61 protein-coding genes (2 of these 61 running past the window's edge) are annotated in these 57,671 nt (G+C 34.7%); 25 read left to right on the forward strand and 36 right to left on the reverse strand.

Translation table 11 applies throughout. The annotated features are described in order from the left end of the window. The 3 genes in view from ACM39_RS02285 to ACM39_RS02295 are tightly spaced (at most 6 nt apart) and all read right to left on the reverse strand, a layout consistent with a single transcriptional unit that may run on beyond the window. Window positions 1–772: the start of a transglycosylase domain-containing protein gene (locus ACM39_RS02285; RefSeq protein WP_048509379.1), read on the reverse strand. Its footprint begins 1,604 nt before the window's first position; only the first 772 of its 2,376 coding nucleotides appear in the window; its start codon is at window positions 770–772; the stop codon falls past the left edge of the window. Window positions 773–778: 6 nt separating this feature from the next. Beyond that, window positions 779–1,243 (reverse strand): gliding motility lipoprotein GldH, encoded by a 465-nt coding sequence (locus tag ACM39_RS02290; protein WP_048509380.1) that lies wholly within the window; start codon window positions 1,241–1,243, stop codon window positions 779–781. Then, a complete protein-coding gene (locus ACM39_RS02295) occupies window positions 1,236–2,669 on the reverse strand; it encodes a stage 0 sporulation family protein (RefSeq protein WP_048509381.1) in 1,434 nt (477 codons plus the stop codon). Before ACM39_RS02295 ends, ACM39_RS02290 begins: the two co-directional genes overlap by 8 nt. A 275-nt stretch (window positions 2,670–2,944) precedes the next feature. Here ACM39_RS02295 and ACM39_RS02300 point away from each other — a divergent pair, with 275 nt between their 5' ends. The 5 genes from ACM39_RS02300 (at window position 2,945) to ACM39_RS02320 (ending at window position 8,838) form a co-directional block, all read left to right on the forward strand. Further along, window positions 2,945–4,180 carry an OmpP1/FadL family transporter gene (locus ACM39_RS02300; protein WP_048509382.1) on the forward strand — a complete coding sequence of 412 codons (1,236 nt, stop codon included), beginning with the start codon at window positions 2,945–2,947 and terminating at the stop codon, window positions 4,178–4,180. 11 nt (window positions 4,181–4,191) lie between these two features. Then, complete coding sequence (locus ACM39_RS02305; protein ID WP_048509383.1) at window positions 4,192–5,742, forward strand: G-D-S-L family lipolytic protein; 1,551 nt, start codon at window positions 4,192–4,194, stop codon at window positions 5,740–5,742. Window positions 5,743–5,827: 85 nt separating this feature from the next. Beyond that, window positions 5,828–6,766, forward strand: a complete 939-nt coding sequence (locus tag ACM39_RS02310) for a ribose-phosphate pyrophosphokinase (RefSeq protein ID WP_048509384.1) — start codon at window positions 5,828–5,830, stop codon at window positions 6,764–6,766. Between the two features lie 55 nt (window positions 6,767–6,821). Then, window positions 6,822–7,460 carry a 50S ribosomal protein L25/general stress protein Ctc gene (locus ACM39_RS02315; protein ID WP_048509385.1) on the forward strand — a complete coding sequence of 213 codons (639 nt, stop codon included), beginning with the start codon at window positions 6,822–6,824 and terminating at the stop codon, window positions 7,458–7,460. 157 nt (window positions 7,461–7,617) lie between these two features. Beyond that, a complete protein-coding gene (locus ACM39_RS02320) occupies window positions 7,618–8,838 on the forward strand; it encodes an aminotransferase class V-fold PLP-dependent enzyme (RefSeq protein ID WP_048509386.1) in 1,221 nt (406 codons plus the stop codon). A gap of 39 nt (window positions 8,839–8,877) precedes the next feature. On the opposite strand, the gene ACM39_RS02325 is transcribed toward ACM39_RS02320, so the two are convergent. From ACM39_RS02325 to hemA, 5 genes are all read right to left on the reverse strand, one after another. Beyond that, window positions 8,878–9,534: a hypothetical protein gene (locus tag ACM39_RS02325; RefSeq protein WP_048509387.1), complete on the reverse strand. Its 657-nt coding sequence runs from the start codon at window positions 9,532–9,534 to the stop codon at window positions 8,878–8,880. A gap of 208 nt (window positions 9,535–9,742) precedes the next feature. Continuing rightward, a complete protein-coding gene (hemE, locus tag ACM39_RS02330) occupies window positions 9,743–10,774 on the reverse strand; it encodes a uroporphyrinogen decarboxylase (RefSeq protein WP_048509388.1) in 1,032 nt (343 codons plus the stop codon). A gap of 43 nt (window positions 10,775–10,817) precedes the next feature. Next, window positions 10,818–11,501 carry a uroporphyrinogen-III synthase gene (locus ACM39_RS02335; RefSeq protein WP_053073287.1) on the reverse strand — a complete coding sequence of 228 codons (684 nt, stop codon included), beginning with the start codon at window positions 11,499–11,501 and terminating at the stop codon, window positions 10,818–10,820. Between the two features lie 36 nt (window positions 11,502–11,537). After that, entirely contained in the window at window positions 11,538–12,446 is a 909-nt protein-coding gene (gene hemC / locus ACM39_RS02340; protein ID WP_048509389.1) for a hydroxymethylbilane synthase, read from the reverse strand. After that, a complete protein-coding gene (hemA, locus tag ACM39_RS02345) occupies window positions 12,433–13,707 on the reverse strand; it encodes a glutamyl-tRNA reductase (RefSeq protein WP_048509390.1) in 1,275 nt (424 codons plus the stop codon). Before hemA ends, hemC begins: the two co-directional genes overlap by 14 nt. Window positions 13,708–14,079: 372 nt before the next feature. On the opposite strand from hemA, the gene ACM39_RS02350 reads away from it, so the two are divergent. The 6 genes from ACM39_RS02350 (at window position 14,080) to ACM39_RS02375 (ending at window position 20,426) form a co-directional block, all read left to right on the forward strand. Then, a complete protein-coding gene (locus ACM39_RS02350; RefSeq protein ID WP_034700899.1) occupies window positions 14,080–15,105 on the forward strand; it encodes a rod shape-determining protein in 1,026 nt (341 codons plus the stop codon). Between the two features lie 26 nt (window positions 15,106–15,131). Then, the gene (gene mreC / locus ACM39_RS02355) at window positions 15,132–15,986 is read left to right on the forward strand and encodes a rod shape-determining protein MreC (protein WP_048509391.1); all 855 of its coding nucleotides are present in this window, start codon (window positions 15,132–15,134) and stop codon (window positions 15,984–15,986) included. Next, on the forward strand, window positions 15,979–16,485 hold the full coding sequence (locus ACM39_RS02360; protein WP_048509392.1) for a hypothetical protein: 507 nt from the start codon (window positions 15,979–15,981) through the stop codon (window positions 16,483–16,485). Before mreC ends, ACM39_RS02360 begins: the two co-directional genes overlap by 8 nt. 7 nt (window positions 16,486–16,492) lie before the next feature. Continuing rightward, window positions 16,493–18,538 carry a peptidoglycan D,D-transpeptidase FtsI family protein gene (locus ACM39_RS02365; protein ID WP_048509393.1) on the forward strand — a complete coding sequence of 682 codons (2,046 nt, stop codon included), beginning with the start codon at window positions 16,493–16,495 and terminating at the stop codon, window positions 18,536–18,538. Next, window positions 18,535–19,764, forward strand: a complete 1,230-nt coding sequence (gene rodA, locus ACM39_RS02370; protein WP_048509394.1) for a rod shape-determining protein RodA — start codon at window positions 18,535–18,537, stop codon at window positions 19,762–19,764. The genes ACM39_RS02365 and rodA overlap by 4 nt, the downstream gene beginning before the upstream one ends. 86 nt (window positions 19,765–19,850) lie before the next feature. Next, complete coding sequence (locus tag ACM39_RS02375) at window positions 19,851–20,426, forward strand: pentapeptide repeat-containing protein (protein ID WP_048509395.1); 576 nt, start codon at window positions 19,851–19,853, stop codon at window positions 20,424–20,426. A gap of 91 nt (window positions 20,427–20,517) precedes the next feature. Here the strand turns inward: ACM39_RS02375 and ACM39_RS02380 are convergent, their stop codons facing one another. Both ACM39_RS02380 and ACM39_RS02385 read right to left on the reverse strand, forming a co-directional pair. Further along, the gene (locus ACM39_RS02380) at window positions 20,518–21,231 is read right to left on the reverse strand and encodes a C40 family peptidase (RefSeq protein WP_048509396.1); all 714 of its coding nucleotides are present in this window, start codon (window positions 21,229–21,231) and stop codon (window positions 20,518–20,520) included. Between the two features lie 339 nt (window positions 21,232–21,570). Continuing rightward, window positions 21,571–23,766, reverse strand: coding sequence for a glutamine synthetase III (locus ACM39_RS02385; RefSeq protein ID WP_048509397.1), 2,196 nt, complete (start codon window positions 23,764–23,766; stop codon window positions 21,571–21,573). A gap of 581 nt (window positions 23,767–24,347) precedes the next feature. On the opposite strand from ACM39_RS02385, the gene ACM39_RS02390 reads away from it, so the two are divergent. The 5 genes from ACM39_RS02390 (at window position 24,348) to ACM39_RS02410 (ending at window position 30,109) form a co-directional block, all read left to right on the forward strand. Further along, window positions 24,348–26,039 (forward strand): DUF6909 family protein, encoded by a 1,692-nt coding sequence (locus ACM39_RS02390; protein WP_048509398.1) that lies wholly within the window; start codon window positions 24,348–24,350, stop codon window positions 26,037–26,039. Between the two features lie 144 nt (window positions 26,040–26,183). Beyond that, window positions 26,184–26,651 (forward strand): hypothetical protein, encoded by a 468-nt coding sequence (locus ACM39_RS02395; RefSeq protein ID WP_048509399.1) that lies wholly within the window; start codon window positions 26,184–26,186, stop codon window positions 26,649–26,651. Window positions 26,652–26,804: 153 nt separating this feature from the next. Then, complete coding sequence (locus ACM39_RS02400) at window positions 26,805–28,643, forward strand: M1 family metallopeptidase (RefSeq protein WP_048509400.1); 1,839 nt, start codon at window positions 26,805–26,807, stop codon at window positions 28,641–28,643. A gap of 174 nt (window positions 28,644–28,817) precedes the next feature. After that, entirely contained in the window at window positions 28,818–29,576 is a 759-nt protein-coding gene (locus ACM39_RS02405; RefSeq protein WP_048509401.1) for a type III pantothenate kinase, read from the forward strand. Next, window positions 29,576–30,109 (forward strand): GNAT family N-acetyltransferase, encoded by a 534-nt coding sequence (locus ACM39_RS02410; protein ID WP_048509402.1) that lies wholly within the window; start codon window positions 29,576–29,578, stop codon window positions 30,107–30,109. Before ACM39_RS02405 ends, ACM39_RS02410 begins: the two co-directional genes overlap by 1 nt. Here ACM39_RS02410 and ACM39_RS02415 read toward each other — a convergent pair. The 25 genes from ACM39_RS02415 to ACM39_RS02540 form a co-directional block, all read right to left on the reverse strand. Then, window positions 30,106–30,537 (reverse strand): nucleoside deaminase, encoded by a 432-nt coding sequence (locus tag ACM39_RS02415; protein WP_048509403.1) that lies wholly within the window; start codon window positions 30,535–30,537, stop codon window positions 30,106–30,108. The genes ACM39_RS02410 and ACM39_RS02415 overlap by 4 nt on opposite strands. Window positions 30,538–30,542: 5 nt before the next feature. Further along, window positions 30,543–31,166 (reverse strand): energy transducer TonB, encoded by a 624-nt coding sequence (locus ACM39_RS02420; protein WP_228377038.1) that lies wholly within the window; start codon window positions 31,164–31,166, stop codon window positions 30,543–30,545. Between the two features lie 45 nt (window positions 31,167–31,211). Beyond that, complete coding sequence (locus ACM39_RS02425) at window positions 31,212–32,132, reverse strand: helix-turn-helix transcriptional regulator (protein ID WP_048509405.1); 921 nt, start codon at window positions 32,130–32,132, stop codon at window positions 31,212–31,214. Between the two features lie 309 nt (window positions 32,133–32,441). Then, entirely contained in the window at window positions 32,442–32,750 is a 309-nt protein-coding gene (locus ACM39_RS02430; RefSeq protein ID WP_048509406.1) for a hypothetical protein, read from the reverse strand. A 2-nt stretch (window positions 32,751–32,752) separates the two neighbouring features. Next, window positions 32,753–33,064, reverse strand: a complete 312-nt coding sequence (locus ACM39_RS02435; RefSeq protein WP_048509407.1) for a hypothetical protein — start codon at window positions 33,062–33,064, stop codon at window positions 32,753–32,755. 6 nt (window positions 33,065–33,070) lie between these two features. Continuing rightward, complete coding sequence (locus ACM39_RS02440) at window positions 33,071–33,445, reverse strand: zincin-like metallopeptidase toxin domain-containing protein (RefSeq protein ID WP_131701393.1); 375 nt, start codon at window positions 33,443–33,445, stop codon at window positions 33,071–33,073. Between the two features lie 282 nt (window positions 33,446–33,727). Then, window positions 33,728–33,964 carry a hypothetical protein gene (locus tag ACM39_RS02445; protein ID WP_048509409.1) on the reverse strand — a complete coding sequence of 79 codons (237 nt, stop codon included), beginning with the start codon at window positions 33,962–33,964 and terminating at the stop codon, window positions 33,728–33,730. Between the two features lie 8 nt (window positions 33,965–33,972). Beyond that, entirely contained in the window at window positions 33,973–34,410 is a 438-nt protein-coding gene (locus ACM39_RS02450) for an ADP-ribosyltransferase (protein WP_053073288.1), read from the reverse strand. Window positions 34,411–34,428: 18 nt separating this feature from the next. Continuing rightward, window positions 34,429–34,683 (reverse strand): hypothetical protein, encoded by a 255-nt coding sequence (locus tag ACM39_RS02455; RefSeq protein ID WP_048509410.1) that lies wholly within the window; start codon window positions 34,681–34,683, stop codon window positions 34,429–34,431. Window positions 34,684–34,689: 6 nt separating this feature from the next. Next, entirely contained in the window at window positions 34,690–35,442 is a 753-nt protein-coding gene (locus ACM39_RS02460) for an ADP-ribosyltransferase domain-containing protein (protein ID WP_228377039.1), read from the reverse strand. 73 nt (window positions 35,443–35,515) lie between these two features. After that, window positions 35,516–35,803 carry a PepSY domain-containing protein gene (locus ACM39_RS02465; protein ID WP_048509411.1) on the reverse strand — a complete coding sequence of 96 codons (288 nt, stop codon included), beginning with the start codon at window positions 35,801–35,803 and terminating at the stop codon, window positions 35,516–35,518. A gap of 5 nt (window positions 35,804–35,808) precedes the next feature. Further along, complete coding sequence (locus tag ACM39_RS02470; RefSeq protein WP_048509412.1) at window positions 35,809–36,144, reverse strand: zincin-like metallopeptidase toxin domain-containing protein; 336 nt, start codon at window positions 36,142–36,144, stop codon at window positions 35,809–35,811. A gap of 61 nt (window positions 36,145–36,205) precedes the next feature. Continuing rightward, window positions 36,206–36,493 (reverse strand): hypothetical protein, encoded by a 288-nt coding sequence (locus tag ACM39_RS02475; RefSeq protein WP_048509413.1) that lies wholly within the window; start codon window positions 36,491–36,493, stop codon window positions 36,206–36,208. After that, window positions 36,493–37,032: a zincin-like metallopeptidase toxin domain-containing protein gene (locus ACM39_RS02480; RefSeq protein ID WP_048509414.1), complete on the reverse strand. Its 540-nt coding sequence runs from the start codon at window positions 37,030–37,032 to the stop codon at window positions 36,493–36,495. The genes ACM39_RS02475 and ACM39_RS02480 overlap by 1 nt, the downstream gene beginning before the upstream one ends. A gap of 248 nt (window positions 37,033–37,280) precedes the next feature. Further along, window positions 37,281–37,670, reverse strand: a complete 390-nt coding sequence (locus ACM39_RS02485; protein WP_048509415.1) for a hypothetical protein — start codon at window positions 37,668–37,670, stop codon at window positions 37,281–37,283. 11 nt (window positions 37,671–37,681) lie between these two features. Beyond that, window positions 37,682–38,338 (reverse strand): hypothetical protein, encoded by a 657-nt coding sequence (locus ACM39_RS02490; protein ID WP_048509416.1) that lies wholly within the window; start codon window positions 38,336–38,338, stop codon window positions 37,682–37,684. Window positions 38,339–38,411: 73 nt separating this feature from the next. Beyond that, window positions 38,412–38,771, reverse strand: coding sequence for a hypothetical protein (locus ACM39_RS02495; protein ID WP_048509417.1), 360 nt, complete (start codon window positions 38,769–38,771; stop codon window positions 38,412–38,414). 5 nt (window positions 38,772–38,776) lie between these two features. Further along, entirely contained in the window at window positions 38,777–41,011 is a 2,235-nt protein-coding gene (locus ACM39_RS02500) for a hypothetical protein (protein ID WP_048509418.1), read from the reverse strand. Window positions 41,012–41,078: 67 nt separating this feature from the next. Next, complete coding sequence (locus ACM39_RS02505) at window positions 41,079–42,626, reverse strand: hypothetical protein (protein WP_048509419.1); 1,548 nt, start codon at window positions 42,624–42,626, stop codon at window positions 41,079–41,081. A 32-nt stretch (window positions 42,627–42,658) separates the two neighbouring features. After that, the gene (locus tag ACM39_RS19350) at window positions 42,659–46,318 is read right to left on the reverse strand and encodes a hypothetical protein (protein ID WP_185097442.1); all 3,660 of its coding nucleotides are present in this window, start codon (window positions 46,316–46,318) and stop codon (window positions 42,659–42,661) included. Window positions 46,319–46,598: 280 nt separating this feature from the next. Then, window positions 46,599–46,844, reverse strand: coding sequence for a hypothetical protein (locus ACM39_RS02520; RefSeq protein ID WP_048509421.1), 246 nt, complete (start codon window positions 46,842–46,844; stop codon window positions 46,599–46,601). Window positions 46,845–47,000: 156 nt separating this feature from the next. Then, window positions 47,001–48,038 (reverse strand): patatin-like phospholipase family protein, encoded by a 1,038-nt coding sequence (locus ACM39_RS02525; protein WP_048509422.1) that lies wholly within the window; start codon window positions 48,036–48,038, stop codon window positions 47,001–47,003. Window positions 48,039–48,226: 188 nt separating this feature from the next. Continuing rightward, on the reverse strand, window positions 48,227–48,727 hold the full coding sequence (locus ACM39_RS02530) for a M15 family metallopeptidase (RefSeq protein ID WP_048509525.1): 501 nt from the start codon (window positions 48,725–48,727) through the stop codon (window positions 48,227–48,229). 123 nt (window positions 48,728–48,850) lie between these two features. Then, window positions 48,851–49,366 (reverse strand): hypothetical protein, encoded by a 516-nt coding sequence (locus ACM39_RS02535; protein WP_048509423.1) that lies wholly within the window; start codon window positions 49,364–49,366, stop codon window positions 48,851–48,853. A gap of 63 nt (window positions 49,367–49,429) precedes the next feature. Then, a complete protein-coding gene (locus ACM39_RS02540; protein WP_131701394.1) occupies window positions 49,430–49,813 on the reverse strand; it encodes a hypothetical protein in 384 nt (127 codons plus the stop codon). Between the two features lie 382 nt (window positions 49,814–50,195). On the opposite strand from ACM39_RS02540, the gene ACM39_RS02545 reads away from it, so the two are divergent. Both ACM39_RS02545 and ACM39_RS02550 read left to right on the forward strand, forming a co-directional pair. Next, complete coding sequence (locus ACM39_RS02545; RefSeq protein ID WP_048509425.1) at window positions 50,196–50,501, forward strand: hypothetical protein; 306 nt, start codon at window positions 50,196–50,198, stop codon at window positions 50,499–50,501. Between the two features lie 19 nt (window positions 50,502–50,520). After that, window positions 50,521–50,751, forward strand: coding sequence for a hypothetical protein (locus ACM39_RS02550; RefSeq protein WP_048509426.1), 231 nt, complete (start codon window positions 50,521–50,523; stop codon window positions 50,749–50,751). Window position 50,752: 1 nt separating this feature from the next. Here ACM39_RS02550 and ACM39_RS02555 read toward each other — a convergent pair whose 3' ends face one another. Further along, window positions 50,753–51,175 (reverse strand): hypothetical protein, encoded by a 423-nt coding sequence (locus ACM39_RS02555; protein WP_048509427.1) that lies wholly within the window; start codon window positions 51,173–51,175, stop codon window positions 50,753–50,755. A 287-nt stretch (window positions 51,176–51,462) separates the two neighbouring features. Between ACM39_RS02555 and ACM39_RS02560 the strand changes: the two genes are divergently transcribed. The 7 genes from ACM39_RS02560 to ACM39_RS02590 form a co-directional block, all read left to right on the forward strand. Further along, on the forward strand, window positions 51,463–52,641 hold the full coding sequence (locus tag ACM39_RS02560; protein ID WP_048509428.1) for a DUF2586 family protein: 1,179 nt from the start codon (window positions 51,463–51,465) through the stop codon (window positions 52,639–52,641). Between the two features lie 3 nt (window positions 52,642–52,644). After that, a complete protein-coding gene (locus ACM39_RS02565; protein ID WP_048509429.1) occupies window positions 52,645–53,079 on the forward strand; it encodes a hypothetical protein in 435 nt (144 codons plus the stop codon). Between the two features lie 2 nt (window positions 53,080–53,081). Next, complete coding sequence (locus ACM39_RS02570; RefSeq protein WP_048509430.1) at window positions 53,082–53,405, forward strand: hypothetical protein; 324 nt, start codon at window positions 53,082–53,084, stop codon at window positions 53,403–53,405. A gap of 217 nt (window positions 53,406–53,622) precedes the next feature. Next, window positions 53,623–55,911 (forward strand): hypothetical protein, encoded by a 2,289-nt coding sequence (locus ACM39_RS02575; RefSeq protein ID WP_048509431.1) that lies wholly within the window; start codon window positions 53,623–53,625, stop codon window positions 55,909–55,911. Between the two features lies 1 nt (window position 55,912). Further along, window positions 55,913–56,560 carry a DUF6046 domain-containing protein gene (locus tag ACM39_RS02580; RefSeq protein WP_048509432.1) on the forward strand — a complete coding sequence of 216 codons (648 nt, stop codon included), beginning with the start codon at window positions 55,913–55,915 and terminating at the stop codon, window positions 56,558–56,560. Then, a complete protein-coding gene (locus ACM39_RS02585) occupies window positions 56,541–57,518 on the forward strand; it encodes a hypothetical protein (RefSeq protein WP_048509433.1) in 978 nt (325 codons plus the stop codon). Before ACM39_RS02580 ends, ACM39_RS02585 begins: the two co-directional genes overlap by 20 nt. Beyond that, window positions 57,515–57,671: the 5' end (the start) of a hypothetical protein gene (locus tag ACM39_RS02590; protein WP_048509434.1), read on the forward strand. The gene runs 320 nt beyond the window's last position; only the first 157 of its 477 coding nucleotides appear in the window; the start codon lies at window positions 57,515–57,517; its stop codon lies off the right edge, out of view. Before ACM39_RS02585 ends, ACM39_RS02590 begins: the two co-directional genes overlap by 4 nt.

A 57,671-nucleotide genomic window follows, 5' to 3' on the forward strand; every position in this document is an offset into this window, starting at 1 on the left:
TTAGCATTTGATCCAAAACAACATCCCTTCTGGCTTTAGCCTTTTCAGCATTTCTCATTGGGTTGTTTTTTACCGGATTTTCAAGCATGGCAACAAACATTGCAGCTTCCGGTAAAGTAAGGTCGGATGTTTTTTTGTTAAAATAGATTCTTGAAGCCATTTCAACTCCGTTTGCATTGTATAAAAAGTCAAACTTGTTGAAATATAAGGTTACAATTTCTTCTTTGGTATATCTTTTTTCAAGACTTACGGCCACCACCCATTCTTTCAGTTTCTGGAAGGCTCTCTGAAATTTGTTCTGAGAAGCACTACCGGTAAAAAGTAGTTTTGCCAACTGCTGGGTAATTGTAGAGCCCCCGCCTCGTCCGCCTCCATAAGCAACTGCTCTGGCGATAGATTGTAAATCGATTCCGGAGTGTTCTTTGAAGCGTTCATCTTCTTTAGCCTGTAAAGCATATACCAGAAACGGAGGAAGATCTTTATAGGTAATAGGTTGTGTTTTTTCCTTTTCAAACTTTCCTAATAAAATCCCATCAGAAGAATAAATTTCAGAGGCCACGTAGATGTCTGGATTTTCAAGTTCCTTTACATCAGGCATTTCCCCAAGAAAACCTTGAGAAACAGCGAAGAAAAGTCCTGAAATTCCTAAAACTAACGCAATGAGCCCAATCCAGATAAATGTTACCCACCTTTTCCAGATAGTCTTCTTTTTTTTGGGAGGAAGGGGGAATGTTTTTCCCTTGCTTCCTGTTTTTTGTCTGTTTTCTTCCATTTATGGTTACGGTTTTGCCGTTTCTATTTTTACTCCAATGTCTTCAATTCCCGGGAGGATGTCATTTCTCATTGCTTGTATCAAGCCGATTTCATATTTCCCTTTTGCCGGAAATTTATAGTTCAGTTTATACTGAAACAAAGTTTCCTTCGTGTCACCAAATCCTGTACCAAGCCATTCACCGTTTGGTTTTGCAAGAATATAATTCATTGTATCGGTTTCCTTTTTCTTACTTTGAAAATTGGTGAAATTTACAATAAACCTGATATTACTATAAGGATAATTATTGTTATTTCTTACAACAAATATAATGTTTTTAGGATTTTGCGGATCTGAAATTTCAAGATTAAATTTTTGTTCACTTTTCTTATTCCATTTGCTATCAACGGAATTCATGATGACTTCTCCTTCTGAAGAAGAGTTGCAGCCAAAGAAAAGGATAAGGGTAAATAATCCTAAAAGTTTACGCATTGTTGTCTTTTTTTGGAGGAAATTTCTTTTTGAATTTTTTCTTGTTCGGATTTTGCTGAGGCTTTTTGTCAGAATCAGAAGGTGTAACGTCTGCTTTTTCTAACTGAGCTTTTGGCTGTTGGTGATGAGACTTTTGATGTCTCGGTTTGTTATTAGAATTAGCATTCGGGTTCTGATTTACTGTTTTTTCCTGTCTCTCAGATCTTTCTGATCTGTCAGGGGTTTCGTTTCTTTCTGGTCTTTCCGGTCTGTTTTTTCTTGGTCCCTGACTTTGGTTCTGACCATTTTGATTATTATTTGGTCTGTTTTGATTCTTGTTTTTATTGAAACCTCTGTTTTTCTTCTCGAATCTGTCAACATTATTTTCCTGAATCAAATCAATAGTTTGTAAAGGTGTATCAGGTTGTTTCAAATCCTCAAGAGGCAACGTTCTTTCACCTCTTTTATTTTTAGCGATTAATTTTTTAACTAAATCAATGTCAAAATCATACCACGCCATAGAGCTGTCAACGTAAGCAAACCACATTTTCTTTTTAAAAACGTCAATTTTAATACAAAAAGCCCTTCCTTTTTCTGTGTCCAACATCGTTGAAGAAGAAGGGAAATTGCTTAGCGCATCCAGATAACTGTCTAATTCATAATTAAGACAACATTTAAGCTTACCGCACTGCCCTGCCAATTTTTGAGGGTTGATACTCAATTGCTGATATCTTGCAACATTGGTATTGACAGATCTGAAATCCGTTAACCAGGTAGAGCAACAAAGTTCTCTTCCGCAAGAGCCGATACCTCCAACTTTTGCAGCTTCCTGCCTGAAGCCGATTTGTTTCATATCGATCTTAGTACGGAATGTTCCTGCATATTCTTTAATCAACTGTCTGAAATCTACACGATTGTCTGCAGTATAATAAAACGTAACTTTTGAGGCGTCTCCTTGATATTCAACATCTGTAATCTTCATTTCAAGATTCAGTTTGTGAGCTATTTTTCGGGCCTCTATCTTTACGCTATCTTCTTTTTTTCTGGCTTCCTGCCAAACTTCAAGATCTTTCTGGTTGGCTTGCCTGTATATTTTTAGTGCCAATTCTTCAGAAAATTTCTTCTTTTTCATCTGAATTTTTACTAATTCGCCGGTGAGACTTACCACACCTACATCATGTCCGGGACTTGATTCTACTGTTACTACACTACCTATGTGTAATGGAATATTATTTACGTTTTTAAAAAACGATTTTCTGTCATTTTTAAATCTAACTTCCACAAAATCACACCTGTTTTGGGCAGGATTACTGATGTTTGAAAGCCAGTCGAAAACACTTAATTTATAACTATTACCACAGGTATTTACATTTTCACAGCCATTCGCGGTTTTCTTGGGTCCGCAAGAATGTGCAGAATCGCCGGATGTTTTACATCCACAACTCATATATTATATATTTAATTTGCAAATTTAGAGATTTTTATCTTTATGTAATTCTAAATTAATCAAATATTCGTAAACATCATTGTTTAATATTAAACAAGAAATAAGATGGTGGATAGGAAATTTATTAATTGACTAGTAATTACATATTTAAGGTTGATTTATAGTAAAGTGTTATTTTAAACATAATTTTCTTTCTTTATATTGTTTAAAAATTTAAGATTTATTAACAGATGTAACTAAAATAATTTTATATTTGGGTTATATAATAATAGTCTATGAAAAAAATCTTAGTATCAACTGCATTATTGGCGGGTGTTTTATCTTACGCAGGAGGCTTTAGAGTATCTTTGCAAGGGGTAAGACAATTGGCAATGGCACATACAAGTGCACATGCCGAAGATGCGAGTGTGGCATTTTTTAACCCGGCGGGTATGTCATTCATCCCTTCGAAACTGAGTATAGCTGTAGGAGGTTTTGCAGCAGGTAATAAAGTAACTTTCCAAAATACAAATACCCTGCAAAGCACAGAAACGGATAACCCTATTGGAACTCCTCTGTATGCTGCGATTGCTTACAGGCCTGTAGATAAATTATCAATTGGTTTTAGTTTTTCTACACCTTTTGGTAGTACAATCAAATATCCATCTGATTGGGAAGGAAAAGAAATGGTACAAAAGCTAGAGCTTAAGAGCTTCTATTTCCAGCCGATGATTTCCTATAAATTTAATGACTGGTTTGCTTTTGGTGCAAGTTATATTTATGCAAGAGGAGACGTGAAATGGGATAAGGCTATTACGCAATTTGGTGGTGAACTTAATCTTGACAGTAAAGCAAGCGGACATGGATATGGCTTTGGTTTCTATTTCAGACCCGATCCAAAACTCGATGTAAGTGTTGCTTACCGTTCGCCTGTTGATATGAAAGCTAAGGACGGAAAGGCTTCTTTCAGCTTCCCAACATCTACTATTTATCCATTGTTAGGGCTGGATGCATCAGGACAGGATAATTTCTCTGCAACGTTACCTTTGGTAGAAGAATATACAGTTGGTTTAACTTACAAGATTACTCCCAAATGGTTGGTTTCTGCGGACTTCAACTATCATGGATGGGAAAGATACGGGCAGTTAACGTTGGATTTTGCTAAAGCTCCGGTTGGAAATCAGCCTGCAGATCCTACGGTTTCTGTTTCTCCTAAAAACTTTAAGAATTCAAAAACATTCAGATTGGGAACTCAATATGCGTTTACAGATATGATCTATGGTCGTCTTGGTGCTTATTACGATGAATCTCCATATACTGATGAAAACTTTATTCCGGAAACACCTTCGTATAATACTTATGTAATAACAGGAGGAGTTGGATTTAAACTAAAACAATTCGGAGTTGATATTGCAGGGGGATATGCGATGCCTCAGGCAAGGGACGTGAAAAATAGTTACCTTGGTTTCTACGGACAGTCTACAGCTACGGCATTTTATGTAGGTCTAGGTTTATCTTATAATCCTTTTTAATTGGAAAGACTATGAAAAAAATTATAATTTCTACAATCGCTGTTTCTGCGTTGCTTTTTACAACAGGTTGCGAACATGAATTCGATACAGATGTAAAAGATGTTCAAGTTTCTAAAGGGGAAGCTGATTTTACTAAATATATTTCTTTAGGAAACTCATTGACTTCCGGCTATAGAGACGGTGCTCTTTATGCCGATGGTCAAAATGAATCTTATCCTTCCATGATTGCTCAGCAAATGAAACTAGTAGGAGGGGGAGAATTTAAGCAGCCTTTAATGGCAGACAATAATGGAGGTTTGCTTCTTGCTACACCGGGAGGTAATGTACAGATTGCGGACACAAAACTTTATATTGATAGTTTTATTAATGGTGCTCCGGATTTAAAAAATGCTAATAATAATACAGCAACTACAGTAACGAATACTGTTTTACCTGGTTATTATAATAATATGGGGGTTCCGGGAGCAAAAGTGGCTCATTTATTAGCTCCGGGTTACGGAAATGTTCAGGGAGTTATTCCAAAAACGGCTAATCCATATTTTGTAAGATTTGCATCAAGCCCCACCACTTCGGTTATTGCAGATTTTAAAGCTCAAAATCCTACATTTTTCTCTTTATGGATAGGTAATAACGATGCTTTATTGTATGCTTTAGCGGGTGCTGACAGCTCTGTGGAAACTTTGACACCTCCGGCTCAGTTTGCTCAATATTATAATGCGTTGATTAATGAGATTGCGAGTACAAATGCCAAAGGTGTTATTGCCAATATTCCTAGTGTAACGTCTATTCCTTCTTTAACTACAATTCCTACAAATCCTCTGACAGCTGCTGTTTTAGGAAACGGAAATGTTGCAGTGGGAGAAGCTACAATTGATAATCTCAATACAAATGTATACGGGCCTTTAAGCCAGATTCTAACAGCTTTGGGCGCGGGAGACAGAATTAAACCCCTTTCTAAAACAGCGTCTAACCCATTGCTTATTAAGGATGAAAGCTTAGCTCCATTAGGTGCTCAAATTACAGCAGCAGCAGCGGCTTCAGGAAATGCTCAATTAGTTGCTTTGGCGGCTTATTTTGGAGCTACTTATGGGCAGGCAAGACAGGCGAAAGCAGGAGATTTGGTGCCTTTAACAACAAAAGCGGCAATAGGTACACTTGAAGCTGTTCCTCCGGGCGTGCCTGCAAGTCTTGGAGCTAGAGGAGTTGCTTATCCATTTGCGGATAAATATATTCTGATTCCATCTGAAATTACAGAAATCAACACAGCTATTGATGCTTATAATGTTACAATTAAAGCTGCTGCAGCTTCAAAAGGATATGCTTTTGTTGATGCTAACAAAAAAATGGATGAGCTAGGTTCTCAATCTGGAGTTTCTTGGGATGGAGTAAAATATACCGCTAAATTTGTAACAGGTGGCGCTTTTTCTCTTGACGGAGTTCACCTTACAGGTAGAGGATACGCTATCATTGCTAATGAATTTATTAAAGCAATTAATGCTACTTATAAATCTACATTACCACAGGTAAACGCAAACAATTATTCAGGAATTAAGTTCCCATAATAACGGATAAAATAAAAACTTAGAAACCACAAGACTAATTCTTGTGGTTTTTTTTTAAATTTGCAAAATCTTTTAAAAAGTAAAAATGGCCGATCAGTTAAGTTATCTATTTAGTACAAGGACGAGTAAGGACTTGGCAGAGAAAATTGCCCAGCATTATGGGCAGGAATTAGGAAAAATCAACTTTCAGGAGTTCAGCGACGGGGAATTTGAGCCCGTTTTGGATGAGTCCGTAAGAGGAGGAAGAGTTTTCTTAATTGGATCTACATTCCCTCCGGCAGACAATCTTTTAGAGCTTCTTCTAATGATTGATGCGGCAAAACGGGCTTCTGCAAAAAGCATTACCGTTGTACTTCCTTATTTTGGGCTTGCAAGACAAGACAGAAAAGACAAACCAAGAGCCCCTATCGGTGCAAAATTGGTTGCTAATCTTTTGACTGCGGCTGGAGCAACGAGAATAATGACAATGGATCTTCATGCGGATCAAATCCAAGGTTTCTTTGAAATTCCGGTAGACCATTTATATGCATCTACAATTTTCGTAGATTATATCAGAAATCTAAATCTTGATAACCTTACTATTGCTTCTCCGGATATGGGAGGGGCAAAGAGAGCTAAAAACTATGCAGGTCACCTTGGGGCAGACGTAGTGATTGCTTATAAGGAAAGAAAGAAAGCGAACGTGGTGGAAGAGATGTTCCTTATTGGAGACGTGGAAGGGAAAAATGTGATTCTTATTGATGATATGATTGACACAGCAGGTACGCTTTGTAAAGCTGCGGAAATCTTAATGGAGAAAGGTGCAAAATCTGTAAGAGCAATGGCAACTCACGGAGTGCTTTCAGGAAAAGCCTACGATAATATTGAGGACTCAAAATTATTGGAAGTTATTGTAACTGACTCAATTCCTGTGAAAAATAATTTGTCATCTAAAATAAAAGTGCTATCTTGCGCCCCATTATTTGCAGATGTTATGAAGATGGTTCATGAGCATCAATCAATTAGTAGTAAGTTTATTATTTAATTGATTTTCAAAGCATTGCAAAATAAAAATAAAACAATTTTTTAAATTTTTATAAATGAAATCTATTACAATTCAAGGTACAAAAAGAGAAAGCGTGGGCAAAAAGTCGACAAAAGCTTTACGTGATGCTGAATTAGTTCCTTGTGTTGTTTACGGAGGTGGCGAGCCATTGAACTTCTCTGCAGAAGAGAAAGCTTTCAAAGGGTTGGTGTATACTCCTGAAGCACACACGGTATCTATTGAAGTTGACGGACAGATAATTCCTGCAGTTCTTCAGGATATTCAGTTCCACCCGATTACAGACAAAATTCTTCACGCAGACTTCTATCAGTTATCTGACGACAAACCGGTTATCATGGAAGTTCCAGTAAGAATTACAGGACGTTCTAAAGGTGTTGTGGCTGGTGGTGTTTTACGTCAGTCTTTCAGAAAATTGAAAGTAAAAGCTATTCCTGCCAACTTACCTGATGAGGTGGTTGTAGATGTTACTCCGTTAAGAATCGGAAACAAACTTTATGTTGGAAGTCTTAAAACTGAAGGCTATTCATTTGTACATCCTGACAATGCAGTTGTAGTAGCTGTTAAGATGTCTAGAAATGCAATGAAAGGAGGTGCAGCAGCTGTGGATGATGAAGACGAAGAAGAAGTAACAGCTGAAGGAGACGCTCCGGCAGCAGAAACTGCAGCAGAATAAGAATTTCTTATTTAAATAATATAGGACCTGCCAATTTTGGCAGGTTTTTGTTTTTTGGGATTAAATTTATAATTGCTTTCATTCAATATCTTTCGAAAAAAAAGGCGTAAATTTGAAGAGTTCTAAATAAGGGCGTTTTAATTTAAAATTTTAATAAATGTTTGACATTCAGGAAATCAGAAGTCAGTTCACGATATTAAATCAGCAGGTGAACGGTAAACCATTGGTTTACTTAGATAATGCAGCAACATCCCAAAAACCGGATTCAGTTTTAGAAGTTTGTCATAAATATTATACAGAGCTTAATGCAAATGTTCATAGAGGGATTCATACACTAAGTCAGTTAGCTACTGAGGAAATGGAACTTTCGAGAAGAAAAATCCAGAAATTCATTAATGCTGAGCATGATTTTGAAGTTATTTTTACAAAAGGAACAACTGAAGGATTGAATCTTATCGCTTATATTTTAACCCAAAAGTTAAAAAAAGATGATGAAATTATCATTTCTTATCTGGAGCACCACTCAAATATTGTTCCCTGGCAATTACTTTGTGAAAGGACCGGAGCAAAATTAAGAGTAATTCCGATTGATGAAAACGGAATCCTTCAGCTTGATTATTTGGATGAATTTTTAAGTGAAAAAACAAAAGTTGTTTCCGTAAATCAGGTTTCGAATGCATTGGGGATAATAAACCCTATCGAAGAAATTATTGCTAAAACAAGAAAAAATTCAAATGCTTATATTGTAATTGATGGTGCTCAATCTGCTCCGCATTTTACCATTGATGTTCAGAAGCTGGATTGTGATTTTTTTGTGTTTTCAGGGCATAAAATGTATGCTCCGATGGGAACGGGTATTTTATATGGGAAACAGGAAATACTTGAAGATTTACCACCATTTCATGGAGGAGGGGAGATGATTGCAACGTGTTCTTTTGATGGAACAACTTATGCAGGGCTTCCCTTTAAATACGAAGCGGGAACTCCAAATGTAGGGGGAAATATTGCTTTAGGGGCTGCTATTGATTTTATTCAAAAGGTGGGTCAGGAAAATATTCAGAATCATGAAAATGCTTTGCTGGATTATGCTCAAAGACATCTTTTGGAAATCGGAGGATTAAAAGTTTATGGCGAAAAAGCCAATAGAACAGGGGTTGTCTCTTTTAATTTGGAAGGGATAGGAATTTCTTCTGATGTAGGGATGATTCTGGATAAAATGGGTATTGCGGTAAGAACAGGACATCACTGTACACAGCCTATTATGGATTTCTTTAATATAGCAGGAACGGTAAGAGCGAGTTTCGCAGTTTATAATACTTTCAGTGAAATTGATTTGCTTGTAGAAGGAGTCAAAAAGGCACAGCGAATGTTGTCTTAAATAAAAAAAACCTCTGAACGTTCAGAGGTTTTTTATGTGTTATTTCCAGAATTCCCACCACTTTGGATAAATTTTAGGAAGCTTTGGTTTTACTTGTACAGGATCTGGAGCATTTCTGAAATGAGCTTCGGGGTTGGAAATATTTAACTTGTCAAAAATAATTTTTGCATGTCGGTCACCCTGAAGAAAAGTCTTAATGAACATTGCGACCATATTTTTATGACTGTCAGGAAAACTATCCATATTATTTTCGATAAAATTTAAAACATATTCTCTCTTTTCTTTGTGAGATGTTCCTATTTTTAGATAAAACTGCAATGCATTTTCGCCTCGGAATTTACTGTTGCTAAGAATAATATTTTCTAGATAATACATTTGTTCACCCTCATAATGATTGGCTATCATGATTAAAACAATGTAAAGAAATTCTTCTGCAAGATCTCTTGGATTCAAGCCAAATTCTGATTCGAAAAGATAAATATCTGTGACATCATTAAGGTTTGGAATTTTTGAAACTTCCTCCATTCTGTCTAAAGCAGTAACAATTTCTTCGCTTACCAAATTGGTTTGTCTTTTCTTTAAAAAGAATTTTGCGCTTTCTAATATTTTTTCATAAGCTTCATTGTTTATTGTTTTTCTTTGTTCTGAAGATTGTCTTTTGTATTCTTCGATTTCAAAATCGGTATTCTCTGTCATCTTATTTGGGTTATTATTTTAATGATAATAGATATTAGCAATATAACAAATTTAAAATTCTATATCTAATAGGAAAGAGGGAAAGGTTAAAAAGCTTTTATTACTGAGATTAACACATTAGTTTTACTCATAAAAAATCCCTTTCAGCAATATTGAAAGGGATTTAAATGTTGTATAAAAGTTTATCGTTCCGTAGAATCCAAATTAATTAAACATTCGGTTTCCAATCCACAACGGCTCTGATAAAGGCTTCCGCATTTTCCAAAGGGATATTAGGTAGGATTCCGTGACCTAAATTGGCAATATATCTGTCTTTTCCGAAACGGTTGATCATTTCATTTACCATTTTCTTGATTGTTTCAGGAGTAGAATGCAGTCTCGCAGGATCAAAATTTCCCTGAAGTGTCATGGTGTGATTTGTTAAAGTTCTTGCAAATTCAGGATTGATTGTCCAGTCGACTCCTAAAGCTGAAACAGGTGATTGAGACATTTCTTCCAAAGCAAACCAACATCCTTTTCCGAAAACCACAACGTGAGTCAACGGGCTTAGTGCTTCAACGATTTGGTTGATATATTTCCAAGAAAATTCCTGATAATCAGCCGGAGAAAGCATTCCTCCCCAAGAATCGAAAACCTGAACTGCAGATACGCCTTTTTCTACCTTTCTTTTCAGATAAGCAATCGTAGTATCGGTAATTTTCTGAAGTAACAAATGAGCAGCTTCCGGTTGTTGAAAGCAGAAAGATTTTGCAACATCAAAAGCTTTACTTCCTTTTCCTTCTACACAGTAGCAAAGAATTGTCCAAGGAGAGCCTGCAAAACCGATTAATGGAATTTCATTGTCTAATTTTTGTAAGGTCAGTTCAATAGCATCAAAAACGTAACCTAAAGTATCGTTCACATCCGGAACGATTACATTCTGCACATCTTCCATCGTTCTGATTGGATTATCCAACCACGGACCAACATTTTCCTTCATTTTAAAATCAATTCCCATGGCTTGAGGAACTACCAAAATATCAGAGAACAGAATCGCTGCATCCAAAGGATATCTTCTGATAGGCTGTACTGTAATTTCAGAAGCAAGTTCCGGAGTCTGACATCTTGTGAAGAAATCATATTGGTCACGAAGGGCAATGAATTCCGGCAAATATCTTCCGGCTTGTCTCATCATCCAAACTGGTGGTCTTTCTACGGTTTCTCCGCGAAGTGCTTTTAAATATAGGTCGTTTTTAATCATAATGTATTACACTAATATTGCCATGAATGACAATTAAAATATATCAATTTTTGTTTGAAATTTCCTTTCGAATCAGTTTTAAAACAGACATCAGATTATTTCCTTCTGAAGTAAAAATATGTTTTGATGTAAATTTTTTAAGTTCATTTGAAGTAGTTTCTCCAATCGAAAAAAGCATTATATCATGAAAAGAATTTTGCTTTGCAAAACTACGAACTCCACTCGGACTAAAAAAGACAGCGGCATGATATTTTTCAGCTATCAGGGGATTGATTTCCTCAGTGTTGTAAATTGTAATTTTTTTATACTTAATATTTTGCAGAGGAAGGTTTCTGTCAAGTACATCCAGTGCCATGTTCCCGCAAAAATGTAAGAATGTTTCATGCTGGCAATGACCAATGATAAATCTTGAAAGCGAATCTGCGTTTCTTAAAACTTTAAAAGTTCCGAAACCATACTTTCTTAATTCTCTTTTTGTTTTTTCACCAACACAATAGATCTTATTGTAATTTTTTGCCGTAAAATCTTCGTTTGGTTTGAAATTGTTTTTAAAAAAAGAAGTTACTCCATTCACACTTGTAAAAATAAGTGAACTGTTTTTTAAATCAAACGGATGGGTTGTAATAGGATTTGTCTTAATTACCTCAACACAATCAACAACAATATCATCTCCTAATTCTTTGGATATAACGGATTGGTCTATATTTTTGGTAAATAAGATTTTCATTTCAATAAAAACTTGAGCAGGCAAGGATAATTATTCTTATATCTGGTTTTTAATCTCCGCCATCAATTCCTTCCCGCCGTTTTCAAGAACAATTTTCGCAAATTTTTTCCCGAAGTTTTCTTCTTCATTATATTTGAAACTCTCATCAGTCGCAATACAGTTTTTGCCATCTAATGAACAAAGTGCTGCCTTGAAACGGATTTGATCTTCGAAAATCTCAGCAAAAGCTCCGATGGGTGCAGTACAGCCTCCTTCAAGGGTGTTTAGGAAATTTCTTTCCATTTCTACACAGATTTGCGTTGGCTTATGGTTGATTGAACTAAGAATTTCGTTGATTTCTTTTTTGTCAGAATGTCCCGCGATAGCAATTACACCTTGTGATGGAGCAGGAATTAAAAATGGCAGCATTTCGTAATCAATGTCCATTTTCATTCTTTTGATTCCGGCTAATGATAAAATGGTAGCATCGAAATCTCCATCTTCCAGTTTTTGAAGTCGGGTCTGTATATTTCCACGTATATCTGAGAATTCTGCGTTCGGATAATTTTTTAGCCAAAATGCTCTTCTCCTTAAGCTGCTTGTTGCCAGTTTTAGTTCGTGAAATTCTTTATTTCTTGCAGATTCTCTTCTGATTAAGACATCCTGAGGAAAATCTCTTTCCAGGCAGGCTATGATTTCCAGGTTTTCCGGTAGGTTTGTAGGGACATCTTTCAGAGAATGCACGGCAATATCAATCTCGTCGTTTAATAATGCGACATCAAGATCTTTTGTAAAAACTCCCGTAATTCCCAATGAATAAAGAGGTTGATTAAGATTTTTATCACCCGAAGATACAATAGGAACAATATCTGTTAAATAGTTGTTGTTTTGAAGATGCCTTGCAACTTCTCTGGCCTGCCAAAGTGCAAGTGCGGAATTTCTGGTTCCGATTCTAATGCTTTTCATTGAATTCGTTGTTTGGTTGTTCAACTAATATTTCGTGCATTAATTTACTAATTTCTTCGGCTTTTAACGGATTATCGATGATATATTTTGCAAAACGGTTCGTTATTTTCTGAATCATTTTATCGGAAAGTTCCATATCCGTGATATTTATATATCTGTTTTTTCTGTAAAAATTGTGCATTTCATTGCGTTCCATGTTCTTTAAAACTGCTTTGAAATGATGAATATTGGGTGCCAGTTTTCTCTTTTTTTCCCATTCAAGGAAATCTTTTGTCATTTCCTTGATGATTTTTTCAGCTTTCGGAATTTCTTTTTCTCTTTGCTGAATAGTTTCCTGGATTTGTTTTGAAAGTTCATCAACATCTATTAATGTCACATTTTCATTTTCAATAACATCTTTATCGACGTTGTTTGGGATAGAAAGGTCGATCACCAAAGTTTCTCTCCCGTTCGGAAAATGAGATTTATTGACAATCGGGTGTCTTGCTCCGGTTGCAACAATTAGTATATCTGTATTATTTAATTCTTTATCAAAATCAGAATAATCAATATGGGGAATATGATATTTTTCAGAAATTTTTGCTGCCGTTTCCTGGGTTCGGTTGGCAATTTTAATTTTTGGCTGATAAACGTGTTTTACCAAATTCTCAACGGTATTTTGCCCTATTTCACCAACTCCCAACAAAAGAATATTTTTTTCGGTAATTCTCTTTTGGTTGTTTAAAATATAGTGAACTGCTGCATAAGAAACAGAAGCGGCTCCGTTGGAAATTCCTGTTTCATTTTTAATTCTTTTCGAAATCTGAATCGCGGAATTAATCGCTCTTTCTAAAAAAGGATTAGAATTTTGTCTTTCTTTTTTGAATCGGTTGTATGCTTTTTTGATTTGCCCGATGATTTCAAAATCTCCAATAATCTGACTTTCCAGACCCGCAGCTACCCTGAATAGATGCGTTAAAGCTTCCTCCTTGGTGTGGATGTTGGCAAATTTGATAAAATCTGTAAACTGCACCCCGATAGTTTTGCAGTATTCTTCTGCTACCAAAAGGTAATTTGAAGAGGTGGTGTAAATTTCGGTTCTGTTACATGTAGAAACCACAAAAGCATCCCCTAAATCTTCATCATGAATTCGGGTAACAAAGTTCTTGATATTTTCATCAAAGAATGCAAATTTACCCCTTGTTTCTACATCGGCCTTTTCAAAGCTAATGGAAAGTACGGCAAAATTCGATGTTTGATGGATGTTGGAATACTGTAACATAAACGGGGCAAATTTACGCTTTTTTTAGTTAATCATTTTCTGATACTGTATATGATAATTATCGTGAAAAACTATTTTTGGTTGGTTCTAAATAACATTGCAAATATTGAGAATTTTGAAATTTTGAGTTATCTTTTTAATGAATTTTAAAGAGCATTTGCTGCTTTTTTTAAGTAGCTTTTCCGTTATTTTCTTGATTCATTTAATCATCGTTAATTTTGGTTTAACTCAAAGTCTGTAAATATCTAAAGTAAAAGTTAATAGAAGATTGCAAATTTTAATAAAATTTTAACCAAATTAAATGCTTGTGGAATTTCTTTCGTTGTCTTAAATTTATATCTTTGTAACTCTTTAAAAAATCAGAAGGAAAATATGAGTTTATTCGATATGTTTACGCAAGAAATTGCGATAGACCTTGGTACTGCCAATACCCTTATCATCCATAATAATAAAATTGTTATAGATCAGCCGTCAATTGTTGCAATTGAACGTTCTACGGGGAGACCGATTGCCGTCGGAGAGCAGGCAAAACATATGCAGGGTAAAACTCACGAGGATATTAAAACGATTCGTCCGTTGAAAGATGGTGTAATCGCAGATTTTCATGCTTCTGAGCATATGATTAAAGAATTTATCAAAAAAATACCGGGAATCAAAGGTAGATTTATTCAGCCTGCATTGAGAATCGTGATTTGTATTCCTTCCGGTATTACTGAGGTTGAAAAAAGAGCAGTAAGGGACTCTGCTCAGAAAGTAAATGCAAAAGAAGTAAGATTGATTTACGAACCGATGGCAGCGGCTATAGGAGTTGGAATTGATGTGCAAAAACCTGAAGGCAACATGATTATTGATATAGGTGGTGGTACTACCGAAATTGCGGTGGTTGCTTTAGGGGGTATCGTTTGTGATAAATCTGTGAAAATTGCAGGTGACGTGTTTACAAACGATATTGCTTATTATTTGAGAACTCATCACAATCTTTATATTGGTGAAAGAACTGCTGAAAGAATCAAAATCGAAGTAGGTTCTGCTGTTGAAGATTTAGATGTTGATATCGAAGACATCCCGGTACAAGGTAGAGACCTTATCACGGGTAAGCCAAAAGAAATTATGGTTGGATATAAAGAAATTGCACGGGCATTAGACAAATCTATCATCAGAATTGAAGATGCCGTAATGGAAACGCTTTCTTTGACTCCTCCGGAATTGGCTGCCGATATTTACAAAACGGGTATTTATCTTGCTGGTGGTGGTGCATTATTGAGAGGTCTTGCAGACAGATTGCATAAAAAGACAGGTCTTCCTGTATTTGTTGCAGAAGATCCGTTGAGAGCGGTAGTTCGCGGAACAGGTATTGCGCTTAAGAATATGGATAAATTCAATTTCTTAATTAAATAATTTTAACTTTTTACGAACACATCTGAATGGGATTTTTGCTGAGATTATTTTCGAAGAACGCGCTTTTTGTCTTCTTTATATTCCTGCAAATTATTGCTCTGGTTCTGATATTCTCTAAAAATGCCATGCAGAAATCCTGGATTGCTGGCCAGTCGGCTGCGCTGAACTCTTGGGTTTCGGGCTATATTGATGAAGGAGTTTCTTATTTGAAGCTTAAACAGATCAATGAAGATTTGGTGACTCAGAATAAGGCTTTGATGGTTGAGCTTTACGGAAAGCAGGGAGCACAGAATCCTCAGTTCAGAAAAGTACATGATACCGTAGGAGGCGGGCAAATCTATACATTTGTAGATGGAGAGATTGTTTTTAACAGTATCAACAGACGAAATAATTATTTTACAATAAACAGAGGCAGAAGGGATGGTGTATTTCCGCAAATGGGCGTAATGGCTCCGAAGGGTATTGCGGGAATTGTCATTAATTCTACCGATAGCTATGCGTTGGTTCAGTCGGTTTTAAGTGTAAACAAAATCAGGATTAATGCGGCTCTGAAAAATTCAGGATATTTCGGAACATTAACCTGGAACGGGGATAATTCCAGGGTGATGCACCTGGCGGATATTCCTAAATATGTTGCTTTAAAGATTGGTGATACCGTGGAAACAGACGGCAAATCAGCGATTTTTCCTAAAGGAGTTATGATTGGAACCATTGCAGGATATTCCGTTGATAATAAAACAGGATTCTGGGATATTTCAGTGGAATTGAGCGAAAAAATGGGTGCTTTGAATAAGGTTTTTGTAGTAAAAAATCTTAAAAAAGCTGAGGTACAGAAGATTCAAGATACAATGCAAGCTGTAATAAAAAAGGAAAATGATTAGCAGGACATTATTTACGGACATTTTAATCATGATTTTTCTTGTTGCATTACAGATTTTTGTATTGAACAGGATTACGATTTTCGGAAAGTATACTCCGGTACTATATCCTGTGTTTGTCATGTTTTATCCTTTTTTCAGAAATAAATTTCAATTTTTAGCTTTAAGCTTTTTGATTGGTTTGTCGATAGATGCTTTCCTTTATTCTTGGGGAATCAATGCATTTGCAACTACTTTGATTGCTTATTTCAGAACCTTAATTTTCAGAACATCTACAGATACCTCTACAGACTTCTTTTCTTTCCAGTCTTTGCAGTGGACTCAGTTTTTATTATTTTTATTTTCAAGTATCTTCCTGCATCAGCTTATGGTACAGTATGTAGAATTTTTTAAATTTAGCCGTTTCTTTGAAATATTACTTAATGTATTGGTAACAAGTATAATTTCCTTTATATTTATAGTGATTTACGCATTAATATTTAAAATCAAACAAAAAGTTTGACAAAAGTTTGAACACACGTTATTTAAAAATCTTTTCCGTACTCGCTATCATCGCCATTATTTTTGTGGCGAGACTTGCGTATTTGCAGTTGTTTACAGATCGGTATGCTCTGAACGCGGCGAATACTTCTATTAAAATCGAATATGTCATTCCTCAAAGAGGTGTGATTTTTGACAGGAATGGTAAAATCATGGTGGGAAATCAGCCTGCCTATGAAATATCCTTTACCCAGGCTTTAATGAAGCCCGATTTTGATACGGTCGCTTTTTGTAATTTAATGAAAATCAGCAAACCGTACTTTATCAACAAAATCAATGCAATAAAAAAAGAAAAATATTATTCGAAGCTGACTCCCATGACTTTTATTAAAGATCTCAGCAGAGAAGATATTGCAAGAGTTCAGGAAATTATTTTTAAATATCCTGCTTTCAGTATTGTTTCCAGACCTCAGCGCCAGTATGAAGTTTCTACTTCCGGAAATCTTTTGGGCTATACAAGTGAGGTAAATGAAAAAGAGATTAAAAGAGATTCTACATATTATTTACCAGGAGATTTTATTGGGAAAACGGGTGTTGAAAAATCTTATGAAAAAGAGCTTCGGGGTATAAAAGGGATGAAATACATCCAAAAGGATATTAGGCTTCGAAATATCGGTTCTTATAAAAATGGAGCATTAGATAAGGATGTAATTACAGGAAAAGATATTACCTTAACTATTGATTACGATCTTCAGAGGATGGCTGAAGAAATGCTTGTAAACAAACACGGGGCAATTGTAGCTTTAGACCCTAATAACGGGGAAGTATTAGTTGCAGCAACCGGACCGGATATTGATCCGAATCTTTTCACCGGGCCTAATAAATCAAAAAATTTATACGCTTTATCAAAAGATACGCTTTACGAAAATAAACCCACTTTCGATCGTTCTTTACAAGCGGGTTATCCTCCGGGCTCTACTTTCAAATTGTTGACTGCTTTGGCCGCGATGCAGATGGGAGTGATGGATGAAAATACAATTTTCCCGTGTGGAGGCGGATTTTTCTATAAAGGTAAAAGAATTAAAGGGCACGGTGGTGCCGAGCCGTTGATTCCTTCGATTCAGGTTTCCAGTAACTGTTTTTTCACGTATGCATTTATTGCAATCATCAAAAAATATCCGGGAAACCCTTCAAAAGGTGTTGATGAATGGAAAAAAATCATGAGCAGCTTTGGAGTGGGAGAATTTTTAAATAATGACTTTGCTGTGGGTGCAAGAGGCAGGATCCCTTCCGGAGACTTTTATGAGAAAAGATTTAAAGCAATTATGAAAGCAAGTGGTTCTAAGAGAACTGACTATAAAAACTGGGATGAGATGTCAACCGGAGCTATTTATAACGGGATGGGGCAGGGAGATGTTTTGGTAACTCCTATTCAATTGGCAAATTATGTGGGAGCTATTGCCAACAGAGGGTGGTATTATACTCCTCATATCGTAAAAGCGATTGATGGAAAACCAAATCCCGATCCAAGATTTAAGGTTAAACATAAAACTTTAGTCGATCCAAAACATTTTGAACCTGTTTTAAAAGGTATGGAAGCTGTAGTTCTGAGAGGAACAGCAAGAGGTTTAAAATCCAATGACTTTACACAATTAGCAAAAACAGGTACGGCACAGGTTCCGCAAGGAAAGGATAACTCCATCTTTGTATTGATTGCTCCGGCTGAGAAACCAAAAATTGTGGTAGTTGCGGTAATGGAACATGCTGGATTTGGAGCAACCTGGGCTGGCCCTGCCTGTACCGTAATCGCTGAAAAATATATTACAGGCGATCTAAAAAGAGAAAATCTTTATAAAAAAATGACCGGGGCGAGCTTCATGCCTGAATATAAAAGACAATGGGTTGCCGATCTGAAACGTAAAGGACTATATGTAGATCCAAAACCGGATTCTGTTAAAATGAAGAGAATTCAGGATAGCTTAAACTTCATTAAAGAGCAGAAGGCTAAACTGCAGAAAAAGATAGACGACGAAACAAAAAAAATTAAAAACACTACAAAACCTGCTAAGCAATGAAATGGACAGAAGGAATAGATAAATTAGGTCTTGGCTTATATTTCCTGCTTTGCATTTTCGCGATTGCAAATATTTACAGTGTTGACCAAAAACTAGGAGAAAAACAGTTGATTTTCTTTGGTATTTCTTTGTTTGTAGGGCTTATTATTTTTGTGGGAAGAAGTAAGTTCTTTGAAAATATGTCTGGTATCATTTACATTGGCGGGGTTTTGCTTCTTATTGGGCTTTTTCCTTTTGGTAAAGAAATTCTCGGACAGAAAAACTGGTACAAATTCGGAAGTTTTACCATGCAGCCGGTAGAATTTGCTAAAATCGGAACAGCTCTTATGGTCGCCAACTATGTTTCCGGGCCGGATTTTAATTTAAAAAACAGAAAGTCGCTTTTAACAGTTCTTGGAATTATAGGAATCCCTGCAGTTGTGGTTTTGGCGATTCCGGATGTAGGCTCGATGTTGGTTTTCATTGCATTTTTCATTGCTTTATATAGAGAAGGGTTGAGCGGTCTGCTTTTTGGAATTGGATTCCTTTTTGCTGGTGTTTTCCTGATTTCTTTAGCGGTTCCTCCTCTGTATGTTGTTCTTGCGATTTTACTGATTGCGGGAGGTTGGATTGCAATGAACTATTATAAAATGTCATGGAATGTGATTTCCATTTCCAGCATAGCAGGTTCAGTTTTGATATTGTGCGGACTGGCTTTTGGCTCTCCGTTTATTTTAGAAAAATTGCCGAAACACCAAAGGGAAAGAATTGAGGTTCTTTTTAAAGGTGAAAAAGCATTTAGAGATACTTCAGGATACAATCTATTATATTCAAAAACAGCTATCGGTTCAGGCGGTCTTTTGGGTAAAGGATATCGTGAAGGTTCGGTTACTCAGGGTAAATTCGTTCCGGAGCAGGAAACCGACTATATTTTCTGTACGGTAGGTGAAGAATGGGGCTTTGTAGGGAGCGCAACTTTAATTCTTTGCTATATGGTTTATATCGGGCGGATTTATTACCTAGCGGAAAAGCAGAAATCTACATTTAACCGTGTTTTTGGGTATTGTTTTGCTTCAATACTTTTAATGCACTTTTCGATTAATTTAGGAATGGTTATGGGCCTTTTCCCGACGGTTGGGATTCCGTTGCCTTACTTTAGCTATGGAGGGAGTTCTTTACTTGCCTTTTCTATTATGACTTTTATTTTCTTTAAACTCAATTATTCTGATAAAAACAGTTTGGTATAAGACTGGGAGGGTGAGTGATGTAATTTTTTATTTTAAATCTGTTCTATCTGCAAAACCTGCGAGGAAACTATAAATCATAAAACATTATGAAAGAAGCATACATTCTAGATCAAACTTTCGAGAACTCAGACTTTTCACAGTTTCAAAAAGGAGAATATGAAAATTGTACATTCTTAAATTGTAATTTTGAATATGCAGACCTTTCTTTTTTCAGCTTTAATAATTGTGAGCTTACCGGATGCAATTTGAGTATGGCAAAATTGGTCGGAACGGCTTTTCGGGATGTAATTTTTAAAGAATGTAAAATGTTTGGGCTCCAGTTTAATGACTGTAATGAGTTTGGCTTGTCATTTAAATTTGACGGATGTTTTTTGAATAATTCTATATTTTATCAGACGACTATAAAAAAGACTTTATTTAAAAATTCAAAATTGATAGAGGTAGATTTTGCTGAATGTGATTTATCCAATACTGTTTTTAATAATTGCGATTTATCAGGCGCTGTTTTTGATAGGACAAATCTTGAAAAAGCAGATTTCAGGACTTCGGTTAATTATTCAATCGATCCTTCTTCAAATAAGCTTAAAAGAGCTAAATTTTCACTTTCTGAAATTTATGGGCTTTTGTATAAACTGGATATTGAAATTGATAAAAACGGATAGTTTTAGAAGTTAGAAAATAGTTAATCCGAGTAAAATAAAAAAGCCTTCAAGAATTTTTGAAGGCTTCATTATTTAAATCAATTATTTAAAATTAAAAACTTGTTCCGTTTGATGCTGGAGTTGTAGTCGCTAAATTATTATACGTTTCTCCGTTTTCATTGATTACTCTTTTCCCGAATCTGTATTTTGGTCCCCAATAAGAGTCATTCAGTGAAGAAATCATCACTCCTCTTGACGTGGCAGCATGAATAAATTTAACCTCACCATCTTCTGTTACACTTTCTACAATACCTACGTGAGAAATTCTTCTGCCATGAGAAAAGAAAATCAAATCCCCTTTCTGAAGGTTTTCTTTTTCAATTCTTTCTCCTTCCTGAGATTGAGATGCTGCTACTCTTGGTAAGCTAAGACCGGCCGCTGCTCCGAAAACTGAAAGTACAAAAGCCGAACAGTCGATACCGTTTCTTGTCATCCCTCCGTATCTGTAAGGTGTTCCAAGATAAGTTTCTGCTTCAGTTAAGATATTATCAATGGTTTTGTTATATCTGATTGATTTTGCAATTTCCGAATTTTTAACGGTATTTTTTGCATTTGCGATAGATGCCGCTTTTTCAGCCAGGAAAGAGTCAATTAATCTCTGTTTATCCAGCTCTGCTTTCTTTGTATCAAGAGAGACTAGTTTGGCATCTGTTTTGTATTCTTTTGTGTAAGTTGCTGGTTTTGAAACTACGTAATTAGTAGCGCACGATTGCAAAGAAACTGTAGAGACTAAAGCAACTAAATAAAACAAAACTCTTTTCTTCATATATATTTGATTATCCGTGTTAAAAAGGAATATTATTTTTCAAAAGCATTACAAAAGTATGTATTCCGAGCAAAAGAGCCCAGATATGATTATTGTCAGGTTCTTTATTTAACACATTTTAACATATTATTTAAGTATGTTAAAGAAAAACAAACCGCAACGGCCTATTTTAGGCAAGTATGCGGTTTTTTTTATTAAGATTCTTTAACAAAATAAATGGCTTTTGCTTTATTTATCAATGTTTCCATTTTAAAACACTAATTTTCAATGTTGTTAATAAAACAAAAAAAACTCCCCGGAAAAACCGGGAAGCTTAACTAATATGGAACTTTACAGATGTTATTTTGTAAATAACATTTCTCTATATTTTGTCATTGGCCAAAGCTCGTCGTCCACCATCATTTCCAAATTATCAGAAGCATCTCTGATTGGATCAAATAAAGGTTTTACTTTGTTGCAGTAATCTTCTGCCTGCTTTTGGCTGTCAGACACAGTTTTTGCGGTTTCTCTTGCTTTAATAAGATCTTCAACGCCTAATTTGATTTTAGAAACATTTTCAGAAATATGAGTAATCAGGCTCATTTGCTCTTTCGCTAATGTTCTGAATTCTTCGTCTCCGAAAATTTCTTTAAGACCTTTTACGTTTTCAATTAATCTATTCTGATAATTTAAAGCGGAAGGAATGATATGGTTTCTTGCGATATCGCTTAAAACTCTTGCTTCGATGTCAATAACTGTCGAATATTTTTCTAATTTGATTTCGTTTCTCGCCTCAACCTCCCTGTGTGTGAAAATTCCAATTTCTTCGTAAAGATCCAGGAATTTTTTATCCATTTCCTGCTTAAGGGCTTCCGGAGTAGTTTTTAAGTTATTTAAACCTCTCTTTTTAGCTTCTTTAGCCCAATCATCAGAATATCCGTCACCTTCGAACATAATATTCTTACACTGCTTGATGTATTCTCTCAATACATTGAAGATTGCTTCATCTTTCTTAAGGCCTGTTTCAATTAAAGTATCAACTTCTTTTTTGAAATCGTTTAATTGTTTAGCAGCGATTGTATTCATTACCGTCATAGACTCTGCACAGTTTGCAGAAGAACCTACCGCTCTGATTTCAAATTTATTTCCTGTAAATGCAAATGGAGAAGTTCTGTTTCTGTCAGTGTTATCCAGCAAGATTTCAGGAATTTTTCCAACTACATTTAGCTTCAAATCTGTTTTTTCGTCAGGAGAAAGTTTCCCTTCAGTCACTTTTTCAAGTTCTTCCAACACTCTGAACAACTGACTTCCTATAAATACAGAAATAATTGCCGGCGGAGCCTCGTTTGCGCCTAATCTGTGGTCGTTGCTTGCAGAAGCGATACTTGCTCTTAAAAGGTCAGCGTATTCATGAACAGCTTTAATTGTGTTAACGAAGAACGTTAAGAACTGTAAGTTTTTCTTAGGGTTTTTTCCTGGGCTTAATAAGTTTTCACCTGTGTCAGTTGCCAAAGACCAGTTGTTGTGTTTTCCGCTTCCGTTTACTCCTGCGAATGGTTTTTCGTGGAATAAAATGTGGAAATGGTGTTTGTGAGCAATCCTTGCCATAATGTCCATCAATAATGAGTTGTGGTCTACCGCAACATTCACTTCTTCAAACATCGGAGCAAGCTCGAATTGGTTTGGAGCCACCTCGTTGTGTCTTGTTGTTACGGGAATACCCAATTTCATACATTCGATTTCCAATTCTTTCATGAAATTCATTACTCTTGTAGGAATTGAACCGAAATAGTGGTCATCCAGTTGCTGTCCTTTCGCCGGAGAGTGTCCCAATAAAGTCTTACCTGTTAAAACAAGATCGGGACGAGATTGATACAATGCTGAATCAACCAGGAAATATTCTTGCTCCCAACCCAAAGTAGGAGTTACTTTTGTTACATTTTTATCAAAATACTGCATTACGTTGGTTGCAGCTTCGTCTACAGCGTTTAAAGCTCTTAAAAGAGGTGCTTTATAATCTAAAGTTTCTCCTGTATAAGAAATGAATATAGAAGGAATACATAATGTAGTTCCCATAATAAATGCCGGCGAAGTAGGATCCCAGGCAGTATAACCTCTTGCTTCGAAAGTATTTCTGATTCCACCGTTCGGGAAAGAAGACGCATCCGGTTCCTGCTGAATCAATAAGTTTCCGCTGAATCTTTCGATTGCTCTGCCACCTTCGATTGGAGTGAAGAAAGAATCATGCTTTTCTGCTGTCGTACCTGTCAAAGGCTGAAACCAGTGTGTGTAGTGAGTTACTCCTTTGCTCATTGCCCAGTCTTTCATAGCTACTGCTACCTGGTCTGCAATGTGTCTTTGGATTTTAGTTCCTTTTCTTACCGCATCCATAATAGACTGGAATGCTTCTTTTGTTAAATATTCTCTCATTGTTTCTTCCGAGAAAACATTTTGACAGAATAATTCTGATAATTTTGCCGGAACTTCAACCGAGTTGTCTCTTCTAAAGTCCTTAAATGGTAAGGTTTCTAACGCTTTGAATCTTAAAGTTGACATAATAAGGTTAATTTTTACGGGGCAAATTTACAAAAAAAATGAATTGAAAGTGTTTTTGCCTGAAAATTTGAGGGGTATTTTTAAAATTTAACTAAATTCTAAACATCGATTTGGTTTTTAAAAGGGGGTAAGAGCAATTTTAACTTCAGAATTTAAGGCTTAATGTTTCAAAAAAGATGAAATGTAGGTTACATGTATAATATTTCATCTAAAAATCATCCGAACTGAACAAAATAAAATGAACAATCTATTAGAAGTCCTCTTTTGGTGGGTAGTGAAAATTCTTTGAATTTTCGTCGGTTGATTTTTAAACGTAATCATTTCTTAGCCCCGATTGCAGCGAAAGCCTTTTTGCATGGAATAAAGTATTGGATAAAAAGGATATAGCAGAAAGCAGGAAATAGCTACAAAAGAAGGGAAGTGGTAATTCAAAGATTAAAAAATAATAGATTTCTCCTTTTGACGAAAGGAGAATGAAAACATCTTTTTATCCAACAAATAATATTATGTTAAATCGTTTGTTAAAAGATACTTAAAATAAGTTGAGCAGAGATTTTGTATATTTGTGTGAAATTTATTTTATGACAAATTCTAGAGCAAGAGAAACAACGGAAGCAATTGAAAGATTGTATATTTCTATGAGACACCTCTTTTACAGAGGTTTTTTTAAACCTGCCGGCGTTTCTGGAGAAAGTATCAGAAGTTTGTTAAAGACTATCAATCCAGAGATCTATGGTACCATGAATATTCCCAATAAAATGGAATTAGATGGTTTGATGTACGTTTTAGACAGGCTTCCGGAGGGAATTGAAGAATGTGCTTTTATTCATCTTACATCAGATGAGGGGTTTGATAAAGGAAGTTTCGAGCCAATTGTTCCTAAAAAGAGAAGAAGGAACTGTTACAGAATAGATGAACACCAAATGAACATTGAAGTTCTTTTGGGACGTTCTGAAATTTATGATATCCTTACTCACCTTACATTCTTATTTATAGAAGCGGACAAAGTGAGAAATCTGGCTTTCATTCAGGATGAAAACTGGAAACCTACCCGTGCTTTCAAAATTATTGAAGAAGTGGTAAAAGGTGAAAAGAAATTCAGCAGAAAAGAAAAAGAGGTTGCTCTTATTCATTTATCTTCTTTAATAGGAAGAACTTTTGAAGAAACATTAAATGCTTATAATGCCTTCGGGGATGATAACAATCCTGATCGTTTATTCAAAATCATCTACAACTTAGGAAAAGTAAGCCTGGAAGACGCAAAGCAGACCAGAGAGAGGGAGATTCATTTCAGTGCGATATTAAAGGAAAGAGTGGGGCACCATTATTTTGGTGAAAAATGGGCCAACAAAGTGAAAGAAGTGTTATATGAAAACGATCTTCACATGAGACCATTACATATTATTTCTGCCAACATGCACTCTGTGAAAAATATGTTGTACGGAAATGATGCTTTAAAGAAAAAAGATACCAAAGAAGTAGATTATAAACTGTACGGAGATATTTCTGATAAAAAAGAACTTCGAGACAAGGTTTCAAAATATGCTTTGGAGGAAGGAATGATTTATATTAATGACAAGAGTGGAAGTAATATTGATGTTCAAATCATTGATTTAAGCAAAACGAATCTTAAAAATACACCTTTCAGCGATATAAAATATGGTGGAGATGATGTGATTATGGTTTTCGATTACGCTTTTGGTGAACAGGCTTTTGAGGTAATGGACGAATTGTTGAGACCTTTCGAGCATAAAGGAGAGGTTTATATGATGAAAGTGAAATCTGTTTCTATTATGGGAAAAGCGGGCATTCTTGCCGGCGGAAAGGGGGATATTATGATTCCGACATCTCACATTTTCGAAGGGACGGCCGATAATTATCCTTTTGAAAATGCTTTGAAACTTGAAGATTTTAAAGATGATGAATTGAAAGCTTTTGAAGGGCCGATGATCACTGTTTTAGGAACTTCGCTTCAAAACAGAGATATTCTTTCGTATTTTATGAATACTTCATGGAAAGCAATCGGACTGGAAATGGAAGGTGCGCATTACCAAAAAGCAATTCAGGTGGCATCTAAAATAAGACATCATATTTCACCGGACTTGTTTGTGATGTACGCTTATTATGCTTCGGATAATCCTTTGGAAACAGGAAGTACACTTTCTTCAGGTGGTTTGGGATTAACTGGTGTAAAACCAACGTACCTTATTACATTAAGAATCTTAGAAAAGATTTTACAAAGCGGAAAGAAGGAAGTTTCTTCTAAAAAATAACTTGATTATTTCAATACAATATAAACCTCGAATGTTATTATTTGAGGTTTTTCTATTCTCTGGCAACCCAAGCAAATTACAGATGTTTGAGTTTAAAAATCTGCGAGAGTAAAAAATAATTATCTTTAAAAAAATTAAAAAACAATGAGTTCAACTTCACAATTAGCCAAAAGATTCAGAGAAGTATTGCTTGATGGGCTTTGGATTGCGAATACGAATTTTAAGGATCAGCTTAAAGACGTGACATGGAAACAGGCAACCACAAAGGTAGGTTCTTTGAACACTATTGCAATGCTCACTTTTCATATCGATTATTATATTGCTGGATTAATCAATGTTTTTGAAGGCGGTGATTTGGAAATCAGAGATAAGTACAGTTTTAATCTTCCTCCGATTGAATCTCAGGAACAATGGGAAGATTTATTAAATAAACTTTGGGGCGACTCTGAAAAGTTTGCAAATCTATTAGAGCAAATGCCCAATTCGAAAATGGGTGAAGTTTTTGTTGATGAAAAATACGGAACCTATTTAAGAAATATTGATGGAATGATTGAACATGCATATTATCATTTGGGACAGATTACTTTGATTAAAAAACTGTTGACGAATTGATTTTTTACAGACAGGTAAAATCAGCACAAGAGTACTTAACAAACCTTATAAAAATTAATCTAAAATCATATCAAACAAATAAAAACCTCAGCACAATACGACGTTTGAGGCTTTTATTTTAATTACTTACCTTTAGAAAAAATAAAATTTTAAATGAAAAAATCGGTCGCAATCATTTTTGCGTTTATCATTTCTCAATTTCAGGCTCAGCAAGGAGCTTACTATCAGCAGAGTGCGAAGTACAGGATGGATATTGATGTGAACGCTGAAAAATTTACTTACCAGGGAAATCAGACTTTAGAATATACCAACAACTCACCGGATGAGCTGAATGTGGTATATTTCCATTTGTATTGGAATGCTTTTAAACCAAATTCAATGATGGATCAAAGAGTGGCGGCTCAAGGAAAAAATGGTGACTCAAGATTGCAAAAAGATGGCATTTCAAGATTAGCTTCGATTCCGAAAAATGAAGAAGGAGCACAAAATATTCACTGGCTTAAACAAAACGGAAAAGATGCAAAGTTTGAGATTCAGGAGACGATTATGAAGGTTTATCTGGCAGAACCCATTAAACCCAATTCAACAACAACTTTCACGATGGAATGGGATGCTGTGATACCTCAGCAAATCAGAAGAAGCGGGAGGAATAATAAAGAAGGAGTGGATATGACTATGACACAATGGTATCCAAAAATTGCGGAATACGATTATGACGGTTGGGCAACTTTTGATTACATCGGAAGAGAATTTCACGCTCCGTTTTCAGATTTTGATGTGACGATTAAAATCAACAAGGATTATGTAATCGGAGCCGGAGGTATTCTTGAAAATCCTAGTGAAGTAAAAGGATATGATGCGAATGCAAAAATCAAAGCCGCAAAAGACAAAAAATCAACTTGGAGATGGACCGCAAAAAATATGTTGGATTTCGCTTGGAGTGCAGACAGGGATTATGTTGTAAAAAGTTTTGATGTTCCGGAAGGTCCGAAAGTATTTTTAGTATATCAGCAAAATGATAAAACAAAAGTCTGGGAAGAAGCTCAACCTTATGTGACGAAATATTTCCAGCTGATGAATTCTCATTTCGGAAAATATGTTTATCCCACATACGCTTTCATTCAAGGAGGTGATGGCGGAATGGAGTACGGAATGTGTACCATGATTTTGGGTGAAGCTAAAGATATCAAAGGATTGATGGGGTTAATGGCTCACGAAGGCGCTCACTCTTGGTATCAGCAGATGCTAGCAACCAACGAATCGATGCGCCCGTGGATGGATGAAGGTTTTACAAGCTATGCAGAAGGGTATGTAATGTATCAATTATTTCCGGAACAACTTCCGAATCCTTTCGCTAATACTGTAAATGCTTATAGAAATTTTATTAAAAAAGGAATTGAAGAGCCTGCCATCTGGCTAGGTGATCATCATGATAATGGGAGTGCCTATACTTATGCTTCTTATGTGAAAGGGGAATTATATTTAGTTCAGTTAGGGTACATTATGGGTGAGCAAAATTTAGCTGAAACATTGAAACAATATTATGATCAGTGGGCAATGAAACATCCTTCTGACAGAGACTTTTTACATATTGCCCAGAAAGTTTCAGGGATGGATTTGAAATGGTTCCAGAATTATTGGATTAATACTACCAAAACCATCGATTACGGAATCAAAGACGTAAAATATGATGCAAAATCTACCACCATTACTTTAGTAAATAACGGCCAGGTTCCGATGCCTATCGATTTCGGAGTGGTAACGGCAGACAAGAAAGTAGTAACCTATCAGATCCCGGTAAATATGACTCATACCTGGAAAGAAAAAGACATCTACGGAGATTTCAAAACAATGCCTTACTGGCCTTGGACTCAGAAAGAATATACGTTGACTATTCCTTACACAAAATCTCAATTGTCTGATTTAGGAATTGACCTGAGCCAGAGAATGGCGGATGTGAATTTGGAGGATAATTTTGTTGAGGTGAAATAATTAAAATATAATATAAAACACTTGCGCGGAAATTTATTTCCGCGCAAGTGTTTTTTGGTAAGATATTAGAGCCTGTTTTTATTTAAATTATTAAATTTATCCCCTTAAAATAAATCAAGGAATTTGGTCGTATTTCAGATAAGCTTAGACGAAATCCTTTTGAAAAATATATTAATGAATTCAATCGTAATCAACGTAGGAAACAGCAATATCAGATTTGGTCTTTTTAACGATGACAATTGTGATATATCATGGGTGATCAATACAAAACCTTACAGAACGGCAGACGAGCTATATGTACAGATGCTCATGTTGTATCAAACATATAAAATTGAACCTTCACAAATCAACAAAGTCATTATCGGCTCGGTAGTCCCTCAGCTCACCAAAGTAATGAGTTCGGCGATTAAGAAGATTCATGATATCCATCCTGTGATTGTAGACAGGGCAACTCATTCCGGAGTTCAGGCAAAATCTAAACAGATGGGAACTGATATTTATGCTAATCTTGTGGCAGCGCACAATTTGTATCCGGACAGGAAAAAAATTATTATAGATTTTGGGACGGCTCTTACAGCAAGTTGTGTGACAGAAACCGGTGAAACCCTGGGGGTAATTATTGCACCGGGAATCGTTACGGCTTTAAATTCATTAATCAGCCATACCGCTCAGCTTCCGGAAATTGAATTGAAAAAGCCAAAAACTGTTCTGGGGCTGGATACTGTAACTTGTATGCAAAGCGGAATGGTTTACGGATTTTTAGGAATGGTAGAGGGTTTTATAGACAGAATTAATGATGAGGTAAATGATGATTGCTTTGTTATCGCAACTGGCGGTGTTTCCCATATTTACAAGCCGTTAACGAAGAAAATTCATGTAATGGACAGGCTTCATACGTTGAAAGGCCTTTATTTTTTAGGGAAAGATTTATAATGGAAAAATTCCCAAGAATAGAAACAGAAAGGCTTATTTTATCTGAATTAAAAGAATCAGACTTACCTTTTGTGGTTGAATATCTTCAGGATAAAATTTTCTCAGATCTTACTTCCAATATTCCTTACCCTTATCATATAGAAGATGCAGAATTTTGGTTGAAAATGTCAAGAGAAGTATTTGGGAAGAAGAAAGGATTCACATTTGCGATTCGAGATAAAGAAGAAAAAATTATTGGTGCAATCGGACTTCACGACGAAGGTTCTGATAAAGCAGAATTAGGTTATTGGATAGGAAAACCTTTTTGGAGTAAAGGCTATGTAACCGAAGCAGCAAAGGCGGTTGTTAATTTTGGTTTTAAAGAATTAGGTTTTAATAAAATATATGCAACTTACTTTCCTCACAATCCAGCGTCAGGAAAAATAATGCAAAAACTAGGAATGGAAAAGGAAGCTGTCCTGAAGCAGCATCTTAAGAAGGACGGAAAATATTACGATATTACGATGTATTCCATTTTTAAAAATAAAGATTAACGCTTTGATTTAAAAAAATCTTTTACAATTGTAGAGCACTCATATTCCATGATTCCTGTTATGATTTCGGTTTTGGGGTGAAGATTCAGGTGCTTATTAATAAAACCTCTTTGTTCGTCTCTAGCTCCAATGACAACCTTCGTGATTTGCGACCAGGAAAGCGCTCCGGAACACATCACGCAAGGTTCTAAAGTCACATACATTATACAGTTTTTAAGATATTTACCGCCTAAAAAATTAGCGGCAGAAGTTATTGCCTGCATTTCTGCATGGGCCGTAACATCATTGAGGGTTTCTGTAAGGTTGTGGGCCCTTGCAATCACCCGATCATTTGAAACTATTACACAGCCAATGGGAACCTCGTCTTTTTCCAATGCCGCCTCGGCTTCCTGTAAAGCCATTTTCATGTAATATTCGTTGGTAAACATTTATATTAATCAATATTCATTGTTAAAGGAAGCTGGTAGTGAAATCTTGCAGGGCCACCGTTGATAATAGCCGGTGAAAATTTGTCAGGAATAGAGTAGAGGGCAATTTCAGCCTGTCTGTTGAATGTGAAATTATCTCCCTGAGCCTTAACGTTAGTAATGGTTCCATCTTTCTCAACGATAAAAGCAACATTGGTTTTGATAGTTTTTGTTTCCGTATAAACGCCTTCAGTATAAAAAGCATTGACAACTTCCTGTCTCAAGGCATCGATTCCTCCGGGAAATTTTGCTTCTTTATCTATGGCAGGAGATAAGTCACCTATTTTTTCCGGATTTAAACTCTTATTTTGGATTTTTTTTAAATCTTCAAGGTTTTTTACTTTTAATAAAGCTCCAATCAGCGCTACATTTTCAATGCTGTCCATTTTTTTCATGAAAAGATTAAAGTCCTGTGTAATGAGAGCTTTGTTGAATGTATTTGTTTCGGCATCAAATTTTTTCTTGAATTCATTGTTCAGCATCCCTCTATGCTGATTGTAAAAGTTTTTCACATTCTTAAATTCCTCCGTCTGTTGCGAAAAACAAAAAGAAGATATGAAGCCAAACAAACAAAGAAATAAAGTCTTCACTTTTGATATATTTATGTAAATGTAATCAAAAAAACTTTATTGCCTTTATTCTTCAAAGTATCTGTTTAAAGATTCCTGTAAATGATTCCGAATATCATCAACTAAGATTTTCGGTTCTAAAACCTGCACTTCTTTTCCGTATGATAAAATCTCCTGCATAAAGTCATAAGTAGGATGCAGGAAAAATTCAAAATAAATTTCTTCCAGTGTTTCTTTCGTCTCTTTCTGTGACTGATGAAGAGGAAAGCTTCTGATGTACTCTCCCTGATGTCTGCTGCATTTTAGAACAATTTTCTGAGGTTTTTGCTCAGCTAAATTCATGACTCCGAAAGCATTTTTAAAATGTTCCCTGAAATTATAATTATATTTTTCTTTGAATTTGGTGTTGCTTACATCCAGGTAATTAATTCTGTCTAAACCGAAAGATTTCAGTATTTTATCTTTGGTATCGATCGCAATAAGGTACCATCTGTCTTTAGATTCTTTTAAAGCTAATGGATGAACTTTTCGGGAGGTCATCAGCTTGTTCTTATAATTGTAATGCTCAAAACTTACCACTCTTTTGTTACGAATGGCAAAAAAAAGATCATAATAATTTTCGATTCCTGTTGGCTTTCTGCTTTCAAAAAAGATGAAATTTGAGAAATCTGGATGGAGGTTCAGCGCGTTGCTTACCTGAAAAGATTCCAGTAATTTTTGATTGTATTCATCTACTTCCATGATGGGACGGCTTTCGATATAATAACGATTGTCACCCTTCTTTTTGTTGTGAATGGAGAGGTTAAAAAGATCGGAAATCTCACGAATATCCCTCTGCAACGTACGTATTGAATAGCTTTTGATCCCTGCATCCTGAAATTCGAATGAGTTTAAAAGATAGTCCTCCAACTGCGAATAGGTAGCCGGTGAACTTTCTAATCTTTTTATAATTAAGGCATATCTTGTCAGGTAAAAATCTTTTTTCATTGCTAAAGTTTCTACCACAAATATATGAGCTTAATGCGACAAAAGGTGTCGTATTTTATTTTTTCATGAAAGAGATTTTCAAAGAATATGGGGCCATTAAAAATTAGAATCTATATTTTCGTCATACTTTTATTTTTCCACTAGCGTTAAAGCACTATCCGCCACCTCTTATCCAAAACCGAAAATCTCATCAATAAATTTATTAAGGTCTGTGAACAAAGCTTCGCTTCCTTTCCTCAGTCTGGCAGAGATAAAGGTAATAAAATCTATTAGCTATAAAAAAACCGCTTCGGGAGAAGCGGTTTAAAATTAAGGTCTTTTACTTTGTATAAAATATTTATTCTTTTCTTCATCATAACCTAAAGTTATTGAGCCATTACGAAAAGAAATATCAATAGGGTTTTTGTCTTCATCTAAAATTAATAAATGAGCACCAACATTTCGTCCATAATCTTCCGCTCCATATTGAAAACTAACCAACCAAGTATTCTTATTCTTAATCAAATATTCACCCTTATCAAATTTAACATTAATATTATCTTTTTTATCATAATCAAAACTTATGTCTTCCATAATTTTAACACCGAGATTTAATGCTTCTTCTTTTGTTAAGTTCATAATTAAGGAAATTTCTTTGCTACAAAATACTTATCTTTTTCTTCATCATAACCTAACGTGATGGAGCCATTACGAAAAGAAATATCTATCCCTTTTTTCAATTCGTCATCAATTATCAAATTTGCACCAACATTTCGTCCGTAATCTTCTTTACCATAAGGAAACCCTACTAACCAAGAATTATTAGAAATTACTTTTGTTTCGCTCTTGTCAGTATAAACCGCAATAATATTATCTGATTCATCAAATAAGAAACTAATATCTTTCATTATTTTTAGTCCCAATTCTATTGCTTCCTTTTCTGTTAAATTCATATCAAGTTATTTTATTGTTTTCTCTAATTCTTCTACTAATTTTGGTATTCCACCTTGTTTTCTACATTCTGTTAGATAATACTTATAAGATTCCAAAATCTCTTCTTGCGTCCAGCGGTGTTTTTGCTTCCAAACCCTTTCCCAGACTAATTCTTCGAGTTGCCAATTTGGCGTGTTATGATATTCTGTAAAACCTAATTTTTTGAAATCATCAATATGCCACATCTCATGTTGTATGGTAAGCTCTGTTGCGTCATCACGTAAAAACATTATAGGAGGAATTTCGTGAGTTCTGCAACTTGCCAAAATATCATTCGGATAGCTTGTCCATCTTTTATAACGCTCCGGATGGCTTCTTTTTGTTACAATTTCTACCTTCAATCCAATATCTGCATATTTTTCTTCTATGCTTTTAGCGATTTGTCTTAAAGTACTTCTTCTGTATCGTTGTCCCCCTCCTGCTCCTTTTTGTGCTTTTCTAAAAATCTCTTCATCATCACCAGAAAGATACCCCCCCCGATGTCGCGGATTTGCAATCCGTGACTGTATCTAACATCAATTCCCTAAAATACTAAAAAAGCAATAACACATTTTGTTATTGCTTTTATTTTTAATTGCTATTAAAAGCACTGATTGCAAATCCGCGCTATCGGGGTTGGAAATCTAATCTTCAGAATATTTATCCAAATAATTTTTTTGTTCTTTAGGCGTCATTTGATTCCATTCAATATCTGAAATTTCTTTTCTAATAACATTCATTTCTTCTATTTTACTTTTATTTTCTTCAATAAAAGTTTTCATTTCATTTTGTGATAAATTTACATCACTTAATTTTTTGACGATATAATCGTATTCTTCTAATTTTTTATATAATTCTGTTAAATTTTCTTTATTTCCCATAATAAATATTATTTTTCTTTTAAAATTATTGTTTTAATCGGCGTTATGTAATCTTCTGGACTAGTTGACATTCTAATATCATCAACATAAAATTTTGTTTTCGATTTAAACAAAACTTCTTTTTCCTTATTGAATGTTGATAATCCTTCTATTAATCTCCCACTATTTCCTTCTATTCTCACAAGAATTGTATGAGGTCGTCTTTCCATTGCTTTTCCAATTGCAAAATCATTATAACTGCTTGAGGTAAAATGATTATTTGTAATTTCTTCTCCTTTCTTATACATTTTATTAATTTGTTCTTGTGTAAGATTTTCAATTTTATAAAGCAAACTTTCAGATTCATAAATAGGGAGTTTTTTCAAAGCTTCGTTCATTATCTTTTCCTGTGTCTTGTAAAATTCTGTTATTTTTATCTCGCCTCGTAATGCTAAAAAACCGCTCAAATTTGAGCGGTTGGCAAATTAATCATCTGAATATTTGTCTAAATAATCTTTTTGCTCTTTGGGTGTCATTAAACTCCATCTTAAATCTGCGATTTCTTCAATTAATTTTTTCCTTTCATTCATTTTTTCTTTATTTTCAATAATAAATGAATTTTTATCTTCTTCTGATAAAGAAAATGGATCATCAAACAACTTTTTTACTATAAAATCATAGTCTTTTAATTGAAGTTCTAACCCATTTATTTGTTTTTGTATTTGTTCTTCGTTATTCATAATTTTTTATTTTTCTATTAATTTAATTGTTTTTATTTCGCTGTAATCCAAAGGATTATTTGTGTTGGTAATTTCTTTCACATAAAACTTTGTTTTTGAACTAAATATTATTTCTTTTTCTTCCCTTTTAATTGATAAGCTTTCAATCAATCGTCCATTTTTGCTTTCAATCCTTATCAATACAGAATAGGGTCTTTTCTTCATTGACTCAGCTATTGCATCCGCAGAATAAGATGTAGAAGTGAAATGTTTATTTTCAATATCCTTTCCTACTTTATAATATTCATTTATTTGTGCATCGGTAAGATTTTCAATTCTATACAATAAATTTTCAGATTCATAAATAGGGAGTTTTTCCAAAGCTTCGTTCATCATCTTTTCCTGTGTCTTGTAAAATTCTGTTATTTTTATCTCGCCTCGTAATGCTTTGTTAAAATTCTTATAACCTGCATTAGTAGTATAAAATTTCAAAACTGCTTCTTCTTCATATTTTAATAAATTACCAAAAGCTCTTTTTACTTTTCCATTGGATAAATCCCAGTAAATTTCTTTAAAATCAGAATCCCTCAATAGTGTTTTTAATTCTTTAGAGATTAAGCCTGATCTGGCAGCTAACCTTCTTGCTCTTGCTGCATTTTTATCCTTAACCCTTTTCTTCGGAGCTGTCAAAGCATTATCCGCCACCTCTTCTCCAAAACCGAAAACCTCGTCTAGAAACTTCTTAAGGTCTGTGAAGATGGCTTCTGAACCCTTCTTCAATCTATTGCTGATAAAGGTAATAAAATCTATCAGCTATAAAAAAACCGCTTCGTGATGAAGCGGTTTTAAAATTTTAATCTTCCCAGTCTTCTGCATAACCGTGTTCTGTCATTGTAAATAAAACCTCGCCGGTTTCTGCATCTATATATACAAAATATGGAATTTCGTCATAGCCTCTTTCTACATCATAATAAACATTATACATATTTTTTTCCTTTTCATAATATTTACTAAAAGGATAAGGAACTTTTGTATTTTCTTTAAGTTTTATTTCATCAACTTTAGCAATTCTTATATAATTTCTTTTTCTTTCCTCAAGGTATTTTTTCACATTTTCTAATGCTTGTTCTTTTGTTATCATTTTTATTATTTTAAATTCATTATTGTATTAATATTTACACCTTGTCTTTTCTTTGGAATATCTTTTAAATCAAATGGTAATTTTTCTTTAATGGGATTCCCTGCATTATCTGTAACTCCAAATTTATCATACCTATCATTTATATACCATTCAGCGTGTTCCAATTCTTCTCTATTCAGATATTTAGAATATTCCACCATTTTATCATAAACATATTTTTCTCTATTTACCAAATCTTTTTCAAGAAATACAGATTTACCCAAATTCTGGCAATCCCTCAAGTGCATCAGCTCGTGGAGAAATTCGTAAACTGTTGCATTTTCTCTCAAAATCAGTTTCATATTCTTGCCATCTGTGAATCTATCAGCTAAAAAAACCGCTTCCCTCGAAGCGGCTTAAAATTTAATCTTCCCAATCTTCTGCATAACCGTGTTCTGTCATTGTAAACAAAACTTCCCCAGTTTCTGCATCAACAGAAACAAAATGAGGAATTTCGTCATAGCCTTTTTCTACATCATAAGCAACTACATACATATTTTTTATCTGTTCATAATATTTACTAAAAGGATAGGGAACTCTCTTTTCTTTTTCTAGGTAAACTTTTTCTATAGGAGAAATTCTTAAATAATTTCTTTTACGTTCATTGATATACTGTTCTGCAATTTCAAATGCTTTTTCTTTTGTTATCATTATTTCAAATTTATTATTGTATTAATATTTACACCTTGTCTCTTTCGTGGAATATCTTTTAAGTTAAATGGTAAAGCTTCTTTTATGGGATTCCCCATATTATCCGTTTTTCCTACGTTGTTATAATGCCAATTGATATAACCTTCGGCGTGTTCCAATTCTTCTCTATTCAAATATTTAGAATGTTCAATCATTTTGTCATATACAAATTTTTCTCTATTCACCAAAGATTTTTCAAGATAAACAGATTTACCTAAATTTTGACAGTCCCTCAAATGCATCAGCTCGTGGAGAAATTCGTAAACTGTTGCATTTTCTCTTAAAATCAGTTTCATATTCTTGCCATCTGTGATAAACATTGCTGCATTATGGGCTTCCATCATTACAGGATTACCACTTTTAGTAAAATAACCGTGAACTTTAAACGCTCCTTTACTTTCGCCCAATTGAAAACTTACTTTTATTTTCTGTAAATAATCTTCAATTTTAAATAAGTCGTCCAAGCTTAAAGATTGACCAAGATATTTTCCTCTATCCAATAAAGAAGCAGGATTGTTTCTCCTCTCTCGTCTTTTTGCTCTTCTTTCATCTCTCTTTTTTACTCTTTTCTCCGCAGGCGTAAGCGCATTATCTGCAACCTCTTCTCCAAAACCGAAAATCTCATCAATAAATTTATTAAGGTCTGTGAATAGTTCGTCAGCTCCTTTTTTTAATCTGGATGAGATAAAGGTAATAGAATCTATGTGCTAAAAAAACCACCTCTTATAAGGTGGTTGAAAATAATTAATTATTTTTTCTTTAAACTTGCATCTCTTCTTATTCTAATCTGAACAATAAAATTTTCGTGAATATAATTCCTTATTTCATCCTGTTCTTCTTTAGAAAGACTAGATGCCCAACCGATATGGTCTTTATGTACAGAAAATACTTTTTTAAGTTCTGGGCAGTTTTCAAAAAGTAATGCATATCTTTTAGAGCCTACCTCGCCTATTTCATATCTATCTGGTTTTTCTGCTCCAAAGAAATAGCCTTTATGCCAAGATAATAAATAACCAAGTGGCATAACGATTTCTTTATCACCCATTTCATCAAATGCCTTTTGCAAATACTTAATGGGTTTTCTTGTTTTCCTATATTGAATCATTTCATCCAATAATTCTTTAATGGTTGTATTCATTTTATATTTTTTTAATAATTAACGTAAATAAAATCTAACATTTCTCTGATTGTGTCAAAATCTTTTTCTAAACCAACAGCTTCCTGAAAAGCTCTTTCGTGAAAGAAAGCTCTTTTTTCCCATTGGTAAGTATCTCCAATAAAATCTTCTATATAATCCAAAGTATGTGTTCCTTCGTGTACAAATTCGCTTAAAAGCTTTTCTGCGGATGTAGATGCTCGATAGAAAGTTTTATCATCCATACAAAAAACAGCAGTTCCTCTTGCTTCTTCCAACGTATCTCCAGAATCCATCAACATTTTTTCAAACTTTGCATCATCTAAAATTTGGAATTCCAGTAAATCATCCTCAATTAATTTTGCCACTTTGTTTCCTTGCTCTGTGTAGCCTTTTAGGGCATTGGAAATTTCTGTTTTGCTTAATTCAAGAATCGATCGTCCTTCCCATTTTTCTTTAAAGTCTTCAAAACGTCTTTTGTTTTTCTTGATTTCTTTTTTCCTTTCAACGTCGTACTTCCTTTCAAGTCTTTCTGCCTGTGCTTTCTTCTTCGCTTTTACTCTTTTCTCCAGAGGCGTCAAAGCATTATCCGCCACCTCTTCTCCAAAACCGAAAACCTCGTCTAGAAACCTCTTAAGGTCTGTGAAGATGGCTTCTGAACCCTTCTTCAATCTATTGCTGATAAAGGTAATAAAATCTATGGGTTACAAAAAAACCGCTTCGGTGTGAAGCGGTTATAAGAAATTATTTTTGTACGATATAATTACCATCAGAATCTTTTTTTATTTTACCAGAAAATTGTTTATGACTAATATTCATTGGCTCTCCATTAGTATCATCAATATCTAAAAACATAAAATTTTTACCTACTTCGGCTTCTGGTTCAAAATCGAAACAAACTGTCCAATAAGGTTTTAAAGTTGCCTTTGCAACATCATAATCTATGGGTAAATATCCACTGTCTCTTAATTTATCAAGATCTTTAATTTGTTCTTCTAAACTATGAAAACCTGCACTAAGTTTTTTATTCCTATCATAGTTCCAATCTATTGCGTGCATTATATTTCTTGCTATTTCTACAATTTTTTGTTCTGTATGTTTCATAATATTTACAAATTTATTAATAATTTTAATGCTTTTACTTCAGGAATATCTAAATATGGGAAATTTTTACCCTTTTGATTTGCTTCATAAACTAATCTATTTACGTAATCATAAGAATCTAAAAGTTCTTTGTTTGTCCATCGGTCTTTCGTTTTCCAAATAGCATCCCAAACTAATTTTTCTTCGTCTATTATATGCATTTTGTCTAATTTGTTAAACCAAACCTTTAAATGAACTTTTTCGTGAAAAACGGTAAGCTCAGAGGCGTTATCAGAACGTAAAAACATACTTGGTGGCGGACCTTCCGTAAAACTTCCTACAACTCCTCTTTTGTTCCAATCCTTTAGTTTCTTATTTAGAGAATGGTCTTTATCAACAAATTTTAATTCAACCCCATATTTTTCCTTCAATTGAATTTTTAATAGTTTTAATTCTCTTTCATTATATAACTTCCCTCCTAAATGGTCAAATAAATCATCAATCCTTCTTTCGAGTTCTCTTTCCTGCTTCTTTTTCTCTGATCTGTTTTTCCGTCTCTCAAGCCTTTCTGCCTGTGCTTTATTCTTCGCTTTTACTCTTTTCTCCGCAGGAGTAAGCGCATTATCCGCCACCTCTTCTCCAAAACCGAAAACCTCGTTTAAAAATTTCTCTAATTTAACAAAAAGTTCTTTAGTTCCTTTTTTAAATTCGCGGAGGATCATTTGGATAAATTCCAAAACCCGTGTCAAAAGATTTTCAGCTGTGGACATGGCTTTTGTAATTTTTTCCAGAGGTTTAAGCATAAAGCTTTCTAAGGTTTTTGCCAGCTTGGCTACAGCAGCGGCACCCCCTGTAAGAAGTGTTTCTACAATAATATCTACTAGAACTCCTATGATATATCCGTAATAATAAGCTGCTTTTTCTAAAGTAAATCCGGCAGTTGCATTTTCAAGCCATTTTACCAAACGGACGATTGTTTTCATTTGAAAAGTAATGCACTGGTAAAAGAAACCCGCGTAATCAAACTTCATAATTCCTTCTATCAGGTCTTCCATCAGCTCAAGGAACATTTCTCCGTATTCAACTTTACGGTTTTCTATATTTTCCATTGCAGCTACCGCTTTGAAAATAAAACCGATTACAGAGAAAATGCCGGCAATAATATCAATAATACTGTTGTAAATTCCACATAGGAATGCGTTGGCAATCTGGAAGTTTTTATAGATAATATGCTGCATCCCGGTCATAGGATCTATGAGGAATTTTTCCATTTTGTCAATCTGGTTAAAAAACAGGTTCAATGCCTTGTTCAGTTTTTTATAGATAAAATCCGGGAAAAAAACTTCTGTCTTGCCAAGCAGGTTTTTAAAATGTGTTTGGGCTCCGTTTATTTTTTCAAACAGTGTTTTTACAATTTTTGAATTAATCTGTTTCTGCCCTTGCAGGTTTTCGTACGGATTTTTAGATTCCGTATGCTCATAAAATGTTTTAAGCTCTTTATACAAAGCTTCGGGTATGAAAGCAGGGTTGTATTCTTCTTCTCTAGGATAAGGGTTCCATCCGTTTTCGGAAACTTTCAGTCCCGATATCCCTATGGCAATTTCTTCAAAAAAATTTTCTGCCTCCCCAAGTAATTTTTGAGAGAAAAAATCGAAAATTCTTCCAACACTTGCATCTTTTAATCCTAAAAACCAACTTATAAAACTTACTTTATTCCTGTAAATTCCATCCTGTATTAATTCTTTGAATTTATCAGCAGTTATGGTTACTTCATGTTTTCCTGCAAAGTTTAAGATATCTGCAAAAGGAATATCTTTTTTATTGGTAAGCCCGGCTCCTGCAAAACATCTCAGAACTGTATTATAATTGAATCTGTCATTAATTTCTAAAAAAAGAGCAAGCTCATTACTTTGCGGTAACGCTTCCATGTAGCGCTGAAGAAGAAATGCGCCGTTTTTACTCGCAAAGAGTACAACATCAATTCCGCCGATAGTTTCTGCAAACCGGTTTTTATAGAATATTACCTCTTCTATGTCTTTAGTGAATATAGGCTCATCGGAATAGATTTTAAATCCCCTTCCTTCTGCTGCCGCTTTACCATTGTAATATGTATTGGCAATTTGCTGGGTGGTTTTTTGTTTTAATTCCGTTGGAGTTTTCAAAACCGGAAATGAGGGAGCTGTAATATTCGGGATGTTTCCTTCTGAAGTTTGATTGGCAGAATTTCCAATCAATGGATTGTTTAATATTTCTAAACTCATTTTGTGATTTTTTAGTTAAAATCAAGGCAAAGTCTGAAAACTCTGCCTTGATGTTTGAGATTGAAAATTAAAAAGTATATGCCTTCATAAGATTTATATTGATAAATGATTCATAAGGAGTATCTCCATTCTCATGCATATTGCTGAAAATCATTCCCAAATATAAATTGTCGTCATTACTGATATTTTCATTTACCACAGCTGTTATATTACTCCCGCTGTTCTGAATTCCAAATAACATTTTTGTTAACCTTTGTCCCTTTTTTATTAGGATAAGCCTGAAATCCTGTGAATAATGCCAATCTCCTCTGCCAAAAGCCGTAACAACACCAAGACCCGAAAAATCCAGGCCTCCGAAAATGTCATTTATAAGATTTACGGAATTAGAGGTGGAAAGGCCGATAGACTGTAGTGGTGATAATCTGGTTTGTGATGTGATTTTCATTTCCAGATACCAATTTTCTCCCGCGTTGAATAAAGGCAATTGTGTTTTTACATTAAAAACATAGTCGAATTCGAATGCGGGACTTTTAATAGACGGATCAGGATTGAAATAAACAATATTATTTTTTGCGTACGCTTTGGTGGTCACATTGTTATTGTAGACCTTTGTATCCCAATTCAGATTATGAAGATCAATTTCGTTTATATTACTGATTACTTCAAAAGTGGTGGGAGTAACATAATAAGCAACTCCATTCCAAAGCCTTATTTTATACTGATTAACTCCTAATGTATAAAAATTGTGATAAAAAGTCAGGCTTACACCTGTTGTATCTAATTGTATCTGCGAATTTGGAATGGTAGCTAATACAGTAGAACCGGCCATATCCATGATTTCTATTTTAAAACTAGTCGGATTTAAGTTTAAATTAGCTCCTTTTAAAGTCACATATGAAATTTCATTTTCCAATTTAATAAGCACTGGCGAAATTGAAGCCACACTCATCGTATTTGTTGTCCAACCTCCATTCATGGCTGTTTTCCATGCTGTTTTTTCTGCTTCGGTTAATTGATTGGGAGCTCCGAGCAAAATATTTTTGTTATCAATAACTGCATGTAGTCCATTTGAGTTTTGAACCATTACTTTTTGGAAGTTTGCAAGATCGTTATTTTTATTTGGCAGTCCGGATAAAGTATATGCTTTTCCGTTTGTATTAATTGAAAATGGAGCATTCAGCGTATGATTTCTTGCGGAAGAGTTTGACAAATCAGCGTTCATCATATTTTTTCCTAAATCTCCTGCCGGTAATTTAGCAATGTCTCCATTGTTATTTAATCCTATAATTTTGGGGTAATTTTGAGCATTTCCTTCAACTGTAGGGATTTCCAGCTTTTGGTCTAATTTTTTTCGCATATCGGCGTTATATTGTGCCTGGCTTAAAATACCATTGTCTTTAGACTCCTGATCGGTAATGCTGATTTGCTGGTCAGCTAATTCCAAAGGAACAGTACCATCAACAACAGCATGGGTTTTCAAATCCCCGTTTTCATCAATAGCATAGTCTGTATAAGTAGCTGCACCCGGTGCAGCTACTTGATAAATGACATTCGTTTCTCTTCCCTCGATAGGAGGTAATACACTTACTCTTATGATTTTTCCAATATTGGACATTTTTTTTCGTTTTTTCGTTAATAAAAATTTGATTAAACCCAATCTCCGGAAATAATTTTATCAGATGAAGCGCTCGGTTGAACACCCAAAAGATTATCATTGTTTTCAAAGTTGAATTTATCCTCAGTAATAACCTCAGAAGGCACCTCAAAATCATCAGGATCTTCTGTTGTAAAAGGTAAAGCATGTGCTACCTTTAATCCGATGCTTTCTGCCTGAAGGATATTCAGTGTTGTCGGAAGTCTTGTTAACCAAGCTTTTCCTTGTTTTATACCTTTGGGCTCTTTCATTTCGTCAACTAGCGATAGATATAGCTCATCACCAATTACAGGAACTTCACCACCATTCCAGATTTTGCCGGTGGCTAAATAGAATTGTACAGCATCTTCGAAACCTGGACGGACAGTCGCGACAACTCTTGCCATTCCGCTTTGTAAGAAGCTTCTGAATAAAGGATCTGTATTTTCGGCTTGATATAAGTTGGTCCAGTTTGACTTTTTACCCCAGTAAAATGGATATAGGAAATAAGAAAGATTTTCCCATTCAAATGCTTGTTCCATAAACTTCACAAAAGCAGTGTGCTTATCTAGTTTAGAAGAAAGAACGGTTTCATAATCTCCAAAAGAAGTACCGCTTGTAAGCCCTTCTAAACCATATCCATGAGTGGAATCTACCGTTCTGTCTGCCATATAAGAAATACAGTTTTTACGGAGAACGGTCTGCTCGATCTGTCTATAGAAGTTAGGATTTGAATCTTTAATTACTACCGCCTTGTCATTCTCTTCAGTGACAGCTTTATTATATTCAACAAGAGCTTCTTCATATGCATCAATGATAGCTTTAAACGCTTTTTGTTGCCAGGCAATTTTTGCTTCCGCAGTCAATTCAACATCAACAACAAAGTTTGATGTCCCACAAAACTGATTATACCCTGTTGAAGAAACAGGAATCACGGTTGAATAAGGTTTTTCAAATGGTTTCCTTTGCCCGACATCAGCCTGCCCGTGAAGTCCCCAATAATGATAATGTAGATCTCCCAGTAATAAATTTACATTGGCTCCATCACCATCAGAAGCGGCTGAATAACTTGCTAATCCATGTGTGGCAATATATCCTTCCGGAATTTGAATTTCATCTTTCATCGTATAAAATTCAATTTCTGAGATATTACCTGAAGTCTGTCCGCTTAAAGATTTTCCGAGGGAAAAAGACTGTAACGGCTTTTTTTCTATTTCTACATTATACTTACTTAACCAATATTTTAATTTTACTTCAAAATCTAAGTCGCTGTAATTCTTTATTTGCATAGATCCGTCAGCTCTAGGGTCAATAGGCTTTATTAATTCTGTCTGATCAGCGCTCTTAGTATTTATCATTCCAAGCAAATGGAGTTTTGCCGGCTCAGGAATCATAAATTCAAACATTATACGTTTCCCGTAATTATAGATTTGATTTTTCATCAATTTATCTACCCATCTGTAAACTCCGACAACATGTTTATCTCCCTTTCTGTTATCAAGGCCGTGAGAATTGTTTTCCTCAAATTCTTCAATGATTTTCTCAATTCTTTCTTCATGTACTTTATTGACAATTCTGTCCATAGCTCTTGCTGTAATATCTTGAGATTGAGTCATGGCTTGTCTGGTACTTTCTTCTTTGGACTTATGACTTGCGTAATTTGCCCCTAATCCGATGTTGTAAAGACCTGATCCTTTTTGGTTACCCCATGAAGCACCGAAGTTTGTACTTACAGATGTATCAGAAGCTTCCTGCATCATTTTCGCAATTTCAGTTTGCATTTCAAAACGATTGGCGGTTGTGGTATCCGATAATTGCTCTCTTTCTGTATCTGAGGATAATGTTGTTGCATTTTCGCTTTTTCTTAGTTTTCTTGTAGACTTTTCGCGATATTCTCTTGCCATTATGTTTTCGATATGAGCAACTTCTCCTTCTACATAAGCATGTGTAGACTGTTCTACTTTCAGATAATCAGCAATGCCAATTTGTTTAAATCCGAATCCGGAAGGAATAAATATATCTTCATCAATAACCGCCGGTGGTTCTTCTCCTTCAACTTCTACTTCAAATGCACTGGAAACGCAAGATTTGTAATTAATATTATAAGCAGTAAATGTGACCACTTTACCATTGGTAAAAGTTATTTTAAAATCGATGTTTGCATTAACTGCAAGGCTCAGGTCTACGCCATCTTTGAAAAGATTATTCAGGAAAACAGTATTTCCGATTCTTGATTTTGTATAATAATCCATTCCCAAACTACCAGCTCCTGTATTTGAATTAATAACATAGGCAGCATAAGAAACATCCCAGGAAGCATCAGGTACGTTTAACGCTAAATCAAAAATTGCCAGTCTATACGGAACTCTTGGGCACAATTGATAAGTAAAAGCTTCTGTGGTAGCTCTGGCCGTTGGAATGATTACTCCTCCGATACTTACATACATTTCCTCATTTCCGGAAGTATTTTCTACAATTGTTTTATTATGCTTTTCGGTTGATTCATTAATTAATTCGGAAATTTCAGCAAATGTATTTCTTCCTTGTAATAGATAATCAATTTCGCGGATATCTTCCGGACTTGGGTTGGTAATATCAAATCTTTCATAAAAATCAAAACCTAAGAGGTCAAGAACAGTTTCTAAATTATCAGGTTTTAATGATGAAACCAAAGCCTGTCCGCTTACCTGATCTTTAAAGCTAAAGTTAAATTTTGGCAAGTCAGGATAAGGGACTTCTCTGGGCTGCATGCAAGGATCTTTTGGATCGTACGTTTGTCCCGGAGGTCTTATTCCGCAGAATTTTTCTTTTGCTTCAATGACGGCCTGCTTATATTCTGAAATGATAGGAGCTACTTCGTTATCATAAATTTCTTTTTGTAAGCTGTAGGCTGATTGGTAATCTTTATTATATTTTTTTTCAAGTATTGATAGATTCTTTTTTAATTTTTCAAATCTGTCAAGCGTTGTTTTAGCGGAAGAAATCTTTTGCTGCTTCTGCATTTCTTCAGTTGGAAATGTCAGCTTAGGCTCTTCAGAAGCTATTTTAGAAACAGCCTGAGATACGGGAAGAGCTTCGTCATCCATCATCATTTCTTTAGGAAGAACAATTCTTGCATTTAATAAAATTTTTATTTCTTCTTCACTATTTGTGATAGTCTGAAGTACATGTAATGCTAAAATCATTTGCATCATAACTTCCTTAATATAAAAGTCTTTCTGAGAAATAACTTGATAGACAAAATTATCCCATAATAATGTCATGCTAGGAAGAGTATAATGTCCTGCAAATACAGAATCTCTCTGAGAAATAAGTTCCTGATAGGTGCAAGTATCCTTATTTCGGGCAAGCCATACGGCAAAATCGTAAACAACTTTATAATTTCTTTTAAAAGTGTCTAAATTATTAGAGGTATTTTCTTTTGCAATACATTCTAAGGAAGTGGCATAGCTTGCAGCTTCTGTAAGCAAAAGGCTTTTTTTAGAGCCTGCCCCCGTTGTTACGCTTGTATAAAAATGCCCATTAGTTTTTACTTCCTGTGGCATGAGAACAAATTTTTTGTCCTGATCTTTATCATCAGACAGTTGTGGTGTTCTTAAGCTTACAAATCTAAAAAGCGTTTGTGTTGGTGTGTTTTCTGCTGGTTGTGCAGCTACATTTTCATTTTCTGTCATTTTGTAATTTTTTTTGTTTTAAAAAGGTTTAAGAGTTTTTTGATTCTCCTTTATTTTTTTGAGTGGTTTTCAGGAAAATTTCCACGATTTGATTTTAATTTTTGTGTTTCATTTAATATGTTTTTAGTATTTATTTTAAACACAGTTCTGGCTGTCCAACATTTTGTGAATGGTGAATTCAAAAGGATTTTTGTAAAGTATAAATGGTTGTTTTGTGTTTACTTATATCTCAAAGGTAATGTTGGAAAGCGACAGAACCTGACGTGTTTTATGAATATATTTAAAAAATATCTTTTTCAATAGTCTCATTTTCAAAATCTTCACGGAAGAAATTCTCAATGTCACTAAGGTAATTTTCGTAATCTATTTCTGCATTTTCAATGTCGATCCATTCAATGGTATAAAGATCTTCATCGAAAACTATATCTTGGTTGTGATTTGGTGTTTCCATGTTTTTCAGGTTAAGTTGTTGGTTGAAGTTTGAATATATTTTTAGCTGTTCAGCACTTGTTAATGTCGAATTCAAAAAGGTATTATAAGTTTTAAAGATTATTTTTTGTGTCTTGTTTATATTTCAAAAGTATTACCCAAAAGCGACAAAACTTGACGTGTCTAAAAAAGTTTTTTAAAATTTTAATTATAACTTTAAAAGCTTATATAAACTGTTTATAAGCAAAAAAGCTTATATTTTATTTTTGATTAATTTCTGGACAATTTGATTCAAAACTTCTCTGTTCTCATCGATATAACTTAACCCTGCTTGTATAAGATTTTCAATATTAGAACGTTTTACATTATCCATTGATGGAGAAGCGCTTTTCAACGAAGGATTTAGTCGATAATAATTTTTCTGATTTCTTAATCCTAAAGTTTGAAACATTTGACAAAGCTGATAATCTACGGTTTCAGCGTTTGCAGACATTAAAATATCAATTATGGGATTTACCCAACCAATTTTTCCGGCTTTTTCCAATTTTTTGAATGAATAAGATCTTGCTTCAATTCCGGTTCCGATAGAGATGATAATCATGTCGTTTACCGTTGGATGATTGGCTTTCTGATGATTTTTTAAAACTTCGGCAAAAGGAGTTTTTCTTGCTTCGGCATAAGCACAAAGTGTAGGATTATTAGCAAACATTCCGCCATCAATCAAGCTGAATATTTGTCCGTACATTGATTTTATCTGAACAGGCGTAAAATAAGTTGGAGCCGCTGAGGTGGCTCTGCAAACATCTTTCACGTAAAAATTATCTGTGCTTAAGCTCGCTTTACACGAGTTGAAAAGTTTTGCTCTTCGATTTTCTATATCATAACTTGTTATTAAGCATGGTTTTATGAGTTCTTTTAATTCTAAATTTCCAAAAAAGTCATTCAAGTTTTTTTCAAGTGCTTCCTGAGAAATTTTTTCATTCAGTAATCCGAACGGATTGACTAATCTTTCCCAGAAAGAAACCTGAAATATATCGCCACCTTTTTCAGCATATAATTCCAGCCCTTTCTGGATAGAATATTTTGCTCTCCGGTGTTCATCGGGGCATAAAATGATTGATGCAATCAAAGCTCCCGTACTGCTTCCCGCAACCAAATCAAAATAATCACCGAGTTTGGCACTCGGTTTATCGTGAATTTGTAATTGCTCCTCAATATAGCGTAAAATAATGCAGGTAATGATACCTCTGATTCCGCCGCCGTCCAAAGAAAGAATGGTTGTTTTTTTCATGTGAATTTTACCTGTTTTTTAAGAATACTTGGCAACCTTAGACAAGTAAAACCAATAGATTTCCGAAAAATGTCTATTGGTTTTAGCTTATATATTAATTGCTTTTGGTGTTTTTCTTGTAAAGTAAAGATAGGACGGAGAAGCGACAGAACGTGTCGTATTATAATTTAATTTCAAATAAATGAGAATTAAATTATCACATACCCATTCTTATCCCTAGCCATTTTCAGCAGTGTTCTCCATGTTGCTTTTACGGGCCCTTTTTTTGTATCAATTTCCTTTTTTTCAAAGTGAGGAAGGTCTTTAAAGGTCTTCCAGTTTCCGCCCCAATCCCAACCGTGTTTCGCGAAAATTTTTACACATTCATACCAATCGGCTACTTTGTCGTTGTCCCAATCTTTTGCTGTATCCCAGCTTGCGGTTTTGCCGTCAATCATCAGACAGATATCAACGGCAAGACCATAATTGTGAATACTTTGACCGGCTTTTGCATTGGTAACTTTTTTACCTGACGTAATTCTTCCGATGGCATATAGTTTTTCCTGCTCCTCAAAACTTCTTAATCCTTGAGTAATTCGGATTTTTGCTCTTCCGGTAAGGGCTTCATCACATTCTTTAATAATTTGCATTACCTCGTTTCTTACGACAGGATGGAGCTTTTCTATTCTCTGTAAAGTAATTTTATCCATAATTCTGATTTTTTTTATGATTTTGAAAAGCAAAATTAAATACAGCGTACGACAAAACTTGACGTATCTTATATAAATAAAAAGGTCACCCGAATTGAGCAACCTTTTTTATTTTTTTAAGAATTAAATATCTTCTACAATGAGTGTAGTTTCATTTGTAACCGGGTCGTAATACCATTTTGCCTGTGTAAGTACACCATATACATAATCTGTAAAATTGCTCCAGCCACACATATTTTCACCCATTGGGAAATCAGGATCCGGAGTTGAATTGATTGTTCCTGCATATCTTGTTTGAAACCAATAAAAATGCCAACGGGTTATATTTCCTAGCGTGATTAATAACCCTGATGGGACAGGAACATTAGTCGCTCCAACTGTAGAAGTGGTTCGTACACTCCAATTATTAATAGGAACAGTTGCCATATTACTAAGATTAAAAGATTTGATGTCTACTAAGGCTCCGGCGGGAACATTATATGATGTAAAAACTTCAGGAAGACAGTTACCCGGGCTGGTTCCATTGGCATATAACCTGCCCACAAGGTCATAACTGGAGTAATTGTAAATATGTAAAGGCCCTTGTGCAAAACTTGCAAAGCCTAAAAACAAGGCAACAAGATATATAAGTTTTTTCATAGAATATAGTTAAAAGTTATTGGTTTTTTTAATTTTTATCTGAAGTGGAGAATTTGATTAAGATTAGTTTTCAGATTTAATTCTTTTTTGGATGTTATTATATTTTTCAAAATATAATTTTGTAGCCAGTGAAATTGTTTTTTCTCTGCTGTCGGCTGTTCTTGCGGCTAATTCTTTTTCTGAAATTCCATCGGAAATGATGAGCTGTTTTGCGGCTAAATATAGAATTTGTTTACTCTTTTCATTGAGCTCTGTAGGATTCTTGCTTTTAGCTTTTTCTTCCGGAGTAGATTGATTTTCGCGTTTCACAAGACTTTTCAATGCGTTGTCGAAATTTACCATCTCATCAGATTTCATACTTTCAGGATTGTTCACGGCCATATTTTCGGTAGAACAAGAAAACATACAAAATCCGAATACTATCAAAGATAGAATTTGTTTTTTCATAATTATTTTTTGATTTTGTTTAACATTTATAAAATTAAATAATTTTTCAATAAGTGGTGATTTTATTTAATGAATAATTAATTGGTTGTGTAATTTAACGGCTGAAAGATTATTTTTTTATCATATTGCTTTAAACTTCAAAAAGTTAGATTTGAAATTTATCTTGATTTCTAATAAATGATTCAAATTTATTTTATTACGACAGGTTTTGACGCTTTCCATTTTCATCTTTGCTTCAAGAAAAACACGATAACTTATCTACATTAGAAATGAAGAAAATACAATCTGTGGCTCCTTACTCATCTTAATCTTCATTAAATAGCCAAATCAAAATTTCGTGTATAAACCAATCAACAAAATATTAATCTGAATTTTAAAAAAGATGGAAATTATTAATTATGAAAATTCTACACTGGCCCTGGACAGTATTTACAATGTCCTGAGCTGGTACGACAGAGTATCACTACATACTTATATGCAGGGAAAAAGTTTGGTTACAACTAATGCAACAAAACTTTTAAAATTTGTGAAAAAACAAGAATGGTACCCTCCGAAAATGAGATATAATCAAAACAATCTGCTAGAATATTACGATCCAAAAGCAGAAAATTGGCTGCTTGCCACTCAGTATATTAAAAATCATCCGGGATTAACGACTCAGATTCAGGAATATCTAAATAAATTCTAAACTAAATTAACAAACATTTATGAAAAGCACAAAACAATCATTAGGAGCTAAAAGAAATAAATTGCTTCGTTATCAGCAGGTGATGGATGAGTTTAATAAGCATGACTGCAGATATACTCCCATTACCGTTATCTGGAGGGAATTTATATATCCGAAATTTCACATCAGCAGGGATACTCTATACCGTATTCTGAATACTTCAATAGAAGAGGAGCTTGAAAAAACAAATACTCCTCATTCTTTTTCTTAGTTTATATATTAATTACTTCAAAAGTATAAATGACTTTATATATTATCATACCATTATTGCGCTTTAAACGCTTATAATCATTTCTTTTTAGTACAGAACAGTTTTCTAAAGGAGAAAAACCATGCAATGCTATGTGTACTTTTTCCATAAGGTCATGTTCTATCCAGTTTTCATTTGTGGTATCCATTCTTGGATTTGCAATGTTGAGCTTCAATCTGAATTTCCCTGTTTGCCTGTTTTTTGGCGTTTGGCTCGGATCTTTTCCAAGATCATTATAAAATCCTCTTGAGATATTATAAATGCAGCAAGGCCAGTTCATGGTTACTAACGGATCAGTATTTAACTGTCCCCAATCTTCTCCAATATAATTGAATTCTGTAATGGTAGAAAGGCGAGTCTGAATACTCTCTAAAATTGTCTTCATATGTATATATAATTAATTTGAATGATGCAAAACTCTGCTAATTTGATTTGGGATAAAATATTGAATAAGAAAGCCGTACAGCTTAGTAAGAATATCTTACAGGTGTGTCTGCAAATCTGACAACTCTTTCCATATGAAGTTTTAACGACGCAACTTTGCTTCAGAAAACGAGAGAGAATTACCAAAATTTAAATTTTAAAGAGATGCTCGAATTTCAAAAAGCAACTATAAATAAGTTGTAAAATTCTGTAAAAAATAATTTAAAAAAACTTGTAAAAACAAAGTAAATGAACGGAGTAAAATTTGTAAGAGAAAATGGCGGTTTAAACAGATTATTATCTGGTGAAGACCACATTTCCGGATTAGTAGTTATCGGCGAAGGAGCAATTGAAAGCCAGATGGTACTTTCTGTTGAAGAACTTGCTGAAAAAGGAATTACGGTGGAAGATACACCGGTACTGTATTATCAAATCAATGAATTTTTCAGGATTAATCCTGGTGCAAAATTGTATGTAAAAGGAGTAGCAACCTCAGACGGAACGTACTCAGAAGTAAAACAATTACAAAACTTTGCCGAAGGTAAGCTGAGAAGAGTTGCAGTTTGTGATTTCAAGAGAGAGGCATCAACACTTGCTACTGCTGTTGCTAATCTTAACCAGGTAGCAAAAGATCTAAGAGCATTAAACATTCCATTAAGCACATTCTTATCAGTAAAAGTTGCTGCTCAGGATATGGCGACTTTACCAGATGTACACACTCTGAATGCTGAAAATGTGAGCGTTGTATTAGGCCAGGATATGGGAGGATTCGGTCGTTATTTATCAGGGGCAAATCCATCTTTAAGTGCAATCGGAGCTGTATTGGGAGCTAGCTCAAAAGCAAAAGTATATGAATCTATCGCTTGGGTAGAGAAACAAAACTTAGTTTCAACAGCATATTCAAAATCATTGGCTAATAATAATGATTTAGCAAGAGAAATGGATGTTTTAGGATTTTGTGACGGGTCTTTATTAGGTTCTTACACACCTCAACAGATCCAGGCTATCAATGACAAAGGATATATTTTCGGGGTAAAATATTCAGGACAGGCTGGTTCTTATTTCAACGACAGTTTTACAGCAACCGAAATGGATGATGATTTTGCTTATATCGAAAACAATACTACGGTTGATAAAGCAATCAGGGAAATCAACAGAGTCTTAACACCTAAAATTTCCTCACCGGTATACATCGATCCGGATACAGGATACCTTGAGAGCTCGTCTGTAGCATCTTTGGAAGCATTGTGCGATGATGTGCTTGACCAAATGGTAAGAGACGGAGAAATCAGCGGTTACAAAGTGTATATCAACCCTGCACAACAGATTTTGAGAGATTCAAAACTTGAGGTGGTATTAAAAATTGTTCCTGTGGGAACGTTAAGAGAAATTACTGTAAAAATAGGTTTAACATTAACAACTAACTAAAAAATGGCATTAGAATTAGAACCATTAATCAACGGAAGAGAATATGGCTGGAGTGATATCGTGGTAAATATCGGAGGTGTTCCGGTAACGGGTATCAGAGCCGTAAAGTATGAAGAGGAACAGGAAAAAGAAAACATTTATGGAGCGGGTAGAAACCCTGTAAGCAGAGGCTATGGAAGGGTAAAAGCTACAGCATCTATTACATTGCTTTCAGGAACCCTTTTCGCCCTAAAATCTAAAGCTCCGAAAGGTCAGCTTCACAGGATTGCGCCATTCAGCGTTATTGTAAGCTATCAGCCTGAAGCAGGACCAATCGTGACACACGTATTGAAAAATGCTGAGTTCAAAAAAACAACCTTCGACTGGAAAGAAGGTGATATGAGCAAAGAAGTGGAACTTGAACTTTTAATCTCTCACATCGTAGATAAATCTTTATAAAAATGAGTACTGAAAAATTAATTTGTGGGTTAAACGAAACCCAAATTACTGAATTAAAAGCCCAACATGGGCTTTTAATTGAAGGAACTGTGAAACAAGGCGACAACGAATATAAAGCCATCTTCAAAGAGCCGGATTTTAAAACCTTGGAAGCAACCGGAGCTATTGCAAAAAATAATGAAATCAAAGGAACAAAAGCCCTTTTTGATAATTGTCTTGTAGCTGCTGACGATGCCATCAAACAAAGAGATTTTCTTCAGTTGAAAGCCGTAGAGTGTGTTGCCAATCATATGAATTCTTTTAGCGTTTCCGTAAAAAACTTGTAAGCTCGCTAGACGGCGAGCATAGTGAATACGAACGCTGGAAAGGGGACGCCCTTATACGTTCTAATTTCCAGATAGATCCTGAGAAACTTAGGCTTTCTCATTGGGCAAAACTCTACGCACAGGCAATGTGGCTGGAGAAATGGAGATTAGAAAATCAGGCTGAAATTTTAAGCAGCCTGTTTGGTAAAGAATAACAAAAAGAATTTTATGATAAACAATGGATACAATATTTAATTTAGAAGCATTACGAAGTGTGTATATTTTCAAGGATTTGAATAATAGCATCAAGGACGTAAATACTTCGCTTGAAAAAACAACAAAAGGCATTCAGTCTTTATCCGATTCTTTTTCCTCTTTTACCAAGTCTTCTATTGAAAAAGTAAAAGAATTATCATCAGAGTTTAAAGAACTGACACAAAACATAGGCAAACCTCAGGTTGCCACAATTTCTTTTGACACTTCAGGAGCGATGAACGAATTTTCAAAAATAAGTTCAATGGCTCAAGGTTTTTCTGAATTATCTTATAAAGAAATTTTCAGCCAAACAAGAATTCTTAACTCTAATTCAGGTAATACATCTGAGGAAAAAAGGGAAGATAAAGAATCTCTTTTTGATAAGATTATAGATGTTATTAATAAGTTAGGAGAAGCTTCAGAATCAATAGGAAAGGTTCTGGATCTTATAGAAAGGATTATTGGAAAGGGAAAAAATAAAGGTTCTTCATCTGGTTCTGAAGGTGGAGTGGAGTTTATACCTGCTATTGTAGAAAGCATTGGAGGGTTAATACAAAAAGCTTTACCGAGGCTAAGGACAATATTTACAGCTATGAGAGCCGGTTTATCCGGCGTCATGGCCTCTATTGGAGAAGTTGGTGCTGCATTATTGGCAATTCCAGGACTTGGAGAAATTCTTTTGGTTGTAGCGGCTGTTGTAGCTTTAATAATTGCAATCAAGCAGCTTTGGGAACATTCGCGACGGTTCAGGGAAATGATTGGTTACATTGAAGGAGCTGGAAAAGCAGCATTTCATAATATTGGGATTTATGTTACAAGACTTTGGGAATTAGCTATAAAACCTCTTATTAAAATTGTTGTTTCAGGTTTTACAGAACTCTTTTCCTTTGTGGTAAATATTGCAAAAGGAGCATGGGAAGGAATGGTAATCGCCTTTAATCTTGCTGTTGAGGTAATTCAAATGGTGTGGAATGGTTTTGTTACAGGAATTAAAATAGCTTTTGGTACTATTGTGCTTACTGCTAAATTAACCTGGTCAGGTATGGTAACTACCTTTAATATAGGTGTTGAAACATTAAAAACAATGTGGAACGGGTTCGTTTCTGGTTTTAAGATAGCTGTCTCAGTTGTCGTAAATTCAGCAAAAGCTGCCTGGAACGGAATTGTTTCTTCTTTCAACTATATGATTTTAGGTTTCAAAATCGCGTGGAATGGAATGGTCTCTGGGTTTAAACTTGTTTTTTCAGGTATTCTAAACTTCGCAAAGGCCGTCTGGAACGGAATTGTTTTAGCCTTTAATTATGCTGTTTTAGGATTAAGGGAAGGCTTTTCAGTTGTAGCAAATATTTTCAAAGGCTTTTGGTCAGGCATTACGACTGTTTTTAAAAATATTGCGATTGCGTTTAGAGCGGTTGTAGCTTCAATTGCATCAGCATTCAGAGCTGTGTTTTCTTTTATAGGAAGTCTTATTGAGGCTATTTGGTCAGGAGTAGTTTCTGTCTTTAGTACATTTTGGAAGTTTATTGTTTCCCTTTTCAAAAGTGTTGTTTCAGTATTTAAAGCAATATGGGTTACAATTGTTTCGGTATTTAAGGGTATCTGGAATATGGTAGTCGGAGTTTGGTCAGGATTAGTAGATATTTTCTCAAAATTCAAAGCATGGATTTACGACTCTATTTTAAATCCTATTATTGAAACATTTAGCAGTGTATGGACTTGGATTATAAAGCTATTTAATACGGTTATCGATAAAATCACGGGACTATTTGCTCCAATTAAGAAATTATTAAAGGAAATTTTCTCATCTGAAGGAACTATAAATTTGGATGAAGCCGGGAAAGCAGGAGCTAAAAACAGAGGTGCCGAATTTGATGACGAAAAGCTGAGAGAGAAAATTGCAAATGACAGAGAAGCTGCAGATAAAAAAGGAGGAAAGGGAGAGGGAAAGCCTAAAAAAGAAGATGCATTTGGAGGAGATATATTTAATACTAAGCTGGAAAGACAATTAAATACGAGAAACTTCGGAGCTTCAGCCTTGAATAGCGTTCAGTCTAGAAATTCGGCCTTTGGAGGAAAAGGAAGCATGGGTTTCGGAACCGGAATGGGCGGACAAAAATCTGTAGGAAATCTTAATATCACAAAATTAATTGAGAATATGAATATCTACAACCAAAACAATACAATGAGCAAAGAAGCTATCATTCAGATGGTAAGAGAGGCTTTACTGACAGCGGTTGCAGACTTTACATTGGCTCAGAAAGACAATTATTAATATGGAAAAGTTTACATCATTTCAGTTTCCACCATTGGAAAAAACGGTAAAAAGTGCGGGAGTTAATTTGTCTTATAAATTTGGGATGCAGACATCAAAACCTCTTGTTAATAAAGACAAATTAGAGCCTTCATTCAATGAAATTGCTGACAATATGGGAGTTCCGACTCTTTCCAGCCTGATTATTACCAATAAAGAAGGAAAGTCTTTCGAATTTGTAGATTGTATCATGACGGTAAATCAGGAAAAGAATATTGTAACCACAGCTTTGCAGGGTAGAGACGGGACCATTAAAGAATATATCAGCAAAGGTGATTATAATATCAGCATTATGCTTGGGGTTGTTAATTATGCAGATATCTACATCCCGAATATCATTACAGGGCTAGGAACGGATGTTACCTATGCCTCGGCGGAATATCCGCTTGAGAGAATCAGGGAATTTCATGAGATTTTAGCTTCTGAGGAAACACTTAGTGTAGCATCTCCGTTCCTATCTATTTTTAAAATAGAATCTGCTGTGGTAAAATCCTATGCCTTAGAACAGGAAACCTTTGGTAACAGACAAAGTATTAAAATAGAAATGTTATCCGATTATCCTTATGAAATCAAACTAAAAGAACAGAAAGATGTTGAGGTTAAAAAGTAAGATTACAATAGAAGGAGAAAGAACCTGGATTTTCGATGCCGTGAATAATTGCTCTATTGTGCAGGATATTACAAGCCTTACAGATACGTGTGAATTAACCTTACCTAAAAAAATAGTTTGGCAGGGTTTAGTGAATGATAATTTCAAGACACCTCTCAAAAGAGGGGATAAAGTAACAGTAGAACTGGGATATGACGAAGAGCTGAAAACAAGATTTACAGGTTTTATCAAAACAGTGGATGCTAAAACACCGGTTGTCATAAAGTGTGAAGACAGTATGTTTCTTTTAAAGCAAAAGAAAGTAGAACCGAGAGCTTTTAAGACAGCTTTGTTAAAAGAGGTAATGGATCATATTTTAAAAGATACAGGAATAGATTTCAAACTGGTTGATGATACGCTGAAAGTAGGGAATTACAGAATTTCAAAATCTACTATTGCTGATGAACTGCAGGAATTGAAAGAAAAATATATGCTTAATTCCTATTTCAGAAATATCGAGGGGAAAAACGTTTTGTATGTAGGACTTATCTATCCTTTAGACAACCGTGAGAAATACAGGTTTGTCTATGGTAAAAATATTATTTCAGAAAACTTTGAATATCAGGATAAAGAGGAAATAAAGGCGAAAGTCGAAGCTATGAGTTTTGACAGTAAGCATAAAAAGACAGAAGTAGAGCTTGGAGATAAAGATGGAGATGTTATTAAAATAAGAATCGACGGATTAAGTGAAGCTGAGCTTAAAAAATATGCACAGGAATCACTGGATAGATATAAGCAGGGAGGTTTGAAAGGATCTTTCGAAACCTTCGGTCAGCCCGAAGTCAATACCTGTGATATGGTTGAAATATTTCCCAGTGAAGAAAAAAGCGGAGTTTATTTAATTAAAAAAAATGAAATCTCATTCGGAATAAATGGCTATCGCCAGAAAATCGAATTGGGGCAACCTTTATCACCATGAAAGATATAATTCAGGCTTTGGCCGCTACAGGAGATGAAATCTACGCAAAAATTTGTGAAGTACTGGAAGTTGACGGAGAAAACAAAACTGCAAATCTCAGACCTTTGGATGGGACTGCAGATATCCTGGATGCCTATCTGGTAACTGATGATG

Source organism: Chryseobacterium sp. FH2 (assembly GCF_001045455.1).
Classification (GTDB): Bacteria; Bacteroidota; Bacteroidia; order Flavobacteriales; family Weeksellaceae; genus Chryseobacterium.

Excerpts from the sequence above, each read along its gene's own strand:
- ACM39_RS02475 (WP_048509413.1), bottom strand. The coding sequence starts at position 36,493 with ATGATAACAAAAGAAAAAGCATTTGAAATTGCAGAACAGTATATCAAT.
- ACM39_RS02575 (WP_048509431.1), top strand. The coding sequence starts at position 53,623 with ATGGATACAATATTTAATTTAGAAGCATTACGAAGTGTGTATATTTTC.
- ACM39_RS02380 (WP_048509396.1), bottom strand. The coding sequence starts at position 21,231 with ATGAAGAAAAGAGTTTTGTTTTATTTAGTTGCTTTAGTCTCTACAGTT.
- ACM39_RS02500 (WP_048509418.1), bottom strand. The coding sequence starts at position 41,011 with ATGAGTTTAGAAATATTAAACAATCCATTGATTGGAAATTCTGCCAAT.
- ACM39_RS02290 (WP_048509380.1), bottom strand. The coding sequence starts at position 1,243 with ATGCGTAAACTTTTAGGATTATTTACCCTTATCCTTTTCTTTGGCTGC.
- ACM39_RS02410 (WP_048509402.1), top strand. The coding sequence starts at position 29,576 with ATGGAAAAATTCCCAAGAATAGAAACAGAAAGGCTTATTTTATCTGAA.
- ACM39_RS02540 (WP_131701394.1), bottom strand. The coding sequence starts at position 49,813 with ATGAAAAAACAAATTCTATCTTTGATAGTATTCGGATTTTGTATGTTT.
- ACM39_RS02360 (WP_048509392.1), top strand. The coding sequence starts at position 15,979 with ATGATTAGCAGGACATTATTTACGGACATTTTAATCATGATTTTTCTT.
- ACM39_RS02545 (WP_048509425.1), top strand. The coding sequence starts at position 50,196 with ATGGAAATTATTAATTATGAAAATTCTACACTGGCCCTGGACAGTATT.
- ACM39_RS02415 (WP_048509403.1), bottom strand. The coding sequence starts at position 30,537 with ATGTTTACCAACGAATATTACATGAAAATGGCTTTACAGGAAGCCGAG.
- ACM39_RS02315 (WP_048509385.1), top strand. The coding sequence starts at position 6,822 with ATGAAATCTATTACAATTCAAGGTACAAAAAGAGAAAGCGTGGGCAAA.
- ACM39_RS02505 (WP_048509419.1), bottom strand. The coding sequence starts at position 42,626 with ATGTCCAATATTGGAAAAATCATAAGAGTAAGTGTATTACCTCCTATC.
- ACM39_RS02305 (WP_048509383.1), top strand. The coding sequence starts at position 4,192 with ATGAAAAAAATTATAATTTCTACAATCGCTGTTTCTGCGTTGCTTTTT.
- rodA (WP_048509394.1), top strand. The coding sequence starts at position 18,535 with ATGAAATGGACAGAAGGAATAGATAAATTAGGTCTTGGCTTATATTTC.
- ACM39_RS02585 (WP_048509433.1), top strand. The coding sequence starts at position 56,541 with ATGTTGAGGTTAAAAAGTAAGATTACAATAGAAGGAGAAAGAACCTGG.
- ACM39_RS02535 (WP_048509423.1), bottom strand. The coding sequence starts at position 49,366 with ATGAAAAAACTTATATATCTTGTTGCCTTGTTTTTAGGCTTTGCAAGT.
- ACM39_RS19350 (WP_185097442.1), bottom strand. The coding sequence starts at position 46,318 with ATGACAGAAAATGAAAATGTAGCTGCACAACCAGCAGAAAACACACCA.
- ACM39_RS02570 (WP_048509430.1), top strand. The coding sequence starts at position 53,082 with ATGAGTACTGAAAAATTAATTTGTGGGTTAAACGAAACCCAAATTACT.
- ACM39_RS02350 (WP_034700899.1), top strand. The coding sequence starts at position 14,080 with ATGAGTTTATTCGATATGTTTACGCAAGAAATTGCGATAGACCTTGGT.
- ACM39_RS02375 (WP_048509395.1), top strand. The coding sequence starts at position 19,851 with ATGAAAGAAGCATACATTCTAGATCAAACTTTCGAGAACTCAGACTTT.
- ACM39_RS02530 (WP_048509525.1), bottom strand. The coding sequence starts at position 48,727 with ATGGATAAAATTACTTTACAGAGAATAGAAAAGCTCCATCCTGTCGTA.
- ACM39_RS02470 (WP_048509412.1), bottom strand. The coding sequence starts at position 36,144 with ATGAAACTGATTTTGAGAGAAAATGCAACAGTTTACGAATTTCTCCAC.
- mreC (WP_048509391.1), top strand. The coding sequence starts at position 15,132 with ATGGGATTTTTGCTGAGATTATTTTCGAAGAACGCGCTTTTTGTCTTC.
- ACM39_RS02485 (WP_048509415.1), bottom strand. The coding sequence starts at position 37,670 with ATGAATACAACCATTAAAGAATTATTGGATGAAATGATTCAATATAGG.
- ACM39_RS02465 (WP_048509411.1), bottom strand. The coding sequence starts at position 35,803 with ATGATAACAAAAGAACAAGCATTAGAAAATGTGAAAAAATACCTTGAG.
- ACM39_RS02325 (WP_048509387.1), bottom strand. The coding sequence starts at position 9,534 with ATGACAGAGAATACCGATTTTGAAATCGAAGAATACAAAAGACAATCT.
- ACM39_RS02300 (WP_048509382.1), top strand. The coding sequence starts at position 2,945 with ATGAAAAAAATCTTAGTATCAACTGCATTATTGGCGGGTGTTTTATCT.
- ACM39_RS02320 (WP_048509386.1), top strand. The coding sequence starts at position 7,618 with ATGTTTGACATTCAGGAAATCAGAAGTCAGTTCACGATATTAAATCAG.
- ACM39_RS02390 (WP_048509398.1), top strand. The coding sequence starts at position 24,348 with ATGACAAATTCTAGAGCAAGAGAAACAACGGAAGCAATTGAAAGATTG.
- ACM39_RS02395 (WP_048509399.1), top strand. The coding sequence starts at position 26,184 with ATGAGTTCAACTTCACAATTAGCCAAAAGATTCAGAGAAGTATTGCTT.
- ACM39_RS02435 (WP_048509407.1), bottom strand. The coding sequence starts at position 33,064 with ATGAATTTAACAGAAAAGGAAGCAATAGAATTGGGACTAAAAATAATG.
- ACM39_RS02335 (WP_053073287.1), bottom strand. The coding sequence starts at position 11,501 with ATGAAAATCTTATTTACCAAAAATATAGACCAATCCGTTATATCCAAA.
- ACM39_RS02525 (WP_048509422.1), bottom strand. The coding sequence starts at position 48,038 with ATGAAAAAAACAACCATTCTTTCTTTGGACGGCGGCGGAATCAGAGGT.
- ACM39_RS02445 (WP_048509409.1), bottom strand. The coding sequence starts at position 33,964 with ATGGGAAATAAAGAAAATTTAACAGAATTATATAAAAAATTAGAAGAA.
- ACM39_RS02425 (WP_048509405.1), bottom strand. The coding sequence starts at position 32,132 with ATGAAAAAAGATTTTTACCTGACAAGATATGCCTTAATTATAAAAAGA.
- ACM39_RS02555 (WP_048509427.1), bottom strand. The coding sequence starts at position 51,175 with ATGAAGACAATTTTAGAGAGTATTCAGACTCGCCTTTCTACCATTACA.
- ACM39_RS02550 (WP_048509426.1), top strand. The coding sequence starts at position 50,521 with ATGAAAAGCACAAAACAATCATTAGGAGCTAAAAGAAATAAATTGCTT.
- ACM39_RS02405 (WP_048509401.1), top strand. The coding sequence starts at position 28,818 with ATGAATTCAATCGTAATCAACGTAGGAAACAGCAATATCAGATTTGGT.
- hemC (WP_048509389.1), bottom strand. The coding sequence starts at position 12,446 with ATGAAAAGCATTAGAATCGGAACCAGAAATTCCGCACTTGCACTTTGG.
- ACM39_RS02495 (WP_048509417.1), bottom strand. The coding sequence starts at position 38,771 with ATGAAACATACAGAACAAAAAATTGTAGAAATAGCAAGAAATATAATG.
- ACM39_RS02565 (WP_048509429.1), top strand. The coding sequence starts at position 52,645 with ATGGCATTAGAATTAGAACCATTAATCAACGGAAGAGAATATGGCTGG.
- ACM39_RS02455 (WP_048509410.1), bottom strand. The coding sequence starts at position 34,683 with ATGAATAACGAAGAACAAATACAAAAACAAATAAATGGGTTAGAACTT.
- ACM39_RS02430 (WP_048509406.1), bottom strand. The coding sequence starts at position 32,750 with ATGAACTTAACAAAAGAAGAAGCATTAAATCTCGGTGTTAAAATTATG.
- ACM39_RS02560 (WP_048509428.1), top strand. The coding sequence starts at position 51,463 with ATGAACGGAGTAAAATTTGTAAGAGAAAATGGCGGTTTAAACAGATTA.
- hemE (WP_048509388.1), bottom strand. The coding sequence starts at position 10,774 with ATGATTAAAAACGACCTATATTTAAAAGCACTTCGCGGAGAAACCGTA.
- ACM39_RS02295 (WP_048509381.1), bottom strand. The coding sequence starts at position 2,669 with ATGAGTTGTGGATGTAAAACATCCGGCGATTCTGCACATTCTTGCGGA.
- ACM39_RS02580 (WP_048509432.1), top strand. The coding sequence starts at position 55,913 with ATGGAAAAGTTTACATCATTTCAGTTTCCACCATTGGAAAAAACGGTA.
- hemA (WP_048509390.1), bottom strand. The coding sequence starts at position 13,707 with ATGTTACAGTATTCCAACATCCATCAAACATCGAATTTTGCCGTACTT.
- ACM39_RS02400 (WP_048509400.1), top strand. The coding sequence starts at position 26,805 with ATGAAAAAATCGGTCGCAATCATTTTTGCGTTTATCATTTCTCAATTT.
- ACM39_RS02310 (WP_048509384.1), top strand. The coding sequence starts at position 5,828 with ATGGCCGATCAGTTAAGTTATCTATTTAGTACAAGGACGAGTAAGGAC.
- ACM39_RS02385 (WP_048509397.1), bottom strand. The coding sequence starts at position 23,766 with ATGTCAACTTTAAGATTCAAAGCGTTAGAAACCTTACCATTTAAGGAC.